Source organism: Herbidospora daliensis (assembly GCF_001570585.1).
Lineage (GTDB): Bacteria > Actinomycetota > Actinomycetes > Streptosporangiales > Streptosporangiaceae > Herbidospora > Herbidospora daliensis.
In genome coordinates this window covers 733,218-786,976 of record NZ_BBXF01000005.1, presented here as the reverse complement: position 1 = coordinate 786,976, position 53,759 = coordinate 733,218, and the positions used below count along the sequence as shown (strand labels likewise).

The following is a 53,759-nucleotide window of genomic DNA, read 5'->3' as shown; positions in this document are numbered from 1 at the left end:
AGGTGCTGGCGGCCGATCTGTGGGAGGCGCCGCCGCCGGGTGCGGTGGGCGCGATCCGGACGTTCGTGGCGGCGTTGCGCCGGGCGGTGGAGCCGGGCCGGGCGCCGAGGTCGCCGGCGGGGGTGATCGTGACGTCGGGGCCGGGGTACGCGTTGCGGGCCGAGGCCGACGTGTGGCGTTTCGAGGAGGCGGCGCGGGTGGCGGGGCCGCCGGCCGTGGTTTCGGCGCGGTTGGACGAGGCGTTGGCGTCGTGGCGGGGTCCGGCCTATGCGGGCCTGGCGTGGGCCGAGGGGGAGCGGGCCCGGCTGGCGGAGGTGCGGCTGCGGGTGGTGGAGCGGCGGGCGCAGGCGTTGCTGGATCTGGGCCGGGCGGGTGAGGTGGTGCCCGATCTGGAGGCGCTGGCGCGGGCGCATCCGTGGCGGGAGGAGGTGTGGCGGCTGCTGGCGCTGGCGCTCTACCGGGTGGGGCGGCAGGCCGACGCGCTGGCGGTGTTGCGGGCGGCGCGGGCGGAGCTGGCGGGGCTGGGGCTCGATCCGGGCCCGGGGTTGCGGGAACTGGAGGGGGCGATCCTGCGGCAGGACGCGGGGTTGGCGTTCGGCGACGCGGCGGCGCGGGTGTGGGCAGGCGCGGCGGCGGCGCATGATCGGGTGACGTTGGCGGCGGGGCCGCGGCTGGAGGCGGCGGTGGGCCTGATGCGCGGGCTGGCGGTGACCGGCGGCGAGGGGCTGGTGGCGGCGCGGGAGCATCGGGCGGCGGCGGTGGAGGCGGCCGAGGAACTGGGTGACGCCGATCTGGTGGCGCGGGTGATCGGCGGTTACGACGTGCCGGCGGTGTGGCCGAGGGCCGATGATCCGGTGCAGGCGGCTCGGGTGGTCGGGGCGGCGGAGCGCACGCTGGCGCGGCTGGGCGCGGGGGCGGCGCCGGGGATGCGGGCGCGGTTGCTGGCGACGGTCGCGGTGGAGTCGCGGGGCGGCGGGTCGGTGCGGGCGGGTGCGGCGGCGGCCGAGGCGGTGGAGCTCGCGCGGGGGCTGGCCGATCCGGTGGTGCTGGTGTTCGCGTTGAACGGGGCGTACATGCAGGCGTTCGGGCGGGCGGGGCTGTCGGGGCGGCGGGCGCGGATCGGCGCGGAGATCGTGGCGGTGTCGGTCCGGCACGGGCTGGCGAGTTACGAGATCCTGGGCCGGTTGATCGGCCTGCAGTCGGCGTGCGCGGTGGGCGACTGGGATCGGGCCGACGGGCTCGCCGTGCATCTGGATGAGCTGGCGGTGCGGCATGATCGGCCGCTGACGTCGGTGTTCACGGCGTGGTACCGGGCGTTGCGGCGGGCGGAGGATCCGGCGGTCCCGTTCGCCGCGAAGGAGGCGGCTTATCGGGAGGCGGCCGGGCTGCTGGAGGAGGGCGCCGGGATGCCGGGGCTGAGCGAGGGCTTGTCGGCGCTGGCGTCGTTGTGCCTGCGGGTGCGGCATGGCCGGGCGGCGGAGCCGGTCGATCCGGGGGTGTACGGCCGGTTCGCGCCGTGGGCGGATGCGGTCCTGCGGCCGGACGCCGATCTGGGGGCGGTGCCCGATCCGCCGTGTGATCCGCTGGCGGAGGCGTTGTGGGCGCTGCTGGCGGCTGCCGCGCGGGCGCGGGGTGACGCGGAGGCGCTGGAGCGGGCGCGGGTGGCGCTGCGTCCGGCGGTGGGGGAGCTGACGGGGGCGTCGAGTGGTCTGGTGAGCATGGGATGGGTGAGGGATGTCATCGTCTGACCCTCTTTGCGGCGGGCGGCGCGTCGGTTAGGTTGATCTTGACATCGCGGGAGCCCGGCGTACCGGGCTGAGAGTGCGGCTGACCGGCCGCAGACCGCTTGAACCTGACCGGGTCATGCCGGCGTAGGGAGAAGGTCTCATCATGACGTACAGCACTGCTCTGTGGGCTGCCGCGACCCCCGTCTACGAGGCGATCCTTCGCCATCCGTTCATCACGGGGCTCGTCGACGGGACGCTGCCGAAGGAGGCGTTCCGGCATTTCGTCGTCCAGGACTCGCACTACCTGCGCGACTACGCGCGGGCGCTGGCGGTGTGCGCGGCCAAGGGGCCCGACGAGGAGGTGACGCGGGCGTTCGCGGGTGACGCGGTCGGGGCGATCGCGGCCGAGCGGGAGATGCACGCGGCGTTCATGGCCGACCTGGGCGGGTCGGCGGCGGAGGCGGCGGCCGAGCCGGTGGGGCCGGCGACGCGGGCGTACACGAGTTATGTGCTGGCGACGGTGTACGGCGGTTCGTTCCTCGACGGGCTGGCGGCGGTACTGCCGTGTTACTGGATCTACGCGCGGGTCGGGGCCGATCTGCTCGCGCGGTCGTCGCCCGATCCCCTGTACGAGCGGTGGATCGCGGCGTACGGGAACGAGGAGTTCCAGGAGACGGTGCGGCGGGTGGTCGCGCTGACCGACCGCATGGGCGCCGAGGCGACCGAGGGGCAGCGGGCACGGGCGGCGGAGCATTTCCTGACCACGTCCCGGTATGAGTGGATGTTCTGGGACGCGGCGTGGCGGCGGGAGTCCTGGCCCGTGTGAGGGGCCGGAATTTGTCGGTCGGGTTCGCGATGATGAGGGCATGAGTGAGACACCTCCCCTGACGGCGATCGCCGATGAGACCGCCTACGCCGAGGCCGTTCAGCTGGCCGTCGACGCGTCGGCCGCCTACTACGGCGACGGCACCTCCACGCTCGACGACGACGCCTACGACCGGCTGGTGCGGGGGATCGAGGCCTACGAGGCCGCCCATCCCGGGCAGGTGCTGCCCGAATCGCCGACCGGCAAGGTCGCGGGCGGCGCGGTGGTCGGCGACGTGCCCCACTCGGTGCCGATGCTCAGCCTTGACAACGTGTTCGGCCCCGACCAGCTGACGGCGTGGGCGGCGTCGCTGGAGCGGCGGCTCGACCGTCCGGTGACGGCGTGGAGCGTGGAGGCCAAGCTCGACGGGCTGGCGGTGTCGGCGCGTTACCGGCGGGGCCGGCTGGTGCAGCTGGTGACGCGCGGTGACGGCCTGGCGGGTGAGGACGTCTCGCATTCGATCGGCACGATCGTGGGGTTGCCCGAGCGGCTGGCCGAGCCGGTGACGGTGGAGCTGCGCGGCGAGGTGATGATGACGACGGCGCAGTTCGCCGACGCGTGCGCCAAGCGGCAGGCCCACGACGGCACCACGTTCGCCAACCCGCGCAGCGCGGCGGCGGGCACGCTGCGGACCAAGGACCGTCCTTACGTGTGCGAGCTGACGTTCTTCGGCTACGGCGCGCTGCCGCTGCCGCCGGGTGACGATTCGCCGCTGGCGGTCCGGCTGCGGGAGCTGCCGCACAGCCAGATCATGGAGTGGGTGGCGGGCCAGGGCGTGCAGACGACGGCCGTGACGCCGGTCGCGGGGGTGCTGGTCGCCGACCTGGCGGCGGTGCAGGCGCGGGTGGAGGAGATCGCCGCCGCGCGGGCCGGGCTGGAGTTCGGCATCGACGGCATCGTGATCAAGTGTGACCTGGCGGCCGACCAGGCGACGGCGGGCTTCAGCTCGCGGGCGCCCCGGTGGGCGGTGGCCTACAAGCTGCCCGCCACCGAGAAGATCACCAAGCTGGTGAGGGTGGAGTGGAACACCGGCCGGACCGGCATCATCGCCCCGCGCGCGGTGCTGGAGCCGGTCGAGCTCGACGGTTCGGTCGTCACCTACGCCACGCTCCACAACGCGGCCGACATCGCCCGGCGCGGCCTGATGCTGGGCGACTCGGTCGTCGTCTACAAGGCGGGCGACGTGATCCCGCGCGTCGAGGCCCCGGTCGTGCACCTGCGGACCGGCGACGAGACACCGATCGACATCCCGCAGGTGTGCCCGTCGTGCGGCGACGCGATCGACGCCAGCCAGGAACGGTGGCGGTGCGTGCGCGGCCGGGCCTGCCGCGCCATCGCCTCGATCGAATACGCGGTGGGCCGCGACCAGCTCGACATCGAGGGCCTGGCGGTCAACCGCATCAAGCAGATGCTCGACGCCGGCCTCATCGCCGACTTCGCCGACCTGTTCTTCCTCACCCGCGAGCAGCTGCTGGGCCTGGAGCGCATGGGCGAGACCAGCACCGACAACCTGCTCGCCGCCCTCGACCGCGCCAAGGGGCAGCCGCTGAACCGGGTGTTCTGCGCGCTCGGCGTGCGCGGCACCGGCCGCAGCATGTCCCGCCGCATCGCCGCGCACTTCGGTTCCATGGACGCCATCCGCGCCGCCGACGCCGCCGCGATCCAGGAGGTCGACGGCATGGGCCCGGAGAAGGCCCCGGTCGTGGTCGCCGAACTGATCGAACTCGACGCCCTGATCGACAAGCTGATCAAGGCGGGCGTGAACATGACCCAGCCCGGCGTGACCCCGAGCAGCGCCGACACGGCGGAAGCGGCGGGCGAGCCGCTCGACCTGCCCCTGGCGGGCATGTCGGTGGTGGTGACCGGCACGATGACCGGCCCGCTGGCGGCGCTGTCGCGCAACGAGATGAACGAACTGGTCGAGCGGGCCGGCGGCAAGTCGTCGTCGTCGGTGTCGGCCAAGACGTCGCTGGTGGTCGCGGGCGACAAGGCGGGCTCGAAGCGGGCCAAGGCCGAGAGCTTGGAGGTCCGCGTGACGAGCCCAGAGGAGTTCGCCGAGTTGGTCGCCGATTTCCTGTGACCTTTCCTGGCGATCGCGGGGAGAGTGATCGGAGACCGCCGCCGGTTACACCGTGTAGTCGGCGGCGGTCTCCCGCTTCTACTTTCCGCTGTGGTCGATCACGTTGCCGTTGGAGCAGTTGTTCACGTGGTTGCCTACCCAGTCTCCGAGCACCGGGACCACGGCGACCTCCTGCAGGCAGACGGCCGCGGCGGTGAAGTTCCAGTTGTTGGCCGCGTTCACGCCACCCCCGAAGTTGGAGTCGGGGTCGTCGGCGTGCGCGGCGCCCGCCGTCCAGGCCACGCCCAGTGCCAGCACGACCGTCATCAGCGTCTTCTTCATCAAGGTCACTCCCTCACCGTCGATTACGGAACGTGACCAGAGTGGACCACGTACTAGGTTGGACAGGTGAGCGACTGGCGGTTCCTGTACGAAAGCCTGCACGACTCGCCCGACCCCCTGTGGCCGTGGCTGGCCGCGCACCCCGACCCGGTCGCCGACATCCGGAAGCTGGGCAGCCATGAGAGCTCCCCCGACCAGGACGCCTTGTGGGACCTCTACGCCGTCGGCCGCGTCATCGACCGGCTCCTCGCCGACCACCTCGACGCCTATCCGGCCTTCTGTGCCACCCTCGGCGCGGAACGCATAACACACCCGGATTTCCACCCGTTCTTCCACGAGGTCGCCGAGGTCCGGCAGAGCTCGGATCCCGGCGAACCCCCCGAGATCGTCCAAGAACGCTGGCCCGGTTTCCTGCTCGGCTCGCTTCTGGTGTCCCGCGCGGGGGTCGTCGTCACCGCCGGGGAGCGGCATCTGGTCGCCGGGGTCGCCGACCGTTCGCCCCTCTACTGGACCTACCACCGCCGCGACCGTCCCGCCCGCGACCTGTCCCACGGCTGGGGGCACAACTCGCAGTGGCGGACCGACGCCCGCCGCGACTACCTGGTCGACGGCCGGTTCCACTACAACGTCGACGGCACCGAACCCCCGTCCAGCCAGGAGGAGATCGACCTCGTCCGCCACCGCTGCGGCACCCTGGTCGACCCGGGCGACCCGTTCCCCTACGACCAGTTCCACGTCGAGGGCCCATGAAGATCGTCGTTCTGTCGGACACGCACGCGCCGCGCTTCTGGAAGGCGTGCCCGCCGCGGGTCGCCGAGCAGCTGCGCGGCGCCGACGTCATCCTGCACGCCGGTGACGTGTGCGCCGGATGGGTGCTGGAGGAGCTGGCCGCGTTCGCGCCCGTCCACGCCGTCAAGGGCAACAACGACGGCCCCGACGTGCGCGCGCCCGAGACGCTGGAGCTGACGCTCGGCGGGCTGCGCGTGGCGATGATCCACGACAGCGGGCCGGCGAAGGGGCGGCCGGCCCGGATGCGGGCCCGGTTCCCCGACGCCGATCTGGTCGTGTACGGCCACTCCCACATCCCCCTCGACGACGCCTCCGGCGCGGTGCACATTTTCAACCCGGGCTCGCCCACCGACAAGCGCCGCCAGCCCCACGGCACCCTCGGCCTGCTGCGCGTGGAGCAGGGGAGGCTCGCCGAGGCGCGGATCGTGCCGGTGACCTGACCCCCGCCGGGCCGCCCGCCGCCTACGATGTCGCAGGTGACCGCCTACGACGACGACCTGTTCGAGCACCTCGACACCGCGGCGCTGCCGCCGCGCCAGCAGCGGATCCTGGCCACGATCCACGACTGGGTGGTCCGGCACGGCTATCCGCCGAGCACCCGGGAGATCGGCGACGCGGTCGGGCTGCGGTCGGCGTCGGCGGTGTCGCGGCACCTGCGCAGCCTGGAGGAACTGGGCTTCCTGCGCCGCGGCACGGCGATGAGCCGGCCGATGGACGTGCGGGCGTTCCTGCGCGGCCCGGCGGCGCGGCCGGCCGCCGACCTGGTCAGCGTGCCCGTCGTCGGCGACATCGCCGCCGGGGTGCCGATCCCGGCCGAACAGTACGTCGACGACGCGCTGACGCTGCCGCGCGACCTGACCGGCCGGGGCACCGTGTTCGGGCTGCGGGTGCGGGGCGACTCGATGGTGGAGGCGGCCATCTGCGACGGCGACATCGTCGTGGTGCGGCAGCAGCCCGAGGCGCATTCGGGGCAGATCGTCGCCGCGATGATCGACGGCGAGGCTACCGTGAAGGTCTTCCGGCGGCGCGGCGGCCACGTCGTGCTCGAACCGCGCAACCCCGCCTACGCCGACATCGACGGCGACGAGGCGGTCGTGCTGGGCGTCGTGGTGTCGGTGCTGCGCAGCTTCTGAAAATTCTTTCCGCCGGGATGTCGAGAACGCGGCGGCGGCTCCGTCCCCGGTTCACCAACGGAGAAGGAGAACCACCATGACCGTCCAGCGGATGGACAACGTCGCCATCGTCGTCGACGACCTGGAGGCCGCCGTCGCGTTCTTCGCCGAGCTCGGGCTGGCCGTCGAGGGGCGCGCCCGCATCGAAGGGGGCTTCGCCGACCGTACCGTCGGACTCGACGGGGTGAGCAGCGACATCGCGATGATGCGCACCCCCGACGGCCACGGCCGGCTGGAGCTGACGAAGTACCACGCCCCGGCGGCGGTCGGCCCCGACCCGGGCACGCTGCCGCCCAACACGCGGGGCATGCACCGCGTCATGTTCGCCGTGACCGGCATCGACGACGTCGTGGCCCGGCTGCGCAAGCACGGCGCCGAGCTCGTCGGCGACGTGGTCCGCTACGAGGACAGCTACCGGTTGTGCTACCTGCGCGGCCCCGAGGGGATCATCGTCGCCCTGGCCGAGCAGCTCGGCTGACCTGAAGGACCTGGAGGAGGAGCTGGAGATGGCCAAGTACCTGCTGCTGAAGCACTACCGGGGCGCGCCCGCGTCGGCGAACGACGTGCCGATGGACCAGTGGACGCCCGACGAGGTCGCCGCCCACATCCAGTACATGGTCGACTTCGCGGCCCGCCTGGAGGGCACCGGCGAGTTCGTCGACAGCCAGGGCCTCTCGCCCGAGGGGAACTTCGTCCGGTACGACGGCGAGGGGCGGCCGCCGGTCGTCGACGGGCCGTTCGCCGAGACCAAGGACCTGATCGCGGGCTGGATGGTGATCGACGTCGACTCGCTCGAACGCGCCCACGAGCTGGCCGCCGAACTGTCGGCCGCGCCCGGCGCGGGCGGCCGGCCCCTGCACGAGTGGCTGGAGGTGCGGCCGTTCCTGACCATGCACTCGACGGTGTTCGACCGGGTGGCCGATTGAACGAGTCGCTGCTGCGGGAGCTGGTGCCCGCGGTGATCGGGGTGCTGGTCCGCCGCGGGGCCGGGTTCGCGGCGGCCGAGGACGCCGTCCAGGACGCCCTGGTCGAGGCCGTGCGCGGGGAGCAGGAGGTGCGCGACCCCAAGGGGTGGCTGATCACCGTGGCGTGGCGCAAGTTCCTGGACGCCGCCCGCGCCGAGACCTCCCGCCGCGAGCGCGAGCTCCGCGCCGACAACGAGCCGGAGCCGGGCCCGGCCGAGTCGGCCGACGACACGCTGCGCCTGTACTTCCTGTGCGCCCACCCGTCGCTGACCCCGGCGTCGGCGGTGGCGCTGACGCTGCGGGCGGTCGGCGGGCTGACCACACGGCAGATCGCACAGGCCTACCTGGTGCCCGAGTCGACGATGGCGCAGCGCATCAGCCGCGCCAAACGCACCGTCGAGGGGGTGCGGTTCACTCGTCCGGGCGACGTCGCCACCGTGCTGCGCGTGCTCTACCTCGTCTTCAACGAGGGCTACTCCGGGGACGTCGACCTGGCGGCCGAGGCGATCCGGCTGACCCGCCAGCTGGCCGCGATGACCCGGCACGAGGAGGTCGCCGGGCTGCTGGCGCTGATGCTGCTGCACCACGCCCGGCGGCCGGCCCGCACCACCCCCGACGGGCGGCTGGTCCCGCTGGCCGAGCAGGACCGCTCGACGTGGGACACCCGCCTGATCGCCGAGGGCGTCGAGGTGCTGCAGGCGGCGCTGGCCCGCGACCGGCTCGGCGAGTTCCAGGCCCAGGCCGCCATCGCCGCCCTGCACGCCGACGCCCCGGCGGCCGAGGAGACCGACTGGGTGCAGATCGTCGAGTGGTACGACGAACTGGTGCGCCTGACCGGCAACCCGGTGGCCCGCCTCAACCGGGCCGTCGCGGTCGGCGAGGCCGACGGCCCCCACGCGGGATTGGCCGCGCTGGCCGAGCTCGACCCGGGCCTGCCGCGCCACACCGCCGCCTCGGCCTACCTGCACGAGCGCGCCGGCGACCGGCCTGCCGCCGCCCGCCTGTACGCCGACGCCGCCCGCAAGGCCGCCAGCCTCCCCGAACGCGACCACCTCACCCGCCAGGCCGCCCGTCTGAACGCCCTGCTGCGCGGTGATCGGTAAGGTGGGCCGGTCGTCCAGGACGAATCGTGAGGAACTGCACCATGGAACTCTTCCGCCACGGCCCCGCCGGGTCCGAGCGCCCCGCCGTCCGCCACGAGGGCCGCGACTATGACCTGACGCCGCTCACCGCCGACATCGACGGCCCGTTCCTGGCCGACGACGGCATCGAGCGCATCGCCGAGGCGCTGGCCGCCGACACGCTGCCCGAGATCGACACCGCCGGACGGCGCATCGGCTCCCCGATCGCCCGCCCGCCGGCGGTGGTGTGCATCGGCATGAACTACGCCGCCCACGCCGCCGAGTCGGGCGCCGCGCCGCCGCCCTACCCGATCGTGTTCCTCAAGCACCCGGGCTGCGTGGTCGGCCCCGACGACGACGTGATCCTGCCGCCGAACTCGGCCAAGACCGACTGGGAGGTCGAGCTCGCCGTCGTCATGAAGGGCACCCCCCGCTACCTCGACGACCCCTCGCAGGCCCTCGACTACGTCGCCGGGTACGCGCTGTCGAACGACCTGTCGGAGCGGGCCTTCCAGCTGGAGGAGTCGGGCGGCCAGTGGTCGAAGGGCAAGTGCGCCGAGACGTTCAACCCGCTCGGGCCGGTGCTGAAGCCCGCCGCCGAGGTCGACCCGACGAAGCTGCGGCTGCGGTCGTGGGTCAACGGCGAGCCGCGGCAGGACTCCAGCACGGCCGACATGGTGTTCTCCGTCGCCGAGATCATCCACCACCTGAGCCACTACATGCTCCTCATGCCGGGTGACGTGATCAGCACCGGCACGCCGGAGGGCGTGGCGCTGTCGGGCCGCTTCCCCTACCTGAAGGTCGGCGACGTCGTGACGATGGAGATCGACGGGCTCGGCCGCCAGGAGCAGGTCATCGTCGCCTACTGAGCGGCGAACCTCACCTCCGGGTGGCGCGGCGACGGCCCGTCCAGGAGAGGCTGGGGCCGGCCGCGAAGGTGCAGGTCGAGGAAGGCGGCCACGTAGGCGCGGGTCAGTTCCGCGCCGCGGGCCGCCGGCAGCATGCCGGGCAGGGACTCCAGGCCGATGACGCCGGCCACCAGCGGCACGTCGGTGAACGTCTGGTGCTCGGCCCGGTCGACCACCAGCCAGCGCCGCCACCCGGTCAGCTTCCTCCAGTCGCGGTCCCACGAGTGGTCCAGGCCGCCCGGCGCGTGTTGCGGCGTGCCGAGGAACAGGAACGGCCGCGACAGGCCGCCGTCGGGGATGCGGGCGTAGGTGGTGCCGTCCATGTCGATCCCGGCGCGGATACGGGGGTCGGCGACCATGGCCGCGACGGCGGCGGCCCCGCCGATCGACTGGCCCGCCATGGCGATCCGCTCCCGGTCGATCAGGTGCGGATACGCGGTGGTCAGCCGGTCGAGGACGAAGGACACGTCGGCCGCCCGGCCCCGCACCAGCCCGGCGCGGAAACCGGGGTCGTTCGAGGACTCGCAGGCCAGGCAGCCGACGACCCGCCCGTCGGCCAGGGTCGTGGCGTAGCTCTCGTGGGTGTGGTCGATCCCGGCCACGACGTAGCCCCGGGCGGCCAGGTCCTCGGCCAGTGACGTGAGGGTGCTCATCGGCTTGGTGAAACCGGGGGAGAGCACCACGAGCGGCAGCCCGCGCCCGGCCGGGTCGGCGTCCCTGACCGCGTGGGTGCGCGTCTGGCTCAATGCCTGGGAGGACTCAGGGGCCATGCCCGTGCCGGTCAGCAGCAGCTCGGCCTCCTTCACCGACATGTACGGGGCACGCGGCCCGTCGCCCGGTTTGGTCGGATACCAGAGGGTGACCTTCAGCTCCCTGGCCGGAAGGCTCTCGTCCCAGGGGTCGGGGCGGGAGGCGTCGGTCAGGTGCAGGACCGTGCTGCCGATCGGGCCGCCGGCGGGGACCGGGAGGGTGACCGGGCGGGCCGGCGCGGCCGAGGGGGCGGCGGACCGGGGCGGTTCGGGCGCCGAGCAGGCCGAGGCGGCGACGGCGGTCAGGAGCGCGGCGGCGAGCAGTCGTCTCATCGGAACTCCGTTCACGGGCGCAGCAGGGTCAGGGCCGCCTCCAGCGCGCGGTCACGCCCGGCGGCGGCGTCGCGGGCGGTCGGCGGCACGTGCCGGTCGGGCGGCACGCCGATCCCGTCGACGACCTCCCCGCCGGGGCCCAGGTGGTGGCGGTGGGGCAGGCTCAGCGTGGTGCCGTTCCCGAGGTCGAACCGGCGGGCCGGACCGGGGATCGCCCCGGCGGTCCGGGCGCCGACCAGCGTGCCGGCGCGCAGATCCTTGACCGCGGCGGCGAAGTGCTCGCAGGCGGCCGCGCAGCCGTGGTCGACGAGCACGACCAGGGGCAGGCCGAGCAGCGGGACGGTGTCGTCGGTCCACACGCCCTGGCACCGCCCATCGGCCGTGCACCCGTGCGCGGTGACCTTCTCGTGGACGAACGCGCTGAGCAGCCGGACCGCCTCCGTCGAGCTGCCGTCGCCGTTGCCGCGCAGATCCAGCACGACGCCGGTCAGAACACGTCCGGCCCGCAGCCGGGAGATCGCCCGCAACGCCCTGTTGGCGGCGTCGGGCGGGAACCCGGACACCCGCACGTAGGCGACGCCACCGCGCGACTCCGACCGCACCACCCGCAACGCGGCCGGGTCCCTCGGATAGACCCCGGGCGTGAGGGTCACACTCCAGCGGCGGCCGGTGCCGGGCCGCAGCAGCCGCAGGCGCACCGGGTGGGCGTCCGGGTAGACGGGCGCGAGTTCCCCGTCGGCGCTCTCGATGACGTCGCCGGGACGCAGCCCCGCCGCCCGCGCCGGGCCGCCGTCCACGGCGGTGACGAACAGCGGCGAGGGCGGCGCGCTCGTCCGCAGCCCGAGGCCGTAGCCGTCGCCGTCGTGGTGGTCGGGCGGGACCTCGGGCGGCCGCTCCCAACGGGCGTGGCGGACGGCGCCCACCATCGCCACCAGCATGAGGGCGGCCAGGCCGTCGCGCAGGACGGGCAGCCGGTCAGCGATCACCCGGAACCGGGTCTCGAAAGCGGCCCAGTCGGCCACGCGGTCACCGGTCAACGCGGGCATGACCGCCCCGGGCAGGTCCCGCCCGTCTTGGACGAGCTTCCGCACCAGCGCGGCGAAGGCGACGGTCAACAGCTCACGGCCGTCGGCCTGGGACTCGCCGAGAATGCAGAAGTAGGCCCGCTCGACGACGTCGATCGTCGTGGGCGTCATCTTTACGGAGCCCGAGGGCGGTGAGCAGGCTGGCAGCCCGGCCTCGGCGCGCGGCGGCGCGGGAGTGGAGCAGCCCGCCGCCAGCAGCAATGACAGGCCGGCGGCGGCGATCCGCAAAATGGTCATGACAGGCAGCCCCCGAAGGCAGAGGGCGCGCCCGATCCGCACCGGGATCATGACGCCCGGGTCCGGATCCATCGGAGGCAGCAGCCCGCCAGGCCGAGCGTGAGCAGGGCGTAGATGCCGGTCTCGATCCACTGGAAGGGCCAGAAGCGCTCCAAGGGCTGGTAGGCGGCCTGCTGGCGGTAGCCGAGACGGTTGATCTCGGTCAGGCATGGGCTCGTCCCCGGCGGTGCCAATCCTCCCTCGGGGCCGCACGGGCCCGAGGTCGTGGAGATCGGGATCGTCCGGGCGACCGTGCTCGACGGGCCGGAGACGTCCTCGACGGCCGTTCGCCCTGTCGGGCCGGAGAGGTCGCTCGACAGGACCCAGGCGCCCGGATGGCCGGGGACCGCTGAGGTGCGCAGGAAGACGTGCAAGGTCCCGCCGCGTTCCGCGCCGATGCCGTCGACGTTCTCCCGGCCGAGCTCGAAGGTCCCGGTGACGGGCGGCATCAGGTGGGGCCGCACCAGCAGCGGCATGGCGATCTGGACGGCCGCGAACACGACCAGGGTGAGCGCCATCGCGGGCAGCGTCCGGCGGACCAGCAGGCCCACCGCCACCCCGAGGACGAACGCGAACGCCGCGTAGCCCATCGGCGCGATGCCGCGTGCGCCGAACACCACGGGGGCCATCTGCGCCATCTCGGGCACGGCCGACCGGTCGAGCGGGCCCGACCACCACGTCACCGCCAGCCCGCACACCCCGGCCGCGACCGCGGCCGCCAGGCCGACGATCCCGAGCTTGACCGCCAGCCAGCGGCCGCGGGTGACGCTCTGGTTCCACACCAGCAGGTGCGTGCCCGCCTCCAGTTCCCTGGTCACCAGCGGTGCGCCCCAGAACAGCCCGATCAGCGCCGGCACGATCAGCACGACCAGGGTGAGGGCCAGGAAGAGCAGGTCATAGGAGCCGAAGAAGCGGTCGAAGAAGTCCAGGCAGGTCTCGTCCGGTACGCAGGCGGCGATCCCGGCCGCGTACTCGGCGGCCAGGCCGGGGCCGGTCACGCCGAGCGCGACGACCAGGACGAGCAGGACGGCGCCGGTCAGGGCGGCCGAGCCGCGGAACTGACGCCAGGTGAGCCAGATCATCGTTCGTCCATGCCGGTGAGGACGGCGTCCTCCAGGCTGAGGCCGGGACGGTCGGCGAGCAGCCGGTCGACCGGGCCGGCCAGGCGGACGCGGGAGCCGACGAGCACGATCACGTGGTCGCAGACGCGCTCCAGGTCGGAGACCAGGTGGGAGGAGAGCAGCACGCTCAGCCCGTGGGCGGCGGCGGCCTCGGCCAGCTCCTCCAGGAACGCGCGGCGGGCCAGCGGGTCGAGCGCGGCGACGGGTTCGTCCAGGATCAGCAGTTCGGGGCGTTTGGCCAGGCCCAGCGTCAGGGCGAGCTGGGCCCGCTGGCCGCCCGACAACCTCCCCGCGCGGCGGGCGGGCGGCAGGCCGAGGCGGGCGACGCGGTCGCGGGCGAGCGGGGCGTCCCAGCGCGGGTTGAGATGGGCGCCGAGCCGCAGGTGGTCGGCGACGGTCAGGCCCGCGTAGACGGGGGTGTCCTGGGCGACGAACCCGACCAGGGCGAGCTGGGCGGGGGTGTTCCCGGGCCGCGCGCCGAGCACGGCCAGGTCGCCGGTGGTCGGCGCGAGCTGGCCGGAGGCCAGCTTCAGCAGGGTGGTCTTGCCGGCGCCGTTGGGCCCGACCAGGCCGACGACGTGGCCGGCCGGGATGACGACGGTGCACTCGCGCAGCGCCCAGCGAGTGCCGTACTTGCGGCCCAGGGCGCGGGCTTCCAGGACGGCGGTCACGCCATGTCCTCCTGAAACAGTGGGTCCGATGAGGCAGGGCACCGAACGTAGGCGCGGCACCCGCAGGGCCGCGTCGGCCGCGGCGCCGAGATCGGCTACCTCGCGGGGAGGAGGTGCGGCGGGGTCATCCTCACGATGTACTCCCGGCGGCCGGGGGCGCCCTCATCGCGGCCGATGCGGCCGGGCCGGGGCCGCGTGATGATGTCGGGGTGGAAACCGGTGAACGTCCCCCCTGGTGGCGGCTCCTGCTCGACTCCGGCCGGGAGCGGCCGCGGCCGTCCCGCTGGGCGGTGGCCGCCGACGTGGTGGTCGCGCTCCTGCTGACGTTCGTCGTGATGGCCGTGGCCAAGGACCTGTCCGGGTCCGCCGACTACCTGGCGCTGCCGCCCGAGCCCGATCCGCTTCCGCCGCCGCTGCCCGTGCTCCCGGAGGTCCCGGGCGACGATCTGCCGGGCCGGCCGCCGCTGTTCCTGGTGGCGCTGACGGCGCTGCCGCTGGCGGCGCGCCGCCGCTACCCGCTCGCGACCTTCTGGGTGGTGCTGGCCGCCGCGCTGGCCACCCAGGCGGCCACCACCTGGATCACGGTGCTGACCTGCGCCGTCGCCACCTATGGCGCCGTCGTGCACGGACGCAACCGGTTCCTGGCGATGGGCGGCCTGCTGCTCGCGGCGGTGCTGGCGGGGATCGCGTTCCGCGACGTCGCGCCCGTGCCGAGCTGGATGGGGCCGTTCGTGGTGCTGCTCGGCGTCGGCGTCGCGGCGAGTTTCGTCGGCCGGCTGGGCGAGCTGCGGCGGGCGCAGGAGGAGGCCATGCGCCGGGCCGTCGCCGAGGAGCGGTCGCGGATCGCGGCGGAGCTGCACGACGTGGTGACCCACAATGTCAGCGTGATGGTGATCCAGGCCGGGGCGGCCCGCAAGGTCGTCGACGTGGAGCCGGAACTGGCGAAGGGCGCGCTGCTGGCGATCGAGTCGGGCGGCCGCGCCGCCATGGCCGAGCTCCGCCACGTGATGGGCCTGCTGGCCGGGCCCGGCGGCGAACGCCTCGACGGGCCCGACGACGGGCTCGCCCCCCAGCCGGGCCTCGACCGCCTCGACGCCCTGGTGGAGGGGGTGCGGGCCGCCGGGGTGCCGGTCCGCCTGGACGTCGCGCCGCCCGGCCCGCTGCCGCCGGGCATCGACCTGGCCGCCTACCGCGTCGTCCAGGAGGCCCTCACCAACACGATCAAGCACGCGCCGGGCGCGGCGGCGTCGGTCCGGATCGGCGGCGACGGCGAGTGGCTGGAGATCGAGGTGACCGACACGGGCGGAACCCGCGGCGGGCCGCGCGCCCCCGGCGGCCGGGGCCTGATGGGCCTGCGCGAACGGCTGGCCGTCTACGGCGGCACCCTCGACGCGGGCCGGACCGCCGACGGCGGCTTCCGCCTCGACGCCCGCATCCCGTGGGGCCGGTCATGACCGAGCCGCTGCGCGCCGTCATCGCCGACGACCAGGCCCTGGTCCGCACGGGCTTCCGCATGATCCTGGCCGCTGACGGCATCGAGGTCGCGGCGGAGGCCGCCGACGGCGACGAGGCCGTCGCCGCCGTCCGGCGCACCCGGCCCGACGTCGTGCTCATGGACGTCCGCATGCCGCGCACCGACGGTCTGGAGGCCACCCGCAGGATCACCGCCGCCGGCGGGGACACCCGGGTGCTGATCCTGACGACCTACGACCTCGACCACTACGTGTACGCCGCCCTCGCGGCCGGGGCCAGCGGCTTCCTGCTCAAGGACGTCACGCCCGAGCACCTGGTGGCGGCGGTGCGGCTGGTGCGGTCGGGCGACGCGCTGCTCGCGCCGACGATCACCCGCCGCCTGGTGGAACGCTTCGCCCGCCGCGACCCGGCGCGGCCCGCGCTCCATCGCGACCTGGGGGAGCTGACCTCACGGGAGCTCGACGTGCTGCGGCTGCTGGCCACGGGGCTGAGCAACGCCGAGCTGGCCGAGCGGCTGAGCCTGAGCGTGGCGACGGTGAAGACGCACGTCGCGCGGATCCTGTCGAAGCTCGGCCTGCGTGACCGCGTCCAGGCCGTGGTGGTCGCCTACGAGACCGGGCTGGTCGCGCCGGGCCGCCCCTGAGAGCGGCCCGGCGGGTGGTCTCACGTCAGCAGACGATGAAGACGCTCTTCCAGCCGACCGGCGAGATCTGCTCGGCGTTGCGGTTGCTGTCGAGCGTGAAGTGGGCCACGCCCTCGGCGTTGGGCTGGTTGTACATCCGGCCGCTCTGGCCGGTGCCGTACCACTTGTAGGAGCCCCCGAACGGGATGTTGTTGATGCCGCACGCGCTCAGGGCGACGCTGCGGCCCGAGAAACCGGGGCCCTCGTAGGCGACGTACACCGAGGCGTGCGCCATCCCGGCGGTGCCGGCGATGACGGCGGCGATGGCGGAGGTGAGGATGATCCTCTTCACTGGTGTCCTTCCGTTGCGTTGCAGTGCGTGATCATCCTGGAACGTTCCGCGTCCAAGATCGAGTTCGCCGCGCGTACGGTGACCACATGAAGATCGTCTTTTGAACTACCGCGCCGGGCGTACCCGGGGACACCCCGGCAGGCCGATGAGGGGGGCCGCCGCCGGTTCGTAGAGTCCCGGCCATGATCTCCGCACTGACGCCGCCGGCGCTCGTCCTGTCCACGGCCCTCGCGTTCGGCCCGCCCGCCCACGACTACCTCGGCACCTGGAACTACGACCAGCCCGACCGCGCCACGATGCGCAACGTCGCGGTCGTCGGGGCGACTCCGCCGATCCACGTCCCGCAGATCGGCGACATCGTCTTCACCCGCACCGGCGCGAGGATCACCGGCCGGACCGACCAGGGCTGCACGTGGACGTTCGCCGTCAGGCCCGCCTCGCTGGAGCTCGACCCGCCGACGCAGAACTGCTTCAACCGGGTCATCGGGTCGGCGTACACGATCACGAAATGGTCGGTGACCGTGGCCGGCCGCCACCTGCGCGAGAGCATCGAGGCCGTCAGCCACCAGCCCGGCGGCGACTACGCCTTCCGCCTCGACGACGGCCGCCGCACCCGCGCGACCGCCGGGCCGGGGGCGCGCTTCGCGGGCTCCTGGAGGTACGACCCGGCCGACCCGGCGGCCCGGGTGAACGTCGTCACCACCCGCTACGACGACCGGGTCACGCAGACGCCCCGGCAGGGGGAGGTCGCCTTCAGCGGGCGCGGGCGGGTGCTGACGGCCCGCACCGGCGACGGCTGCGCCTGGCGGCTGACCGCGCGCGGCAACACGGCCAAGCTCGACCCGGCCGGGCAGACCTGCGGCGGCACCACGCTCTCGTTCTGGACGGTCGCGAGCGACGGGCACCGTCAGGCGTCGGTGCAGGCGGGCACCGGTCCCGACGGCGGGGCGTTCCTGCTCAGCGTCGGCGCGCTGACCAGGCGGTGATCGGCGCGTAGCAGGATGGGCCGCATGACTTCACCCCGCGCCTTCTGGGAACAGCACACCTGCCTGCCGCTCAGCCTCGACGCCGACGTCGCCGACCTGCTGCGTTACCGCCGCCCCGGCGGGGCCTACGTGTCGGTCAACGTCGGCTACGCGCCGCACTCCCGGGAGGACGCGCTCGCCTACATCGGGCACTTCACCCAGGCCATCGAGGCCCATCCCGACCTGGCGCTGGCCACGACGGTCGGGGAGGTCGACGCGGCGGTGCCGGACGACCGGATCGTGGTCGCCTTCGACCTGGAGGACTCCGCGCCGCTGGCCGGCGACCTGGACATGGTGGAGGTCTTCTACCGGCTGGGGGTCAAGTCGCTGCTGCCGAGCTACAACAACGGCAACGCCGCGGGGGGCGGCTGCCTGGACGCCGTCGACTCCGGCCTGACCGCCTACGGGCGCGACCTGGTGCGGCGGATGAACGAGGTCGGCATGCTGGTCGACGGGTCGCACTGCGGCACCCGTACCGGACTGGACCTGTCGGAGGTCTCCGAGCGGCCGATGATCTACTCCCATTCGGCCATGCGCGGGGTGTGGGACCACGCCCGCAACATCACCGACGAGCAGGCCCGCGAGTGCGCCGCGACCGGCGGCGTCATCGGCATCCCCGGCGTGGGCATCTTCCTCGGCCCCAACACCGCCACCCTCGACGCGTTCGTCGCGCACATCGACTACGCCGTCGAGCTGGTGGGGCCCGAGCACGTCGGCATCGGCAGCGACTACTCCTTCGACGCCGACACCATCATGGAGGACCTGGCGGCCAACCCCGAGCTGTTCCCCGAGGAGTACACCCGCTGGGGCACGATCGCGTTCGTCGAGCCGGAGACGACCCTGCTCATCGAGAGGGAGCTGGTCGGGCGCGGCTATCCGGAGGAGACGGTGCGCGGCATCCTGGGCGGCAACTTCCGGCGGGTGGCCGCCCAGGTCTGGACCTGAGCACCTTGTCCGATCGGACAGGGGCGGCCGGTTCGGGTTGTTCGATCGGCTGAGTACGACGGCCGCCCGGCGATCTAGCCTCGGCACATGACGACGCCGGAACGCTGGCTCGACGAGCACCTCGCCCGGATCCTGGCCGAACGCGGCGTGCCGGGCGCCTCGGTCGCCGTGCTGGCCGAGGGCCGGGTGACGACCGCCGCCGCCGGGGTGCTCAGCACCGCGACCGGCGTCGCGGCGACGCCCGACTCGGTCTTCCAGATCGGGTCGATCACCAAGTTGTGGACGAGCGCGCTGGTGCTGCAGCTCGTCGACGACGGCCTGGTCGACCTCGACGTCCCGGTGCGCGCCTACCTCCCCGAACTGGAGGCCGGCGACCCGGCGATCACCGTCCGGCAGCTGCTCTGCCACGTCGCCGGGTTCGAGGGCGACATCTTCACCGACACCGGCCGGGGCGACGACGCCGTCGAGCGCTACGTCGCCTCGATCAAGGACATCCCGCAGCTCTTTCCGCCCGGTGAGGTGTTCTCGTACAACAACACCGGGTTCGTCGTCCTCGGCCGGCTGGTCGAGGTCATGCGCGGCGAGCCGTTCGACCGGGTGCTGGTCGGGCGGCTCGCCGTGCCTCTCGGGCTCAGCCACGTCTCGCCGAGCCCCTACGAGGCGATCCTGCACCGGGCCGCCGTCGGGCACCTGCCCGGCGAGGGCGGCGGCCCGGTGCCGGCGCCGACGTGGGCGCTGGCCCGCTCGAACGCGCCCGCCGGGTCGATGCTCGCGATGACCGCCCGCGACCTGGTCGGCTTCGCCGCCATGCACCTCGACGGCGGCGCGGGCCTGCTCAAGCCCGGCACGGTGGCGGCCATGTGGACGCCGCAGGTGCGGCTGCCCCGGCTCAGCACCATGGCCGGCGCGTGGGGCCTCGGCTGGGAGCTGGAGGAGTACGACGGACGGGCCGTCGTCGGCCACGACGGCGGCACCATCGGCCAGGCCGCGTTCCTGCGGATCGTGCCTGACCGCGGCGTCGCCGTCGCGCTGCTGACCAACGGCGGCGACGTCCTGGGCGCCTACGCCGACGTCGTCGGGGCCCTGCTGGAGCGGCTGGCCGGCGTCACGCTGCCGCCCCGCCCGACGCCGCCCGCCACGCCCGAGCCGATCGACCCGGCCCCCTACCTGGGTGTGTACGCCGACACGATCTACGACATCACCGTCAGCCAGGACGCCGACGGCGCGATCTGGCTGGAGCGGGTCCCCAAGGACGTCATCGCCGAGATCGGGGAGAAACCCCTGCGGACCCGGCTGGTGCACCTGGAGGGCGACTCGCTCATCGCCCTGGAGCCGATCCACGGCGTCCATCCCGTCTTCGCCTTCGTCGGACGCGACGAATCGGGGCGCGCGAAGCACATCCACTACGGCCGCGTGGTCTCGAGAAAAGGAACGCCATGACGCGCATGATGGCACTGGCGGCACTCGCCCTGACGGGTTCGGTCGGCCTGGCCGCCTGCGGCGGCGAGACCCCCGCCCCACCCGGCCAGGCCGCCGGGACGACCGGCTCCGCCTACGCCGCCGGCAAGACCTTCACCCTGAACGTCGCCGCCGACCCGGGCGCCCTCGACCCGCAGGCGTCGGCGGTCAGCACCCTGTTCCAGCTGACGCAGTACGCCTACGACAACCTGGTCGCCGTCGCCGAGGACGGCAGCATCCAGCCCCAGCTGGCCGGATCGTGGACCGCCGAGGGCACCACCCTCACCTTCGACATCAAGAGCGGCGTCACCTGCGCCGACGGCGCGCCGTTCACCGCCCAGACGGTGGTCGACAACATCGCGTACGTGACCGACCCGGAGAACAAGAGCCCGTTCCTGGGCGTGTTCGTCCCCGTCGGGGCCACCGCTTCGGCCGACGGCGCCAAGGTCACCGTCAAGCTGCCCGCGCCCGCGCCGTTCGCGCTGAACGCGTTCGCGAACCTGCCGATGGTGTGCGACGCCGGGATGAAGAACCGCGCGAGCCTCAAGGCCGGCACCAACGGCACCGGGCCCTACACGCTCGTCGAGGCGGTGCCCTCCGACCACTACACCTACCAGCTGCGCCAGGGCTACACCTGGGGTCCGGGCGGCGCGACCACGGCCGAGCCGGGTCTGCCGGCGAAGGTCGTCGTCAAGGTCGTCGCCAACGAGACCACCGCCGCCAACCAGCTGCTGTCGGGGGCCGCCAACGCCGTCCAGATCACCGGCGCCGACGCAGCCCGCCTGACGGGCGCGGGCCTGAAGTCCATCGGCACCGAGGCCCTCATCGGCCAGCAGTGGTACAACCACGCCGACGGGCACGCCACCTCCGACCCGGCCGTGCGGATGGCGCTGACCCGGGCGCTCGACCTCAATCAGCTCCAGGCCGCCATCACCTCCGGCAAGGGCGCGGCCGCGACCCAGCTGGCCGTGCTCGCCCCGAGCGGCTGCACCGGCGACGCCGTGGCGGGCAACCTGCCCACCTTCGACGCCGCCGCCGCGGGCGCCGGACTGGACGCCGCCGGATGGGTGAAGGGCGCCGACGGCGTGCGCGCCAAGGGCGGCGACCGCCTGACGGTCTCCCTGCTGTACGACAGCGCCCTGGGCAGCGCGGGCAGCGCCGCCGCCGAACTGGCCGTCGCGGCCTGGAAGGCGGTCGGCGTCGACGCCAAGGCCGTCCAGCAGAACCAGACCCAGCTGTCCGGCGTGATCTTCGGGACCGGCGGCTGGGAGGTCGCCTGGGTGCCGCTCAACGTCAGCACCCCCGACCAGGTGATGCCGTTCGTGTCGGGCCCGGCCGCGCCCAAGGGCACCAACTTCGCCGCCATCGACAACCCCGACTACCTCGCCGCCGCCAAGCGCGCGATGGCCGCCACCGGCGCCGAGGGGTGCCCCGACTGGTTCGCCGCCGAGCAGGCCCTCTACAAGGCCGCCGACGTCGTGCCCTTCGCCAACAACGTCGTCCCGACGTTCGTCAAGGGCGCGGAGTTGTCGGTCGTCGGCAGCATCGTCCCGACCAGCATCCGGATGCTCGGCTGACCATGAAGACCGCGACGGCCGGCCTCAAGGCCGGCCCCAGAGTCGGCCCCAGAGTGGGCAGGTGGCCGCGCTTCGCGCTCCGGCGCGCGGCGCGGCTGCTGGCGTCGTTGTGGGTGCTGGTGACCGCGTCGTTCCTGATGATCCACCTGGTGCCCGGCGACCCCGTGCGCGCGGCGCTCGGCCCCACCGCCCCCGCCGACCTGGTGCTCGCCCACAAGGAGGAGCTCGGCCTGCTCGACCCGCTGTGGCAGCAGTACGCGACCTTCCTCGGCCACCTCCTCCAGGGCGACCTGGGGGTGTCGATCGCCAGCCGGCTCCCGGTCGGCGAGGTCATCGCCCAGCAGCTGCCCGCCACCGCCGAGCTCGCCCTGCTGGCCTTCCTGCTGGCGGTCGCGGTCGCGGTGCCCGTCGGCGTGGTGATGGCGGTGCTCACCCGCCGGGGCCGCGGGCGGCGCGCCGAACTGGCCTTCACCGGCGCCAACGTCGTGGTGAGCGCGATCCCCGACTTCCTGCTCGGCGTCGGCCTGGTCTACCTGCTGGCCGTGCAGACCCACGTGTTCCCGGTCGCCGGGCGCGCCGGGCCCGACTCCTACGTGCTGCCGGTGCTGGCCCTGGCGATCGGCCCGGCGGCGGTGCTGTCGCGCATCGTCCGGGTGGAGATGCTCGCGGTGATGGAGGCCGACTACGTGCGCACCGCCCGCGCCAAGCGGCTCACCCCGGTGCGGGTGCACGTCGTGCACGCGCTGCCGAACGCGGTGACCGCGACGCTGACGATCGGCGGGCTGGCGCTCAGTTCGCTGGTGGCCGGGACGGTGCTGGTGGAGAACGTGTTCGCCTGGCCGGGGCTCGGCTCCTCCATCGTCTCCTCGATCGTCGCCAAGGACTATCCGCTGGTGCAGGGCACCGTACTGGTCTACGGCGTCGGCGTCCTGCTCATCAACACGGTCGTCGACGTGGCGCTCGCGCTGCTCGACCCCCGCTCGGCCATCGGGGAGGCCTGATGAGGGCGCTGCGCAGGCCCGTCGGCGTGACCGGGGTCGTTTTGCTCGCCCTGGTGCTGTTCGCCGCCGCGTTCGGGCCGGTGCTGTGGGGGGAGCGGGCCACCGCCGTCGACACCGCCAACCTGCTGGCCGGGCCGTCGGCCGAGCACTGGATCGGCACCGACAACCTGGGCCGCGACCTGTTCGCCCGGGTGCTGGTCGCCGCCCGGCTCTCGATCCTGCTGGCGCTGGCGGCGACCGCGATCGCCATGGTGCTGGGCCTCCTTCTCGGGGCCGCGCCGATGCTCCTCGGACGGCGGCTCGGCCGCCTGGTCACCGCCTCCGTCAACGTCCTGGTCGCCTTCCCCGGGCTGCTGCTGGTGCTGTTCTTCGCCGTCGTGTTCGGCGTCGGCGCGCGCGGGGCCGCGCTCGCGGTCGGGCTGGCCGGCGCGCCCGCGTTCGCCCGCCTGTGCCACACCCTGATCGCCGGGGTGTCCGAGCGCGACTACGTCGCGGCGGCCCGCATCGCCGGGGTCGGCCGGGCGCGCATGCTCCGGCGGCACGTGCTGCCCAACATCGCCGAACCGGTCATCGTGTACGCGACCATGACGGCCGGCGCGGCGCTGCTCACCTTCGCGGGCCTGTCGTTCCTGGGGCTGGGGGTGCAGGCGCCGGACTACGACTGGGGCAAGCTCATGCAGGACGGCCTCAACGGCATCTACGTCCACCCGCTGGCCGCGCTCGGCCCCGGCATCGCCGTCGTGCTCGCCGGGCTCGCCTTCAACCTCACCGGCGAGGCGTTCGCCGCCGGGCCGCGCCGCACCCACGTGCTGCCCCCGGCCGGCCCGCCGTCGCCCGCGACCGCCCCGGCCCGGAACTCGGTGTTGTCGGCCGACGACCTGCGGGTGACCATCCCCGGCCCGAACGGGCCGATCCACGCCGTGCGCGGCGTCAGCTTCTCCGTCGGCGACGGGGAGGCCGTCGGGGTGGTCGGCGAGTCGGGGTCGGGCAAGTCCGTGACCGCGCTGGCGGTGGCCGGGCTCCTGGAGCCGCCGGTCCGCGTCCAGGCAGGACACCTGGCCGTCGCCGGGGAGGACCTGCTGGCGCCCGGCGCCCACCGGCGGCTGGGCACCTCCCTGGCCGTGGTGTTCCAGGACCCGATGACCTCGTTCAACCCCGCCCACCGCGTCGGCCCGCAGCTGGCCGAGGTGAGCCGCTTCCACCAGGGACTGGGCCGCAGGGCCGCGTTCGCGCGGGCGGTCGACCGGCTGCGCGCGGTCCGCATCGGCGACCCCGAGCGGCGGGCCCGGCAGTACCCGTTCGAGTTCTCCGGCGGCATGCGCCAGCGGGCCATGATCGGCATGGGCCTCATGGGCGAGCCCCGGCTCATCGTCGCCGACGAGCCCACGACCGCCCTCGACGTCACCGTGCAGCGGCAGGTGCTCGAACTGCTCGCCGACGTCCGCCGCGACACCGGCGCGGCGCTGCTGCTGATCAGCCACGACGTGTCGGTCGTGACCGACGTGTGCGACCGCGTCCTGGTCATGTACGCCGGCCGCGTCGTTGAGGAGCTGCCCGCCAAGGACCTGCGGGCGCTGGCGCGCCATCCGTACACGCGGGCGCTGGTGGCCGCCGTGCCGGACATGGAGACCGACCTCGACCGGCCGCTCGCCGTCATCCCCGGGCTGCCCGTCGACCCCGTCGACGTGCCGGCCGGATGCGCGTTCGCGCCCCGCTGCCCGCTGGCCGACGACCACTGCCGCACCGTCGCGCCGCCGCTGCGCGACGGCGTGGCCTGCCACAAGGCCGGGGAGGCCCCGTGAGCGCGCTCACCTTCCACGAGGTGTCGGTACGGTACGGCGCGCACACCGTGCTGCACGAGGTCAGCCTGGAGGTGCCCGCCGGCCGGACCGTCGGCCTGGTCGGCGAGTCGGGCTGCGGCAAGTCGACCCTCGCCCGCGCCGCCGTCGGCCTCGCCCCGATCACCTCCGGCTCGATCCTCCTCGACGGCCGCCCGGTCCCCACCCGGGGCCGCCGGCCGGTGCAGATGGTCTTCCAGGACCCCTACTCCTCCCTCGACCCGCGCATGACCGTGGGGGAGAGCATCGCCGAGGCGCTGCCCGGCCGCCCCTCCCGCCAGGACCGCCAGTCGGAGATCGCCCGGCTGCTGACCCTCGTCCACCTCGACCCCGCCCGCGCCGCCGACCTGCCCGGACAGCTGTCGGGCGGGCAGCGGCAGCGGGTCGCGCTGGCCCGCGCCCTCGCCGCCCGGCCCCAGGTGATCCTCGCCGACGAGATCACCTCCGCCCTCGACGTGTCGGTGCAGGGCGCGGTGCTCAACCTCATCCGCGACATGCGCCGCGACCTCGGCCTGTCGATGTTGTTCATCTCGCACAACCTGGCCGTCGTCCGCTACGTCGCCGACCACGTCGCGGTGCTGCACGCCGGGCGGATCGTCGAACACGGCCCGGCCGCGCGGGTGCTCGGCGACCCCCGCCACGACTACACCCGCCACCTCCTGGCCTCCGCCCACCCGCTGAAGGAGCACACGTGAACCAGGCCCACTGGCAGAACCGCCTCGACGAACTGGCCGCCAAGCACGGTGTGCCCGGCGCCCAGCTCGGCATCCTGCGCGACGACGACCTGCTGACCCTCGCCACCGGCGTGCTGCACGCCGGAACCGGCCAGCCCGCCGCCCCCGACTCGGTCTGGCAGATCGGCTCGATCTCCAAGGTGTGGACGGCCACCGTGATCATGCAGCTGATCGACGAAGGCCGGTTCACCCTCCGGACCCCCGTCGCCGAGGTGCTGCCGGAGTTCCGGCTGCGCGACCCCGAGACCACCGCCGCCGTCACCGTCTGGCACCTGCTCACCCACACCAGCGGCATCGACGGCGACCTGTTCACCGACACCGGCCGCGGCGACGACGCCCTGGAGAAGTACGTCGCCCTGCTGGCCGACTCGGCGCAGAACCACCCGATCGGCGCGACCTGGTCGTACTGCAACGCGGGCTACTCGGTGCTCGGCCGGATCATCGAGGTCGCCACCGGGAAGACGTGGGACCAGGCGATCAGGGAGAAGCTCTTCACCCCGCTCGGCCTGACCCGCACCACCACCCTGCCCGAGGAGGCGATGGTCTTCGGCCACGCCATGGGCCACGTCAAGGGCGGCGCCGAACCCGTGGTCGCGCCCGTGTGGGGGCTGCCGCGCGCCGTCGGACCGGCCGGGCTCATCACCGCGCCCGTCGCCGACGTGCTCGCCTTCGCCCGCATGCACCTGCGCGGCGGGCTCGCCGCCGACGGCACCCGGGTGCTCTCGGAGGAGAGCGCGGCGGCGATGTCGGCGTACCAGACCGACTGCCCCGAGAAGCGGCTGCTCGGCGACTCGTGGGGGCTGGGCTGGTTCCGCTGCGACTGGCACGGCCACCGCGCCTACGGCCACGACGGCAACACCATCGGCCAGGCCGCGTTCCTGCGCGTGCTGCCCGAGGCCGGCGTCGCGGTCGCGCTGCTCACCAACGGCGGCCACACCCACGACCTGTACGTCGACCTCTACGAGGAGATCTTCGCCGAGCTGACCGGCGTCCACCTGCCCGAGCCGTTCGAGCCCCCGGCCGAACCCGCCGCCGGCGACCTGACCCCCTACGCCGGCGCCTACGAGCGCGAGTCGGTCCGCATGGAGGTCTTCGACGACGACGGCAAGCCGACCCTGCGCACCATCCTCACCGGCCCGCTGGCCGGGCTGGAGGACGACCCCGTGCAGACCTACGAGATGACCCCCGTCGAGCCCGGCGTCTACGCCGTCCGCCCCGAGGGCATGGAGACCTGGGTGCCGGTCACGTTCTACTCCCTGCCGACCGGCGAGGAGTACGTCCACTACGGCGCGCGGGCGACCCCGAAGAAGCTCGGCTGACCGTGCTCCCCGACCACCTCGACGCGGCCCGGGACGCCGGCGACCGGGCCCGCAAGGCCGGCGTGGAGATCCGGGAACTCCACGACCTGCCCGGCGCCCAGGCCATGATCGACCTGCTCGTGGAGATCTGGGGCCGTCCGCTGATCACCGTGGAGTTCCTCCGCGCGCTGACCCGCGCCGGCAACTACGCCGCCGGCGCCTACGACGGCGACCGCCTCGTGGGCGTCTGCATCGGCTTCCACGAGGAACCGGCGGCCCGGACCCTGCACAGCCACGTCGCCGGGGTCGTGCCGGGCCTGGGCGGCCGCGGCGTCGGCGGCGCCCTCAAACTCCACCAGCGGGCCTGGGCGCTGGCCCGCGGCATCCCGACGATCGAGTGGACCTTCGACCCGCTCGTCAGCCGCAACGCCTACTTCAACATCGTCAAACTCGGGGCGCTGCCGGTGGAGTACCTGCCGAACTTCTACGGCGCGATGCACGACGCGATCAACGGCACGGACGACACCGACCGGCTGCTGATGCGCTGGGACCTGCTCTCGCCGAGGGTCGTCGCCGCCTGCTCCGGCGCGCCCTTCGACCGCCCGGCCGCCGGTCCGGCCGGCCGCCGCGTCGCCGTCCCCGACGACATCGAGGCGCTGCGGGCCGGCGACCCGCCCGCCGCCGTGGCGTGGCGGCGGCGGCTCCGCGACGAGCTCGCGCCGATGATGACCTCCGGAGGCCGCGTCGTCGACTTCGACCGCGACCTCGGCTACCTCGTCGACCTGGAGACCCCATGAAGCTGCGCGGAATCGAACTGCGCCGACTGTCGATGCCGCTCGTGGCGCCGTTCCGCACCTCGTTCGGCACCCAGACCGAGCGCGACATCCTGCTGGTCAAAGCGGTGACCGACGACGCCGAAGGCTGGGGCGAGTGCGTCGCGCTGACCGACCCGCTCTACTCGCCCGAATACGTCGACTCCCAGCAGGACGTGCTGCGCCGCTTCCTGCTGCCGCGCCTGGCCTCGCCCGAGGGGACCGCCGCGCTCGCCCGGTCGGGCGCGGCCGGGGTCGCGGGGGCGCTGCACGCGTACAAGGGACACCGCATGGCCAAGGCGGCGGTGGAGATGGCGATCCTGGACGCCGAACTGCGCGCCCTCGGCCGCTCCTTCGGCCGCGAACTCGGCGCGGTCGCCGACCGGGTGCCCAGCGGCGTCTCGGTCGGCATCCACGACTCCATCCCGGCGCTGCTGGCCGCCGTCGAGGGTTATCTCGACGAGGGGTACGCCCGCATCAAGCTCAAGATCGAGCCCGGCTGGGACGTGGCGCCGGTCGCCGCCGTCCGCGACCGGTTCGGCGGCGACGTGCTCCTGCAGGTGGACGCCAACACCGCCTACACCCTGCGCGACGCCCGCCACCTGGCGAAGCTCGACGCCTTCGACCTGCTGCTGATCGAACAGCCGCTGGAGGAGGAGGACGTGCTCGGCCACGCCGCGCTCGCCCGGCAGCTGGCCACCCCGATCTGCCTCGACGAGTCGGTCGTGTCGGCGCAGACCGCCGCCGCCGCGATCACCCTGGGGGCGTGCCAGATCATCAACATCAAGCCCGGCCGCGTCGGCGGCTACCTGGAGGCCCGCAGGATCCACGACCTGGCCGCCGCCCACGGCGTCGCGGTCTGGTGCGGCGGCATGGTCGAGACCGGCCTCGGCCGCGCCGCCAACATCGCGCTGGCCGCGCTGCCCGGCTTCACCCTGCCCGGCGACGTGTCGGCCTCCGACCGCTTCTACCGGACCGACATCACCGAGCCCATCGTCCTGGACGACGGCCACGTCGCCGTCCCCACCGGACCCGGCCTGGGCGTCACCCCCATCCCCGACCTGCTGGCCCGGGTGACGACGTCGGTGGAGTGGATCCCGTTCTGAGGTGCGCGCCTATACTCCGGGCGTGAGTCAGCGACCGCGTGCGAGCCTCGGCCGCGTCCTCGACGACCTGGGCTCCACCCTCCTGGAACTGGTCGCGGGCGACGTCGACCACCCCGGCGGCATCAGCGCCCTGGTCATCTTCGACCCGCTCGACGAACCCGTGCTCGCGCCCCGCTCGCTGGTGCTGGGCGTCGGCGTCGACCCCGCCGCCGGAGCGCTGCCCGCGCTGCTGCGCTCCCTCGGCGGCCACGACACGGTCGCCCTGGTCGTCAGGGCCCCGGTCGCGCTCACGGCGGAGGTGCGGGCGGCCGTCCAGGAGAGCGGCGTCGCCCTGATCGGGCTGCGCCGGGGCGCCACGTGGGCGCAGCTGACCGCCCTCATCCGCGCCATGCTCGCCGAAGGCGACATCGGCGTCACCGGCCACGAGTCCCTCGGCGGCCTGCCGTCGGGCGACCTGTTCGCCGTCGCCAACGCCGTCGCCGCGCTGCTCGACGCCCCCATCACGATCGAAGACCGCAGCTCCCGCGTGCTCGCCTTCTCCGGCCGCCAGGACGAGGCCGACCCCTCCCGCGTCGAGACCGTCATCGGCCGCCAGGTCCCCGAACGGTACGCCAACCGGCTCACCGAACTCGGCGTCTTCCGCGACCTCTACCGCTACCAGGCCCCCGTCGTCGTCAAACCGCAGGACCTCGGCTACGACGAGACCACCGTGCAGCGCGTCGCCATCGCCGTCCGCGCCGGCGACGAGGTCCTCGGCTCCATCTGGGCCGCCATGGACGGCGAGGTCGACCGCGAACGCACCCAGGCGCTCCTCGACGCCTCCAAGCTGGTCGCCCTCCACCTGCTGCGGCTGCGCGCCGGCGCCGACGTCCAGCGCCGCCTGCGCACCGACCTGATCGGCACCGTCCTGGAAGGCGGCGCCGGGGCCCGCGACGCCCTCGGCCGCCTCGGCCTGTCGGCCCGCCGCCTCGTCATCGTCGGCGCCGGCCTGCTGCCCGGCCACCCCCACACCGACCTCGAACGCCTGGCCGACGCCCTGTCGGTCCACCTGTCGGCGACCGTGCCCGCCTCGGCCGTGGCCGCCGTCGGCGGCACCGTCTACGGCCTGCTCCCGGTCGTCGTCGCCACCGGCAGCCCCGAACAGCGCGCCGCGCGGCTGGCCGCCGACTTCGTCGACCGCGTCGACGGCAACCTGCACGCCATCGTCGCCGTCGCCCCCGCCGGATCGGACATCAGCGGCATCGTCCACGGAAAAGCCCAGGCCGACCGCGTGCTGCGGGTCATGCGCGAAGGCCACACGGGCCTGCGGGTGGCCCAGCTCGACGACGTCCAGACCCTCGCCCTGGTCCTGGAACTGCGCGACCTGGCCGCCGCCCGCGACGAACGCCCCGGCGGCGCCATCGCCCGGCTGATGGACTACGACGAACGCAACAACGCGGGCCTCGTCGAGACCCTGGAGGCGTGGCTCGACGCGCTCGGCGACGTCGGCAAGGCGGCCGGCGCCCTGTTCATCCACCCCAACACGCTGCGCTACCGGCTCCGCCGCGTCACCGAGGTCGGCGAGATCGACCTCACCGACCCGGAACAGCGCTTCGCGGCGATGCTCCAGCTCAGGATCCTGTCCCCCCGCTGACCGCCCCGAGCACGGCCACGACCGCGTCGAGCCCGCGGTCGAGCCGCCCCGGATCCACACCCTCGGCGTACTCGGCCGGCCACCACCAGGAGACCTCGGCCAGGAACGGCCCCCGAAGGGCGACGACGTACACCTGCGCGACGGGATCGCCGTTGTCGGAACTGGTCGCCACGACCCCCGTGTACACCAGCGCCATCGGTTCGCGAGGGGAGAAGGTCGCGAAACAGGGCCGGACCCGGTCGGCGAGCCGCCTCCCCTCGACGCTCCCGGTGAGCCAGACCCGGACGGCCAGCGGATCGCTGCTCTCGGCGAGCCGCAGCAGATCGGTGTGACCGGGATACCGCACCACGACATCGTCGGCGGCCTCGCACCGGGGTCCGAGGGGGGCGTCGAGCGGGCGGGTGAACCCGTCGTTCGAGCGTGCCGCGCTCAGCCGCTCGGCGACCTCCGCCATCGAGGCGGCCGGGGTTGCGGGGGCGAGCAGCAGGCCCCCGGGCGAGGTCCACTGGCAGTTCGCCGCGAGCAGCACGACCGCCAGCAACGGAATCCACTTCACGATCCGACTATGGCAAGGTGTCGGACATGACGGACAGAAACGAGCCCACCCTTCCGCGGTGAAGCCCCATGAGTGACCCGGAGACCTTGGCGTCACTACTGCAAACGACCACCGGCAACCGAGGTGTCTCACCGGCCGAGTTCCAGACGGCCTCCGACAGCCCAGGTCTGTCACCGACAGAGTCGCAGACGGCCTCCGGTAGCCAGAGTGTTTCACCGACCGAACTGCAAACGGCTACGGGCAGCCGGAATGTGTCGGCGGCCGAGCTGCTCGATGGTGTCGATGACGCGACCGTGGTTCGCCTCGGCCGGTTATTGCAGGAGCAGATCGAATTCCGCTTCTCCGGCGTAGGCATCCGCAAGTTCCTCGACGCCTGCCAGATGCTCACCGCATTCGCCGCCCGCGCCGAGACGGCGGAGCCGGTGCTCGACCTGCTGGCCTCCGCGCTCGCCATGGCCGACGACCTGCGCAGCGGCCCCAGTGGCTGCCTGGCGTGGCCGCCGGGGGAGCGGGCCGCCACTCTCGTCCGGCTCGAACGGCTCATCGTGTCCCCGCGCTGGGAACCGGTTCTCGCCGAGGCGCGGGGCTCCGCCGACCCGCTCACCCGGTGGCGGGCGGCCTGGGCAGCCAGGGCTCCCGTGGTCGTTTCCTCCGGTTTCGGGGTGTACGTCGCCGTGCCCGACCCGGCACGCGGCGGCAGAGTCGAGACCCGGCTGCTGGTCGACGGGCTGCCGATCGTGGCAGAAGGGTTCCGTGCCGGTGCGCCTGACGTGCCGGAACGACTGCTGCCCGCGCTGCGGGCGACGGCGGAGCCGCGCGAGGTGCGGCTGGCCGAGGCGTGGTGCGATGAAGGGTGCTGCGGGGCGCTTTACGTGACGGTCGCCCGCGACGGGGACACGGTCGTGTGGAGCGACTGGCGGGGACACCGCCCGGACGCCGCGCTGACGACCTTCCGGTTCCCGGCCGCCGATTACGACCGGGCGATCGAGGCGGCCGTACAGGACGAGGGTTGGAAGTGGCCCGCCCGCACGCTGGCCGACCGGCTCGCCCGCCATCTCGGCGACGACCCCGGCCTGCTCGGACGCCACCAGTGCGATTTCGCCTGGGTGCTCGCCCAGGTGGGCGAACAGGACCGGTTCGAGCTCGTCTTCTGGCAGCGGGGCCGGCCCCGGATCCAGTTCGGCTGGACCATCCCGGTCGACGACGGCGATCTCGACGACCAGCTGGCCCGCGTCATCGAGCGGCTACGCGAGGAGGACCCCAGCACCCACGCCGAACGCCTGGGCTTCTCCTGGCCGGACGAGTGAACCGGTCAGCCGTGCTGGCGGCACCATTTCACGTGCAGTTCCGCCCACGGGTGCCGGTCGGTGTAGCGAGGGCGGCCGACCTCGATTTCGGCGCAGCAGTGGGCGCCGGGGTGCCGCGCTCGGAAGGCCGGGCCCTCTTCGACCAGGTCGCGCATCTCGCCCAGCTGTGCCTCGAAGGCGGCCCGGCTGCCGGTCAGGAAGAGGGTGTCGGCCGCGACGTCCCAGCGGAGATGGTCGCGGTACTCGCGATGGTCTCGACGCTCGTGGTCGACAGGCGGCCGCCACGACCTCGGCGGGAGCGTCACCCGATGCGGGCGCCCGGCCCCCAGCCGGGCCCGGACCTGCTTCCACCGCGAGGCCGGGAACCCCAGACGATGGTGCAGCAGCACCAGGTCGAGCAGCCGCTCCCGGTTGCCGGAGTCGGCGGGGCGGGCCCCGCGCAGCGGCAGGTAGATCAGGCTGTGCGGCGACCGGGCGCCAGCCCCCACGCCATCGCGACCGTCAGCGCCGTCGCGCGGTCGACGCTCAGTTCCGCGCCCCACCAGTGTTCCCAGAGCATGCCGTGCCGGGAGGCCCGCGCCGGGCGGACCACCCGGTAGGTCTCCGGGCCGAGCCGCACCTCGCTGATCAGCGTCGGCCAGGTCTGCCGCGACAGTCTCATGCGAAACAGGCTAGAAGGCGAGGTATCCGCGTACCGACCGATTTTTCCCGATATGAGACGATGCCTCGGCAAGGCGACGGCGGACGAGGAAACCGGTGCGAATCCGGCGCGGTCCCGCCACTGTGATCGGGGCGCACCGTCGCCCCGAGAGCCAGGAGACTCACGCGGTCGCCTCCTCACGAGCCGGGGCGGATCTCCCCGAGAGAGGACGGGCGCCGGTGCGCGTCACCGTGTGCCGGGACTGCTGCTGCGGCAGCACCCGGAAGGTTCCCCATCTCGACCACGACGAGCAGATCAGGCTGCTGGGCGAGGTCGCCGAAGTGCGGGTGACCGACTGTCTCGACGTCTGCGACCAGGCCAACGTCATCGTCGTCCAGCCGACCCCCGAGGGCCGCGCCGCCGGAGGGCGGCCGGTGTGGCTCGCCTTCGTCAACGACGGCTCCGCCACCGCCGACGTGGCCGACTGGATCCGCGCGGGCGGCCCGGGACTGGCCCCGATGCCCCCGATCCTCGAACTGCACCGCTTCAGCGCACCCCGTCGCTGAGCCGGCGCACCGCCTCGACGACCGGGGCCGCGCCGTCCTCCGCCGCGATACCGGTGGCGAGCGCCTGCGCCCGCCGCCGGTAGGCGGGGTCGGTGACCGCCGTGGTGAGGGCGGCGGCCAGGCGGGCGGCGGTCAGGCGGCGGAACGGGATCGCGGCCGGGGCCGCGCCCAGCGCCGTCAGCCGGGACGCCCAGAACGGCTGGTCGTTCATGACGGGCACGGCCACCGCGGGCACCCCGGCCCGGAGCCCGATCCCGGTGGTGCCCGCGCCGCAGTGGTGGGCGACGGCGGCGAGCTGGGGGAAGAGCCAGTCGTGCGGTACGTCGCCGACCGCCAGCACGTCGTCGGTGAGCCGTCCCCGCACGCCGGTCTGCAGGACGCCGCGCAACCCGGCCCGGCGCAGCGCGTCGAGGGCCAGTTCCGTGTACTGCTCCGCCCGCGAGTCGGCCAGGCTGCCGAAGCCGACGAAGACGGGCTTGGGGCCCGACGCGAGGAAGTCGCGCACCACCGGATCGGGCTGCCGGCCCTCGGGCCGGTGCGGCCACCAGTACCCGGTGACCTCCAGTCCGGGCCGCCAGTCGGCCGGGCGCGGCACCACCAGGGGGCTGAACCCGTGGAAGACCGGCCAGCGGTCGCCCTCGCGGCGGAGGTGAACGGCGCGCGGCGTCATCGGCGGCAGCCCCAGGCGGGCCCGCATCCGGGCGTTCAGCCCGGCGATCATCGGACCGGCGGCGGGCACCTCGAACGCCAGCCGCGCCGCCCTGCGGTTGCCCCACCGGCCGAGCGAGCCCCGGAACACGCTCATGACCGGCGGGAAGTCTCCGGTGGGCTCGATCGGCTGCAGGTGCACGCCCATGCTCGGCACGCCCATCGCCTCGGCGACGTGCCGGCCCACCGCGCCCGCCACGCCGGTCAGCAGCAGGTCGGCCTCGGTGCCGGCGAGCCCGGCCAGGCCCTCGACGAGCTGCTCGCCGTAGACCTTGAAGGCGGTGAAGGGGAGGCGGCCGGTCAAGACGGGCAGCAGGTCGCCGGGCAGCGGCAGGTAGCCGAGGCCCGCGCCGGTCACCAGGTCGCGGTACGGCTCGTGGGCCGCGATCGTGACCTCGTGCCCGGCCGCGCGCAACCGGGCGCCCAGCCCGGTGTACGGCTCGACGTCGCCGCGGGTGCCGACTCCGATGAAGATGATCCGCATGCCATACAGCATCGCGGCCGTGGCCGCCCACGAGCCCACGCCGCTCGACGTGCTGCCGGCGACCGTCCTGGGGCCGGCCGATGCGGATGGGGTACACGCGGCTGCTCGCCTTGCTCGCCGACCAGATCGGGGCCGCCCAGGCCGCCGGTCAGCTCGACCCGGGCTTGGACGCCGACAGGGAGGCGAGCCTCCTCCACGCCCTCGCCACTACACCCCCGACGACGTCACCGCGCTCCTCGGCGCGCATCAGGGGCGCCTGACGACCTGGCGCCGCTCACATGTGCGCGTCGTTCCAGACCCAGTACCAAGGGCCCGTCAGGTGGCGGAATTCGCCCGGCTTGCGGACGGGGTTCCAGATGTAGCCGTAGCCGTCCTGGCCCCAGGTCCGGCCCCGGTAGAAGACGACCCCGTCGTCGTCGTGCCGGACGAAGGCGAACGACAACCACCCGAGGTGCACGTCGCGGACCTCGGCGCCCTTCCCTAAGCCGCGGGCGAACTCCGCCATCTCCGCGCGCGAGTGCGCGAAGCGCAGGTCCTCGGCCCACGGCACGTCGACGACGAGGACGACCGCCAGGAGCACGTACAGGATGCGCTTGGCCATGGGGACATTCTGCGTGCTTACTCAAAGATCATCATCTTCTGAACATGCCGGGCATCGGGGGCGGGCACGGCTGACGGTGTGAGAGTGGTCGTCGATCTGACCAGGTGCCAGGGCTACGGCCAGTGTGTCTTCCTCGCGCCCGAGGTCTTCACCATGGGTGAAGAGGCGCTGCGGTACGACCTCGACCCGCCCGACGACCAGCGCGACCACGTCCTCCGCGCGGCAGCCGCCTGTCCCGTCCAGGCCATCCACCTCGACTGGACGGCCATGCGCGCCCTGCCCGCCTCCCGCGAGTGCGGGAACCGGTTCGACGGCCGGATCGTCGTCGTCGGCGGGTCGCTGGCCGGGGCGCGGGCGGCCGAGGCGCTGCGGCGCGACGGCTTCACCGGCCGGCTGACCGTGATCGGCGAGGAGGACGGCGAGCCCTACGACCGGCCGCCCCTGTCGAAGCAGGTGCTCACCGGGGAGGTCGCGGCCGACCACACCAAGCTGCCGAAGGTCCGCCGGGTCGAGGCCGAGTGGCTGGCCGGCACCCCGGCCGCCGGTCTCGACGTCGCCGCGAAGAAGGTGCTGCTGGCCGACGGGCGCGAGGTGGAGTTCGACCGGGTCCTGCTGGCCACCGGCACCCGCGCCCGGCCCTGGCCCGAGGAGCAGGGAGGCGCGCTGACGGGCGTGTTCACCCTGCGCTCGGCGCAGGACGCGGCCGGGCTGCGCGCGGCGCTGGCGGCGGGACCCAAACGGGTGCTGATCCTGGGTGCGGGCTTCACCGGCAGCGAGATCGCCTCGGTCTGCCGGGAGCTCGACCTGCCGGTGACCGTCGTGGAGCGCGGATCGGCCCCGCTGGTGAGCGCGCTGGGCGGGGTGATCGGCGACGTCGCGGCCGACATCCAGCGCGAGCACGGCGTCGACCTGCGCTGCGGCACCACGGTCACCTCGCTGGAGGGCGACGCCGACGGGCGGTTCCGCCGCGCGCACCTGTCGGACGGCTCCGTCGTCGAGGCCGACGTCGCGGTGGTCGCGCTCGGCTCGATCCGCAACGTCGAGTGGCTGCGCGGGTCGGGGCTGGCCGCCGGGGTGTGGGGGGTGACGTGCGACGCGGGCTGCCGCGCGGTCGACCTCAACGGGCTGGTCTTGGACGACGTCTTCGTGGCCGGCGACATCGCGCGGTTCCCGCACCCGCTCTACCAGTACCAGTTCATGACGCTGGAGCACTGGGGGAACGCGGTCGCCCAGGCCGAGATCGCCGCCCACAACATGATCAGCGACCAGGCGCACCGCTGGCCGCACCTGGCGGTGCCGGTGTTCTGGTCGAGCCAGTTCGGGATCAACATCAAGTCGGTCGGGGTGCCGACCTTCGCCGACCAGATCGTCGTCACGCAGGGCTCGACGGCCGACCGCCGGTTCGTCGCGGCGTACGGCTACCAGGGGCGGATGACCGCGGCCGTCACCTTCGACCAGGGCATGTGGCTGGAGTTCTACCAGCACCGGATCGAGCAGGCCGCGCCGTTCCCGCCGGGCGACGCGCAGCCCGCCCGGGTGCCCGACCGGCTGTCGCCCTCCGCCGACGCGACCGTGGTCGTGACCGGCCACGACCCGGCCGAACGGCGGGTCTCGCTGCTGCAGACGCCCGGAGGTGTCACGTCGTGACCTGCCCGTTCCAGCGGCTGCTCGACCCGTCGGGCCGCCCCGACCCCTATCCGCTGTTCGCCGAGCTGCGGGCCACCCCGGTGGCGCGGCAGGACGACGGCACCTACGTCGTCAGCACCTACCAGGAGATCGTCGCGCTGCTGCACGACCCGCGGATCAGCTCCCGCCGCCGCGACGCCGACCGCGTGCCGGCCTTCATCGCCCTCGACCCGCCCGAGCACGACCGGCTGCGCCGCCTGGCCATGCGCCACTTCGGCCCGCCCGACTCGCCCGGCCGGATCGACGCGCTGCGTCCCGACATGCTGGCGATCACCACCGGCCTGATCGACGGCCTGGCCGGCAAACGCCGCGCCGACCTGGTCGAGGAGGTCGCCTACCCGCTGCCGGTCGCGATGATCTGCCGCCTGCTCGGCGTGCCGCGCGAGGACGAGGGACGGTTCCACGCCTGGGCCGACGAGCTGATCGAGACGCTCTCGCCGGGCGAGGAGCACCGCGCCGAACGCGAACGCGCCCGGCTGGAGGTGACCGCCAAGCTCGACGGCTACCTGGGCGGCCTGGTCGACGCCCGCCGCCGCGAGCCCGGCGACGACCTGCTGTCGGGCTTCATCGCCGACGGCGAGATGACCCGGGACGACATCGTCAGGACCGGCGTGCTGCTGTTGATCGCCGGGCACGAGACCACGATCAACCTGATCGCCAACGGCATGCTGACCTTCCTGCGCAACCCCGAGATCCTGGCCCGTGTGCACGCCGATCCGGGCCTGATCGTGCCGGCGGTCGAGGAGCTGCTGCGGTTCGAGCCGCCGGTGCAGATGCTCTCCTCGCGTACGGCGCTGGAGGACGTCACCGTCGGCGGGGTCGTCATCCCGGCCGGGTCGCCGATCGTGCTGGCCCTGGCGGCGGGCAGCCGCGACCCCGCCCACGTGCCCGACCCCGACCGGTTCTCCCTCGACCGGCCGCGCAACGAGCACCTGGGGTTCGGGGGCGGCGTCCACTACTGCTTCGGCGCGCCGCTGGCCCGGCTGGAGGCGCAGATCGTGCTGACCGAGCTGGTCGGCCGCCTGATCGGGCCGAGGCTGGTCAGCGACCCGCCGCCCTATAGGCCAAGTCCGGTTCTGCGCGGACCGCGCCACCTGTGGGTCGAGTACGACGGGGTCGCGCGGCCGTGACGAGGGTGCCCGCCACGGCGACGATCGCGACGATCGTGCCGTAGCCGGTCGCCATCGACGTCACGCCGACGACCGCGACCAGCTGACCGGCGACGATGGCGGGCACCCCCAGCGCGAGGTAGCCGACCAGGTAGATGGCGGCGAACAACTCGGCGCGCTCGTGCGGCCGCACCTCGGGCACCAGGCCCCGGGTCATGCCGGAGAACGACGTGCCGACCCCGGCCCCGCCGAAGACGGCCGCGACCCACAGCAGGGGCAGGGCTCCGGAGGTCACGGTCGCCACGAACAGCACTGCGCCGAGGGCGACGAGAGCCGCTCCGTACAGGCGCAGTGTTCGAGGCGCCACCCGGGTGGTGACCACCGAGGCGACGCCGCCGGCGGTGAAGGCGACGAAGGCGGCCAGGGCCCCGGCGATCGGGCGGTGCACCCCGAACTCGCCGCCGAGCACGATCGGGACCAGCCCGAGGAACAGCGCCATCGTCATGAACGCGCTGATCGTGCCGGGCAGGGTCGTGGCGAACAGCCGCCGCACCTGCGGCGGCACCGAGACGCGCGGCCGCAGCGACCGCCACGCGCCCGGCTTGGGGGTGGACGTCTCGGGCGTGAACAACGTGAAGATCGTGCCGGCCGCCATGACCACGACGAGCACGAGCCAGACCGCGAACACGGGCTCGGTCGCGAACTGGGCCAGCAGGCCCGCGAAGATCGCCCCCAGCGCCAGGCCCGCCAGCGGCGCGACCGTGGTCACCAGCGCGCCGAGCTTCTTGTGCCGGGCGGGCGCGAGCTCCACCACGGCGGCCGACAACGAACTCGACGCCGCGCCCGTGGCGATGCCCTGCACGATCCGGGCCGCGACGAGCCCTCTGATCGAGGACGCCGACAGGAACGCCAGCATCGCCACCAGCTCCACCGCAAGCGCCGCGATCATGAGCGGCCGGCGGCCGACGTGGTCGGACAACGAGCCGATCACCAGGATCGTGAGCAGGAGCGCGAGGGAGTAGACGCCGAACGCGAGCGTCAGCTCCCACGGCGCGAGGTGCCAGGAGGCTTCGTAGACCGGGAGCAGCGGTGTCGGCACCCCGGCCGCGACGAGGATCGCCACCATCGCGGCCGAGATCCCGGCGAAGCCGACGGCGAGCGGCAGCCTGATGGAAGTCATGCCGTGACAGTAGCCAGCGGCACTTCATTTTTGCAAGTTAACTTCTTTCGAGAAAGTGAGCTATGATTTCTGCATGAGAAAGTGAGCTATGATTTCTGCATGACGCGCCGTGACTACGGGCAGTACTGCGGCCTGGCCCGCGCCCTCGAGATCGTGGGCGAACGATGGGCGCTGCTGATCGTCCGCGACCTGCTCGTCCGCCCCCTGCGCTACACCGACCTGGTCGAGAGCCTGCCGGGCATCCCCACCAACGTGCTGGCCACCCGGCTGAAGGAGCTGGAGCAGGCGGGCATCGTCGAGCGCCGCCTCGCCCCCGCGCCCAAGCGCGGCGTGCTCTACGCGCTGACCGCCGCTGGAATCGAGCTCCAGCCCGCCCTGCTGGCCCTCGGGCGCTGGGGCGCCAGCCAGATGGGCGACCCGGAACCAGGTGAGATCATCCGGCCCGAGCTGATGACCATCAGCTTCCGCGCGGCCTTCGACGCGCGGGCCGCGCGCGGCGTCCACGCCGTCTGGGAGGTCCACGTCCACGACGTGGTCCTGCACCTCGTGGTCGACGACGGGGAACTCGTCTCCGGCGTCGGCCCGGCCCCCCGCGAGCCCGACCTCGTGATCACCTTCGGCCCCGACGGCCTGCCCTCCTACCGGGCGCTGATGAGGGCGGCCAGGGCCGGCGAGGTCGTCTACTGGGGCCGCCCCGAGTCCCTCGACACGTTCCTGCGCGTCTTCACCCTCACCGAACCGGCGAAGGGGAAGACGGGCTGAGCGTTACCTGACGCGTAATCGCGGCTCCGCGCGGCGGCTGACATCTTTCGGAGTGTCAGCACGTCCCCTTTCCGCCGGAGGAGCCCGAGATGACCGCCGTCACCCACCGCCCCGACTTCCTGCGCCTGGCACTCCTCGGCGACGCCGTCGTCACCGGCGGCAACGGCCTGGCCTACCTGCTGTTCGCCGCCCCGCTGGGCTCCCTGCTCGGCCCGGAGGCCGGCCTGCTCCGGGGGATCGGCGCCTTCCTGGTCGTGTACGCCCTCGCGGTCGGCCTGCTGTCCACGCGCCGCCCGATCAGCCGGCCCGCGACCCTGGCCGTGATCACCCTCAACCTCCTCTGGTCGCTGGGCAGCGTCGCCGCCGTGGTCGCGTGGTCGTTCACCACCGTCGGCGCCCTGTGGGCCGTCGCCCAGGCCGTGGTGGTCGCGGCCTTCGCCGCGCTGCAGGTCATCGGCCTGCGAAGGTCGTGACGAGCCAGTCCCGGTACGACTTCGGTTCTCGCCCCAGCAGGTCCCTGACGGCCGAGGTGGCCGGGTGAGGAGTGCTGTGCCACGCGGCGAAGATCTCGATCAGCTCCTCCCCGTGCCCGGCCGCCCGCCATCGTTCCCGCGCCTGTTCCTCGCCCAGTTCGGCGAACTCCAGCGGCCGTCCCAGCACCTCGCCGATCGCCGCGAGCCGCTCGCGCGCCGTCAGGGCGACCGGCCCGGTGATCGTGTACGACCGCCCCGCGTGCCCGCCGTCGATCAGGACCCGGGCCGCGACCGCGCCGACGTCGGCCTCGTGGACGACCGCCACCGGCACGTCCCCGAACACCTCCTCGACCCGGCCCCGCTCGATCTGCGGCAGCCACTGGAAGGTGTTGCCCATGAAGTCGGTCGCCTCCAGCCGGCTCCACTCGACCGGTGCGGCCGCGAACGCCTCCTCGACCGGCCCCACCCGCCCGTTCCACAACAGGGCGACCCGCCGCACGCCCGCCTCCGCGAACAGCGCGGCCAGTTCGGGCCCGGTGGCGAGGGTGGCGTGGTCGTCGCCCCCGGTGGTCAGCAGATGGACGCCCACCACGCCGCGTAACGCGTCGCGCAGCGACTCCGGGTCGGTGAGGTCGCCCCCGGCCACCTCGACCTGCGGCGGGAGGGCCGCCGCGCCGGGACGCCGGGTCAGCGCGCGCACCCGGTGCCCTTCGGCGAGCAGCGCGTCGACGACCCGGCGGCCGGCCTGGCCGGTGGCTCCGGTCACGAGAAAGGTCATGCGCCCGAGGCTACGAAGCTCCCGCCCGCACCACCTCGGTCAACGGTCGGAGCCGAGCCTCGGACTTTCGGCCGGTTCCAGGATCGGGGCGAACGGGTCGTCGTAGCGCGCCCACGCCGACGAACCGGCCACCGCCTCCTCCGGGGTCAGCAGGCACGCGTCGAGCGCGGCGTGGATGTGGTCGCGGTCGAGGTCGGGCCCGACGAAGACGAGATGCTGGACGCGGTCGCCGAGCGGGTCGCTCCAGTCGAGGGCGGCGGCCGCGCGGCGGGCGGGGGAGACCAGGTCCCAGGCGGCCCCGGGCAGCGCGGCCAGCCACGGGCCCGCGTCCTCGACGGCCATGCCGCCCGCGACGGCGTCCCAGCCGAGCAGCCGGTCGGGCCGGGTGGCCAGCCAGAACCGGCCGCGCGAGCGCACCGACGCGGTGACCAGGTCGTCGAGGGCCTCGAACAGCCGGGCGGGGTGCAGCGGGCGCAGGCGGTGCCACACGACGGTGGTGACCTCGCCGTCCCGCGCGTCGCAGGGCAACACGGCGGTGGCGGGGTCGACGCGCTCGGCCAAAGTTCGGGTGTCCAGGGCGGGACCGGTCACCTCCGGGAGGCCGTCGGCCACGGGGGTGGCGGGCGCGAGGTGGGCCAGGAGGGCGCGCGAGAGGTCGTGGTCCTCCTCGTCTCCGCCGTACAGGACCAGAGCGGTCGCGTACTCCGTCTGCCGGGCCAGCACCTCGGCCAGGTGCCGGCGGTCGCCGCCGGTGCCGTGCCCGGTCTCCGCCAACCGCTCGCCCCGGACGATGTCGACCGGCAGCCGCGCGGCGTGCAGCGCGGTCGCCACGCAGGTCAGCCGCAGCGCCTCGGCCGCCTCCTCGGTGTCGAGCGCCTCGGCGACCGCCCGGGGTTCGACCGCGTCCCACAGGTCGACGACCAGCAGCGACGCGGCCGGCGCGCGGCGGATCAGCTCGGGCAGCAGGTCCTCCCTGACGGTGCAGGTGACGCACCCGTGCGCCAGCCGCACCTCGGCCCGCTCCAGCACGCCGGTGACGTCGCGGACGGTGCGCTCGACCCGGCCGGAGGCGACCTCGCGCAGATCGTGGTGGACGGCCACCGAGCCGGGATGGGCGGCCAGCAGTCGGTGGACGGTGTCGGTGCGGGCCCGGCGGTGCAGGCCGGCGACCAGGACGACGGGGGTGGTCATGGCGGACCTCTCAAGTGGCGAATGAAAACAATTATCATTATCATCACACGGACACAGCTCAAGGAAGGACCTCGGCCTTGGCCAGGAACGAACTCCGCCCGGTGATCAAACTCCGCTCCACGGCGGGCACCGGCTACACGTACGTGACCCGCAAGAACCGCCGCAACGACCCCGACCGCCTCACCCTCAGCAAGTACGACCCGATCGTGCGCCGCCACGTCGAGTTCCGGGAGGAACGATGAGCGCCCACTGCCAGCTCACGGGCGTGCAGCCGGTCTTCGGCAACCGGATCTCCCACTCCCACCGCCGCACCCGCCGCCGCTGGGACCCCAACATCCAGAGTCACCGCTACTGGCTGCCCAGCGAGAACCGGCACGTCCGCCTCACCCTCAGCACCCGCGCGATCAAGACCGTCGACAAGATCGGCATAGAGGCGGCCGTGGCCCGCATCCGAGCCAGGGGAGAGAAGATCTGATGGCCAAGAAGAGCAAGATCGCCGCCAACGACCGCCGCCGCGCGGTCGTCGCGCGCTACGCCGCCCGCCGCGCCGAACTCAAGGACCTCATCCGGGTGGGCACCCCCGAGGAGAAGACCGCCGCGGCCCGCGAACTGGCCCGCCAGCCCCGCGACGCCAGCGCGACCCGCGTCCGCAACCGCGACTCCGTCGACGGCCGCCCCCGGGGGCACCTGACCAAGTTCGGCCTCTCGCGGATCCGCTTCCGCGAGATGGCCCACCGGGGCGAACTGCCCGGCATCACGAAGGCGAGCTGGTGACGATGGCCGTCCCGAAGCGCAGGACCTCCCGCAGCAACACCCGCCACCGCCGCGCCCAATGGAAGGCCACGGCCCCCGACCTGGTCCCGATCGTCGTCGACGGCGAACGGGTGCTGGTGCCCCGGCGGCTGGTGGCCGCCTACCAGCGCGGCCTCCTGACGACGCGGTAGGGCGGCCGCTACCCGAGGAACTCCCGCAACGAGCGGGCCGGGCGGCCCAGGACGTCGGCGACGGCCGTCGTCGTGCCCGCCCAGCGGCCGTCGCCGGTCTGGGCCATCAGCAGGGCCAGGTCGCGGGCCGCCGGGGCGGGCAGGCCGCGCTGCTCGAAGTGCGCCGCGCCCTCCTCGACCGTCAGGTCGACGTAGCGCACCGGCCGGCCGAGCGTCCGGGTGAGCTCGGCGGCGATCTCGTCGTGCGTCGGCGCGGCCGGGCCGGTGAGCTCGTAGGTCGCGTCGTCGCCGACCGGACGGGTGAGCAGCGCGGCCGCGACCGCCGCGACGTCGCGCGCGTCGACGTAGCCGACCGGGCCCCGGCCGTACGAACCGAAGATCCGGCCCTCCTCGTCGACGTCGCCCGCGAGGTTCTGCATGAACCCGACCGGCGCCAGGATCGACCAGGGCACGCCCGACGCCCGGAGATGGTCGTCGACCTGCCCGTGCAGGCCGGACGCGAGCAGCCCGGCCGGCGTCGCGCCGCGCACCGACACCGTCACCACCTGCGCCGCGCCCCGGGCCGCCGCGTGGTCGATCGCCGCCCGGTGGGCCGCGACGAAACCGGGCCAGATCGAGCTGTTGAGGAAGAGCCGGTCGCCGGGGCCGATCGGGATGCCCTCCGGGCGCTCCAGGTCGCCGACGACGTAGTCGCAGCCCAGCTCCGCGCCCTGGTCCGGCCGCCGCACCACCGCCAGCGCCTCGCCGCCGAGCTCCCCGATCAGCGCGCGCCCGATCGTGCCCGTCGCGCCCGTCACCACGATCGCCACGTGACTCCTCCTCGTCTACAGTAAGCGGAAGCCTGTCGTCCACTTAGCCGGAGGATCTCACATGCGCGCCGACGCCCGCCGCAATCGGGACAGAATTCTCGAAGCGGCCCGCGACGTGGTGGCCGAGCGCGGCACCGACGCGCCGATGGAGCTGATCGCCCGCCGGGCCGGGGTGGGGGTCGGCACCCTCTACCGGCGTTTCCCTGACCGGGCCGGGCTGCTCGCGGCCTTGGCGGAGCAGTACGTCCACGAGCTGATCGACGCCCTCGACGCGGCCGCGTCGGCCGGGCCCGACGCGTGGGCGGCCGTGCGCGCCTTCGTCGTCCACGCCGTCGAGGAGGGCCGGGGCGCCGTCGCGGCCGCGCTGGCCGGCACCTCCGCGCCGGAGGCGAGAGAAGCGCTGGTCGAACGGCTCGACGTGCTGGTCGGCCAGGCGCAGGCCGACGGCGCGATGCGGTCTGACGTGGGCACCGGCGACGTCATGGACCTGCTCAACGTCTTCGCCTGCAACCCGGGCGTCATCCCGGAACGTTTCCTGCCGCTCATGCTCGACGGTCTGGAGCGGCGTTCTCCTGGAAGGTGACGATCGCGTCGCCGTGCGACCTCGCCCAGTCGGTGAGCACGGCGATCGGCTCGACGAGGGTCAGCCCCAGGTCGGTCAGGCTGTACTCGACGCGCGGCGGAGCCTCGGCGTAGGCGTGGCGTTCGACCAGGCCGTAGCCCTGGAGGCGGCGCAGCGTCTGGGTCAGCACCTTGCGCGAGACACCGCCGACGAGGTCGACGAGCTCGCCGTGCCGGCACGGCCCCCGGCTGAGCGCGAACAGCACGACGACCGCCCACTTGGTGGTGATGAGCTCGATGGCCAGGCGGGCGGGGCAGTCGGCGAGGAAGACGCTCCCCGCGGAATCGTGCACGAGCCGAAAGGTACCAAAAGGTTCCTAACGGATCTCTAGCGTCGTTCCCATGAAGACCTTCCTGCTCGTCCACGGGGCCTGGCACAGCGGCCGCGTCTGGGACCGCGTCGTCCCCCTGCTGACCGAAGCCGGGCACCGCGTGCTCGCCCCCTCGCTGACCGGCCACGGCGACAAGGCACACCTGCTCGGCCCCGACGTGGGCCTCGACACCCACATCGCCGACGTCCTGGCCGTGCTCACCGACGAGGACCTCACCGACGTGGTCCTCGTCGGGCACAGCTACGCCGGCATGGTGATCTCCGCCGTGGCGAGCCAGGCTCCGGAGCGCATCTCCGCGCTCGTGTACGTCGACGCGATGGTCCCCGCCGACGGCGAGAGCGTGCTCGACGTCATGCCGTTCACGCAGGACCTCATCGACGCGGCCGGGAGCTGGCGCGTCCCGCCCATGGACGGTGATTTCGGGGTGACCGACCCCGCCGACGTCGCCTGGTTGCGCCCGCTGCTCTCGGACGAGCCGGCACGCTGCTTCCGGCAGCCGGTGAGCCTCGACGAGGCGGCCCTGGCGGCCATCCCGCAGACCCACGTCCACTGCGTCGGCGACGTCCCGGACGGCGTCGCCCGCCGCGTCCCGCCCGGGGCGCGGGTCGAGGAGTTGCGCAGCGGGCACGACTGCATGGTCACGGCGCCCGCGGAGCTCAGCGAACTGCTGCTGAAGGCCGGTTCAGCATGAAGTCGCGCAGGCTCGCGGCCAGCCGGTCTTCAGCCCCGCGCGGTAGCTCTCCAGGCAGCCGCGCAGGCCGCCCGGCGCTTTCAGGCAGCCGATCCACTCGGCGACGGCCTCTTCGGAGATGGCGTAGGGGTTGTAGGTCTCCGCCTTGATCCAATACTCCCAGAACTCCTGCTCGTGCCCGGTGATCAGCATCTCCGGGATGTGCGGGAGCCAGAAGAACGGCGGGTGCCACAACCAGACGCCCTGCCGCCGGTACTGGGCCGAGACGTGCTCCGGCGTGAAGTGCGTCCACTCCTCGAAGCCGCCGCCCGACAGCAGCATCTCGCCGAACGACAGGGTCCTGACCTGCTCGGGGCGGGTGGCGGCGAGCACGTAGCCGTATTCCGCGCCGCGGTCTTCGCCGTGGACGTGGTAGCTCGGGTGGCCGAGCCGGTCCATCAGTTCGGCCACGTCGGCGGCGCTGGCCAGGCTGTCGTAGCCCTCTTCGGCCGGCGGTTTGTCGGTGTGGCCGAAGCCGCGCAGGTCGGGGGCGACGACCGTGAAGTGCTCGGTCAGCAGCGGGATCAGTTTGTACCAGTAGAAATGGTTCTTCGGGGTGCCGTGGAGCAGCAACAGCGGTTCGCCGCGCCCGGCGGTCACGTAGTGCATGCGGATGCCGTTGACGTGGGCGCGGCCGTGCGTGACCGGGGTCCCCCGATGGTCGTACGTCTCAGCCATCTCTCCGACGTTACGCGTCGGCGACCTGCAGGAGGCGGAGGCTGTTGGCCCAGAGCTGGTCGAGTTGCCCCGGGTCGTTGAAGAGCTTGGCGAACAGGACCGTGCCCTCGATCTGGGCGACGATCGACTTCGCGGCCCCCGGCGCGTCGATCGTGGTCAGCTCGCCCTTCGCCTGGGCGGCCTCGATCGACTGGCGGATCAGGTCGACCTGCTCGTCGAAGATCGTGCGCAGCTTCTGCCGCATCGGGTCGTCGCCGGTGCTCAGTTCGAGGCTGAGGTTGCCGAACAGGCAGCCGGAGACCACGCCCGCGTCGTTGAGCGACGCGGTCTGCATCTCGACCGTGAACGCGAACAGGTCTTTCAGGCGGTGGACGAGCGGGGCGTCGCCGTCGAGGATGCGCTGCCAGCGGCCACGCTGGGAGTTCCACTGCAGGTCGATGATCTCGAGCGCGAGCGCCTGCTTCGACTCGAAGAAATGGTAAAAACTGCCCTTCGGCGTGCCCGCCTGCGCGCAGATCTCCGCGACGCCGATCGAGCCGTAGGAGCGGCGGGAGAACAGATCGGTGGCGGCGGCGAGGATGCGCTCCCGAGCGTCTGACGTTCGGCCCATGTTGCAATTATACGACCGGTCGGCTAAAACGGAAATGTCAGTAGTAGACCGACCGTCTAGGAGCAAGTCATGTCAGATCAGCGCGTCGCCGTCATCACCGGGGCATCGCAGGGCATCGGAGAGGCCCTGGTGGCCGCGTACCGGGAGATCGGCTACGCCGTGGTCGCCACCTCGCGTTCCGTCGAGCCGAGCGACGACCCCGACGTGGTCACGGTGGCCGGCGACATCGCCGAGCCCGCCACCGCCGAGCAGGTCGTGAAGACCGCCCTGCACCGGTTCGGGCGCGTCGACACCCTGATCAACAACGCCGGCGTGTTCGTCGCCAAGCCGTTCACCGACTACACCCACGACGACTACAAGAAGGTCATGGACATCAACGTCGGCGGCTTCTTTTACCTCACCCAGCAGGTCATCGACCCGATGCTCGAGCAGGGCGGCGGCCACATCGTCAGCATCACCACCACGCTCGTCGAGCAGGCCAACTCCGCCGTCCCCTCGGTGCTGGCCTCGCTGAGCAAGGGCGGGGTCGCGGCGGCCACCAAGTCGCTCGCCATCGAGTACGCGTCCCGAGGGATCCGGGTCAACGCCGTCTCGCCCGGCCTGATCGACACCCCGCTGCACAGCGGCGGCGACCCCGACCAGCTCGCCCAGATGCACCCGATGAAGAAGATCGGCCACATCAGCGACGTCATCCACGGCGTGCTCTACCTGGAGCGCGCGCCGCTCGTCACCGGCGAGTTCCTGCACGTCGACGGTGGCCAGAGCGCGGGCCGATGAGCGAGCGGATCTTCGCCGACGTGCTCGCCGTCTGGAAACACGGCATCGACGTCCACGACCCCCACGAGATCGGCACGGTGTTCGCCGAAGACGCGCTGTTCCAGGGCGCCCACCCCGAGCCCACCCGGGGTCGCGCCTCGGTCGTCGCCTACTACGACGGCCAGCCGGCGGGACTCCGGGTCGACTACGCGATCATCGACGCCCGCCGCTCCGCCGACGACGTCATCGCGGGCTACGCCGCCGCCGACTTCACCTACGCCGACGGCGAGGTCGCCCGACGCCACGTGACGATGGTCCTGGAACGCCACGGCGACCGGTGGCTCGTCGGCCACTACCACGTCTCACTCAAGCCGGCGGAGTGACGCGGAGCCTGTCACGCCGTGGCGGCCCTCGCTCCCGGCCCCGCCTCTTCCGGAACGGTTCTGTCGGCGGGCGCCGCTAGAGTCCCGGGCGTGAACGCGTGGGAGCAGGTCGGGAAGTACGTCGACGCCGGTGACGACGCCGGGCTGGCCGCCCACGTCGGGTCGCTCACCGAGGCCGACCGCAAGGCCGTCGCGGGCGAGTTGCCCCGTCGGCTGGCCGGGCGGTCGCGGGCCGAGGTCGCCGATCAGGCGGGGGCGTTCCGGGTCGCCGGAGCGGCGTGCTTCTCCGGGGCCGCGCAGGTCGCCGCCTGGCTCGGCCGCCGTGAACTGCGGCTGCCGCGGCGGCCGAGGGACGACGCCGTGCGCATCGCCGAGATCCTCCGCCCGAGAGACGAGCGGTGGCGGCGTGACCTGGCCCACCGGCTCGTCACGGGCCTTCGGCCGGGCGACCGGCGGGGGTGGCAGAACGTCGACGGGCAGCCCGGCTACGACCTGGCCGCGCGGCTCGCGATCGAGACGGGCATCGAGGTGCCCGAGAACGACGCCTTCGTCGTCGGCTGGTTGTGGGACGTGTGCCACCGGTTCTGGCACGGCGGGAAGCTCGGCGTGCTCCGCGACGATCCGTTCCTCGACGTGCTGACGCCCCGGGTGTTCACCGCCGAGGGCGTCGCCGCGCCGATCGTCCACGACGGGAAGTGGAACAGCGCCTACAACGAGAACACCTTCATCGGCGCGCTGGCCGCCCTCGCGGCCGAGGGGCGGCTCGACCGGCGGGCGCTGCTCGACGGGTGCGCCGGGCGGTTCCTGACCCACGGGCACGACCGCGACATCGAGCCGTTCACCCTGTTGTGGGAGCGGCTGCGCCCCGAACCCGCCGAGGTCCCCGTGGTCGACCTGGTCAGGGTGCTGCCGGTCGCCGCGCCGCCCCTGGCGCAGCTGGCGGTCGGTGAACTGGGCCGGGTCCCGCTCGACACCGACGTGTTCGGCCCGCCGCGCCTGTCTTATCGGCGCGGAGCGAAGCGGTGGCCTGACGCCGCTACTAAGGCTTTGCGGCGACCATGTCGCCGAATGTGATGACTCCGGACCGGCCCTATTAGAGCTGGTTTCGGATGCACTAAACGCTGCTTGAAATGTGCCTAAAATCCTACGTTGAAAAGTGGGCGTACTACGTTGAAAAATGAACGTAGTTGAAGTTGATTCGCGCTAGAGTCGTCGCGGTCGGGGGATCGGTATCCAACGAGAGGATTTTGATGTTTCTGGCAGAGATGGGTCTCACGCAGCACGATTCCCTGACAGCAGCACAGGCGGCCGCGAGCGAGGCCGCGTCCGCATCAGGGGGCCGGGTCTTTACCTGTGTGGTTTTCCAGCAGGGCGGGCGACTGATGCTGACGACCGCCTTCTCCTTCGCCTTCCTCACCAAGCACGTCATCTCCGAGCCGGCGGTCAAAGGCGGCAACCCCCGGATGGCCACCAACCGCCCCGTCGACACCAGTCATGTCCGGTCGATCACCAAGTACCTGGCCGACAACGAGCACGATTACATCCTGCCGCCGGTTACGCTCAACGTCCGCTCCGTGCCCGCCATCCACGTCCCCCGCGGCAACTTCGCCATGACCGTGGGCTTCGTGGTGATCGGTGATGAGACCCGCTTCTCCATCACCGATGGGCAACACCGGCTTCTGGCGATCTCCCGGCGGAGTGAAAGCCTCACCGATGGCTCGACCTTCATGAGCGACAGCATCTCCGTCGTGATCGTCGTGGAGCCCGACCTGGCTCGCATCCACCAGGACTTCGCGGACGCGGCACAGACGAAGCAGATCGCGGCCAGCCTCCTGGCGGCCTTCAACACCCGTGAGCCCCTCAACCGGGTACTCACGAAGATTGTGGACGAGTCGGCATTCCTGCGGGGCCGTATTGACGAGACCTCCAAGAGCCTGTCGATGAACTCCCCTGCGGTTTTCCTCCTGAACCAGGTGCGCGGCATGATCAAGGAGCTGCTCTTCCGCGACTACGCGCTCAGCGAGGCCAGCATCCCTGCGCGGAGCACCCAAGTGATCGGCAACACCGAAGCCCAGGACGCCTTCGTCGAGCGCACACTCGCGATGCTGGCCACCCTTACCGAGCACATGGCCCCATGGAACGCCATCGCGGCCCTGCCCACCTCGGGCGGACCGGCGAATCAGGTGGTCGACTACCGGCGGCACTACATCAACATGACCGCCACCGGCCTGGTGATCATCGGCCATGTCGCCTACGAGATCGAGAAGAACCCGGACCCGGCCTGGCGCCAAGCCCGGTACATCGACCTCGCCACCAAGATCGACTGGCGTCGCGACGCCGGGATGTGGCAAGGCAACATCATCACCGGCGACAAGATCTCCACAACTCGCGGACCAGGACGAGTCGCGGCACAACGCGTCATGGACGCACTCGGCATCAAGTCCCCTGACCTGAACATCCCGCTCCCTCTCGGAAATTGATCTGACCCCAAGTGTGCATGTGACAAATAGGGCCCCGACCGGACAGCCTGGTCGGGGCTTTTGCCATCCAGGGGTTGACGTACACCAGGACCAAGTCAGATCGCTCGGCATCTCTCTAAAGAGCAACCTCACCTGAATTGGTTGACCGGGCACGTTCATTGAACCTGCGACAGAGCCGTTCAACGGACAGACCCGGTCGGCCAGGAACGCGTCGCAGAGGCGCTTGGGAGCCGCGACAAGGTCTCTGGGGCGTTGCCGATGGGATGGTCTCGCTCAGCCGATGTCTCCCAGCGGTACGTTTCCATCGAAGCCTGCGGTTTCGAGCAGGCGGCCGTCGGGGTGGAAAGCCACCCCCAAGACGTAGCCTGTGTGGCCAGCGAGGGGGCTACCAACTTGCTGGTTGCTGGCCGAGTCCCATAGCCGACCAACCGTCGAAGCCAGCGGTGGCGAGCGCATGGCCGCCGGGGTGGAACGCCACCCCTTTGATGGGGTCGGTATGGCCAGTGAGAGTGATGCTGTCCAGCGAGGTGGCGTTGGCGATTGGCTGGGGGATGACCAGTGTTGGAGTGTGGCGTCGGCTGCTAGCCAAAGGACCCGGAACTCCTCCACCAGCTCCGCACTTGCTCTAAGGGCTCCCACGATGAGTTCGAGGTTCCCAAGCGTGGCAGCTTCGCGCACTTGATCACCGCATGCGCTGTGGTCTGGCTCATTGCGCAATCGGTCGTTAGTGCCGGGGCGCGTTAGGACGGCTTGCGCTGGAAGCAATGCAGCTCCTGCAGCCGCGCCCGCAACACCGCATACGGGTGGGCGGGCGTGTTGGCCGACGGACGGCGTCGGGTGGCGGAGCGGGATTGGTCATGGTGATGCCTAGCATCCCAGGCCGTCAGCAAACGTAAGGCGTTTCGGTGCATCTGTCACCAACCGGTATCCACGTGTGAGCACTCTCCAACCCCTGGGCTGCGGTCAGGCTTAAGGAATCCTGCGAATGTGCAGGTGTCAACGCGTCAGCATCCGTCCGGTCTTCTGCAATCACGTCAAGAGTCATTGCAAACGTTCGAGGCGGCGTGGCAAGCCGGACGCTGGAGACAGCCCGCCGCACTCCCCGCAGCGTGCCGCGCCGTTCCGGACAGGTTCCGGGCATGTGGCAGGCGCCGGACCTTCGACCGGCTGGGGGGACAACCCGAACTTGAATGATCTAGCCGCCTCCGTGCTTATGACGGCCCAAATAAGCCAGTAGTGACCGAATTTCGGTGAACGCTCACGAGCCGTCCTGGGACCGGCCGCCAGCGCCTGTCTCCCTACATCGTCAGCCCCAGTAGGCGAGGTTGGCGCGGGCGATGAGCGTTTCGGGGGTGTTCGGCGCCCTGGACGCGTTCGCTGATGGGCAGAAGCACGGCATGCCCGTATTGGTGGGCTGGAAGAACGATCAGTTACCGGTCGAGATCATCAAACAGGAGAGCAGTCGCCCACAGCCTCGCGGACGCAAGCTGTCCACCGGACACGGCTTGCTGGGTCTGCGCGAGAGGGTTCTGGTGATCGGCGGCACGTTCGAAGCCGCTGCTCTCCCCACCGGCGGATTTCGTGTCCGGGCCCTGTTACCCAACGCCCATACACGCCAGCAAGGCCAGCCACCCGCAAGTCACCCGTGACCGAAGCCCTTGGTGACCGAAAGCGGCACCCGCTCGACGCGATCCCGTCGCAGGTGGACAATTACGACCAAGGATTCGCCGCATGCCACATCCGGGAGCAGCCCATGGCGATTCAGGTGCTCCTTTGCGATGATCAGCCGCTGATCAGAGCAGGGCTAGCCATGTTGCTTCGTGCCGAGGAAGACATCACGGTCGCCGGAGTGAGCGGCAGCGGGCTGGACGCGGTACAGGCTACCCGCCGGCTTCAACCTGATGTCGTCTTGATGGACGTGCGCATGCCCGAACTGGACGGCATCCAGGCCACCAGGGATGTAACTTTTGGCGGATTCGCCCATGACGCCGATCGGCCCATCAAGGTGCTCATCCTCACGATGTACAACATCGGCGACGTGGTCTATAGCGCGTTACGCGCGGGCGCCGCGGGCGACAGATATCTGGCGCGATCGGTCCCCCGCCGACTCCTCAAGGACTTCGCCTCTCATCACGGCCCTCATAGCCCCACCCCGGCGAAGATGAGCTCACTGACCACACGCAAGTGCGAAATCCTCATCCACATCGCCCACGGCATGTCCAACCAGGAAATAGCCGCCACCCTGAAAGTAGGTGAGGCAACAGTTGGGCGCGTCCTCATAAAATGGAGCTGCGTGACCGCTTTCCAGTCATCGCCTACCACGGCGGGCTCGTCCTACCCGGATTAGGGCCACCACTACCTCAATAGCAGAGCGAAATCCATTAGGAGCTAGCCAGCCGACCTGGTACTGACTCCGGGCGGCGACTAGGCTGGGAGGACTTTTGTGGCAATGAACGGAGAACCTCAGCCGGGGCGGCGCACTGGGATTCTACTGGCTACCATAGCGTTTCTGGTCGGGTTAATTCTTCAGCCAGCCCTAGGGAAGATAACAGATCCCATCCTGGACGACCCGTCCCGCTTAATAATCGCCGTATCCCTAATCACAATCTGTTCGCTGCTTGCGATCATCAATGCCATAATCGCCTTTCGGCGTGACGACAACAGGCGATCCAAAGAAATAATGGCTCTCCTGGAAATTATTTCCCGACGAGGTGGACTGCGAGGGGAATTTATAAATTACCGTAACACTGAAGATCCCGATCCGTACACCTTCGCCGCCCGATTGTTTGATCGCGCCGAGAAGGAAATATTGATTCTTGATCATCGGCCGTCTGAAGGAACCGAGCGTTACGGTCCGGCCCTTACGCTCGAAAGCGTGAAGCGGAAGAATTATTATGATATTTTGACATCACGCGTAACCCGTCGAAACTCGAATGGGCACTATTTGCGCTATCGGAGAATTATTCAACTCAAAGATGGCCCAACGACTGAGTGGGAATGCTCGCCCACCAATGACAAAGTGTTCGAGAGTCATTGCCGGGAGATACTTCGAGTACAGAAGTCGGACAAGCAATATCCTTCGGCCATTAAGACATCATCCATATTCCTGCCCAAAATGACGATAACTATCATAGATGCCAGGATCGTGATCATGGAGCTCGCAATTGAGGGGGAAGAACCGGGCGGCTCAACTAGAATTGAGGGCGACCTCATCCTGGTCGACGAGGAAGGAATGTTAACTCGTTCATTGTGTCAAATATTTGAATATATAGACTCGCAGGCAAGTTCTCTCCGCCGGCTGAGATGATGTGAAACCCG

The 53,759-nt window shown here is 72.4% G+C and carries 61 protein-coding genes and 2 riboswitches (1 of these 63 only partly in view); of the genes, 43 read left to right on the top strand and 18 right to left on the bottom strand.

The genetic code is table 11. The features are described 5' to 3' along the window. The 3 genes from AW274_RS26895 to ligA all read left to right on the top strand — a co-directional run. On the top strand, positions 1–1,748 hold the 3' portion of the coding sequence (locus tag AW274_RS26895; RefSeq protein WP_062437331.1) for an AfsR/SARP family transcriptional regulator. It extends 136 nt beyond the left edge of the window; 1,748 of the gene's 1,884 nt are visible here — the last part of the coding sequence; the start codon falls outside the window, past its left edge; the stop codon is at positions 1,746–1,748. Positions 1,749–1,784: 36 nt separating this feature from the next. Continuing rightward, positions 1,785–1,895: riboswitch (TPP riboswitch) on the top strand. Next, entirely contained in the window at positions 1,891–2,553 is a 663-nt protein-coding gene (gene tenA, locus AW274_RS26890; protein WP_062437330.1) for a thiaminase II, read from the top strand. It overlaps the preceding riboswitch by 5 nt. Before the next feature lie 40 nt (positions 2,554–2,593). Next, positions 2,594–4,672, top strand: a complete 2,079-nt coding sequence (gene ligA, locus AW274_RS26885) for an NAD-dependent DNA ligase LigA (protein ID WP_062437328.1) — start codon at positions 2,594–2,596, stop codon at positions 4,670–4,672. 78 nt (positions 4,673–4,750) lie between these two features. Here ligA and AW274_RS26880 read toward each other — a convergent pair whose 3' ends face one another. Further along, on the bottom strand, positions 4,751–4,993 hold the full coding sequence (locus AW274_RS26880; RefSeq protein WP_062438020.1) for a hypothetical protein: 243 nt from the start codon (positions 4,991–4,993) through the stop codon (positions 4,751–4,753). Positions 4,994–5,059: 66 nt separating this feature from the next. Here AW274_RS26880 and AW274_RS26875 point away from each other — a divergent pair, with 66 nt between their 5' ends. From AW274_RS26875 to AW274_RS26845, 7 genes are all read left to right on the top strand, one after another. Beyond that, positions 5,060–5,743, top strand: a complete 684-nt coding sequence (locus AW274_RS26875; protein WP_062437326.1) for a hypothetical protein — start codon at positions 5,060–5,062, stop codon at positions 5,741–5,743. Further along, positions 5,740–6,222: a metallophosphoesterase family protein gene (locus AW274_RS26870; protein ID WP_062437323.1), complete on the top strand. Its 483-nt coding sequence runs from the start codon at positions 5,740–5,742 to the stop codon at positions 6,220–6,222. The genes AW274_RS26875 and AW274_RS26870 overlap by 4 nt, the downstream gene beginning before the upstream one ends. Before the next feature lie 27 nt (positions 6,223–6,249). Beyond that, positions 6,250–6,915 (top strand): transcriptional repressor LexA, encoded by a 666-nt coding sequence (gene lexA / locus AW274_RS26865; RefSeq protein WP_198169426.1) that lies wholly within the window; start codon positions 6,250–6,252, stop codon positions 6,913–6,915. 91 nt (positions 6,916–7,006) lie between these two features. Beyond that, positions 7,007–7,432 (top strand): VOC family protein, encoded by a 426-nt coding sequence (locus tag AW274_RS26860; RefSeq protein ID WP_198169462.1) that lies wholly within the window; start codon positions 7,007–7,009, stop codon positions 7,430–7,432. 28 nt (positions 7,433–7,460) lie between these two features. Continuing rightward, positions 7,461–7,880: a YciI family protein gene (locus tag AW274_RS26855; RefSeq protein ID WP_062437320.1), complete on the top strand. Its 420-nt coding sequence runs from the start codon at positions 7,461–7,463 to the stop codon at positions 7,878–7,880. Continuing rightward, positions 7,877–9,022, top strand: a complete 1,146-nt coding sequence (locus AW274_RS26850) for an RNA polymerase sigma factor (protein WP_062437317.1) — start codon at positions 7,877–7,879, stop codon at positions 9,020–9,022. The genes AW274_RS26855 and AW274_RS26850 overlap by 4 nt, the downstream gene beginning before the upstream one ends. 41 nt (positions 9,023–9,063) lie before the next feature. Then, the gene (locus AW274_RS26845) at positions 9,064–9,909 is read left to right on the top strand and encodes a fumarylacetoacetate hydrolase family protein (protein ID WP_062437315.1); all 846 of its coding nucleotides are present in this window, start codon (positions 9,064–9,066) and stop codon (positions 9,907–9,909) included. On the opposite strand, the gene AW274_RS26840 is transcribed toward AW274_RS26845, so the two are convergent. The 4 genes from AW274_RS26840 to AW274_RS26825 are packed head-to-tail and all read right to left on the bottom strand — an operon-like array spanning position 9,903 to position 14,183. Further along, positions 9,903–11,030, bottom strand: a complete 1,128-nt coding sequence (locus tag AW274_RS26840; protein ID WP_062437314.1) for an alpha/beta hydrolase family protein — start codon at positions 11,028–11,030, stop codon at positions 9,903–9,905. The genes AW274_RS26845 and AW274_RS26840 overlap by 7 nt on opposite strands. An 11-nt stretch (positions 11,031–11,041) precedes the next feature. Further along, complete coding sequence (locus AW274_RS26835) at positions 11,042–12,352, bottom strand: S41 family peptidase (protein ID WP_062438016.1); 1,311 nt, start codon at positions 12,350–12,352, stop codon at positions 11,042–11,044. A gap of 47 nt (positions 12,353–12,399) precedes the next feature. After that, positions 12,400–13,473: an ABC-2 membrane transporter-related protein gene (locus AW274_RS26830; RefSeq protein ID WP_062437313.1), complete on the bottom strand. Its 1,074-nt coding sequence runs from the start codon at positions 13,471–13,473 to the stop codon at positions 12,400–12,402. Further along, on the bottom strand, positions 13,470–14,183 hold the full coding sequence (locus AW274_RS26825) for an ABC transporter ATP-binding protein (protein ID WP_062437312.1): 714 nt from the start codon (positions 14,181–14,183) through the stop codon (positions 13,470–13,472). The genes AW274_RS26830 and AW274_RS26825 overlap by 4 nt, the downstream gene beginning before the upstream one ends. A 209-nt stretch (positions 14,184–14,392) precedes the next feature. Here AW274_RS26825 and AW274_RS26820 point away from each other — a divergent pair, with 209 nt between their 5' ends. Both AW274_RS26820 and AW274_RS26815 read left to right on the top strand, forming a co-directional pair. Next, positions 14,393–15,637: a sensor histidine kinase gene (locus tag AW274_RS26820; RefSeq protein ID WP_083974847.1), complete on the top strand. Its 1,245-nt coding sequence runs from the start codon at positions 14,393–14,395 to the stop codon at positions 15,635–15,637. Next, positions 15,634–16,299, top strand: a complete 666-nt coding sequence (locus AW274_RS26815) for a response regulator (RefSeq protein WP_062438012.1) — start codon at positions 15,634–15,636, stop codon at positions 16,297–16,299. Before AW274_RS26820 ends, AW274_RS26815 begins: the two co-directional genes overlap by 4 nt. Positions 16,300–16,324: 25 nt before the next feature. Here the strand turns inward: AW274_RS26815 and AW274_RS26810 are convergent, their stop codons facing one another. Next, positions 16,325–16,630 carry a MiAMP1 family antimicrobial peptide gene (locus tag AW274_RS26810; RefSeq protein WP_062437311.1) on the bottom strand — a complete coding sequence of 102 codons (306 nt, stop codon included), beginning with the start codon at positions 16,628–16,630 and terminating at the stop codon, positions 16,325–16,327. A gap of 182 nt (positions 16,631–16,812) precedes the next feature. Between AW274_RS26810 and AW274_RS26805 the strand changes: the two genes are divergently transcribed. The 11 genes from AW274_RS26805 to AW274_RS26755 all read left to right on the top strand — a co-directional run bounded on the left by AW274_RS26805 (position 16,813) and on the right by AW274_RS26755 (position 30,057). After that, positions 16,813–17,616 carry a hypothetical protein gene (locus AW274_RS26805; protein ID WP_062437310.1) on the top strand — a complete coding sequence of 268 codons (804 nt, stop codon included), beginning with the start codon at positions 16,813–16,815 and terminating at the stop codon, positions 17,614–17,616. Positions 17,617–17,640: 24 nt separating this feature from the next. Then, positions 17,641–18,600: a dipeptidase gene (locus tag AW274_RS26800; RefSeq protein ID WP_062437309.1), complete on the top strand. Its 960-nt coding sequence runs from the start codon at positions 17,641–17,643 to the stop codon at positions 18,598–18,600. A gap of 87 nt (positions 18,601–18,687) precedes the next feature. After that, complete coding sequence (locus AW274_RS26795) at positions 18,688–20,040, top strand: serine hydrolase domain-containing protein (RefSeq protein ID WP_062437308.1); 1,353 nt, start codon at positions 18,688–18,690, stop codon at positions 20,038–20,040. Further along, positions 20,037–21,635 (top strand): ABC transporter substrate-binding protein, encoded by a 1,599-nt coding sequence (locus tag AW274_RS26790; RefSeq protein WP_062437307.1) that lies wholly within the window; start codon positions 20,037–20,039, stop codon positions 21,633–21,635. The genes AW274_RS26795 and AW274_RS26790 overlap by 4 nt, the downstream gene beginning before the upstream one ends. Positions 21,636–21,637: 2 nt before the next feature. Further along, positions 21,638–22,636, top strand: coding sequence for an ABC transporter permease (locus AW274_RS26785; RefSeq protein ID WP_062437306.1), 999 nt, complete (start codon positions 21,638–21,640; stop codon positions 22,634–22,636). Beyond that, positions 22,636–24,438 carry a dipeptide/oligopeptide/nickel ABC transporter permease/ATP-binding protein gene (locus tag AW274_RS26780; RefSeq protein WP_062437305.1) on the top strand — a complete coding sequence of 601 codons (1,803 nt, stop codon included), beginning with the start codon at positions 22,636–22,638 and terminating at the stop codon, positions 24,436–24,438. The genes AW274_RS26785 and AW274_RS26780 overlap by 1 nt, the downstream gene beginning before the upstream one ends. Beyond that, entirely contained in the window at positions 24,435–25,169 is a 735-nt protein-coding gene (locus AW274_RS26775) for an ABC transporter ATP-binding protein (protein WP_083974845.1), read from the top strand. The genes AW274_RS26780 and AW274_RS26775 overlap by 4 nt, the downstream gene beginning before the upstream one ends. Next, positions 25,166–26,527: a serine hydrolase domain-containing protein gene (locus AW274_RS26770; RefSeq protein WP_062437304.1), complete on the top strand. Its 1,362-nt coding sequence runs from the start codon at positions 25,166–25,168 to the stop codon at positions 26,525–26,527. The genes AW274_RS26775 and AW274_RS26770 overlap by 4 nt, the downstream gene beginning before the upstream one ends. A 2-nt stretch (positions 26,528–26,529) precedes the next feature. Further along, positions 26,530–27,303 carry a hypothetical protein gene (locus AW274_RS26765; protein ID WP_083974843.1) on the top strand — a complete coding sequence of 258 codons (774 nt, stop codon included), beginning with the start codon at positions 26,530–26,532 and terminating at the stop codon, positions 27,301–27,303. Next, positions 27,300–28,424, top strand: a complete 1,125-nt coding sequence (menC, locus tag AW274_RS26760; RefSeq protein WP_062437303.1) for an o-succinylbenzoate synthase — start codon at positions 27,300–27,302, stop codon at positions 28,422–28,424. Before AW274_RS26765 ends, menC begins: the two co-directional genes overlap by 4 nt. 22 nt (positions 28,425–28,446) lie before the next feature. Beyond that, complete coding sequence (locus AW274_RS26755; protein ID WP_062437302.1) at positions 28,447–30,057, top strand: PucR family transcriptional regulator; 1,611 nt, start codon at positions 28,447–28,449, stop codon at positions 30,055–30,057. Here AW274_RS26755 and AW274_RS26750 read toward each other — a convergent pair. Further along, on the bottom strand, positions 30,035–30,613 hold the full coding sequence (locus AW274_RS26750) for a hypothetical protein (protein WP_157520749.1): 579 nt from the start codon (positions 30,611–30,613) through the stop codon (positions 30,035–30,037). The two genes, AW274_RS26755 and AW274_RS26750, sit on opposite strands and share 23 nt — an antisense overlap. A gap of 293 nt (positions 30,614–30,906) precedes the next feature. Between AW274_RS26750 and AW274_RS26745 the strand changes: the two genes are divergently transcribed. Next, complete coding sequence (locus AW274_RS26745; RefSeq protein ID WP_157520748.1) at positions 30,907–31,920, top strand: serine/threonine-protein kinase; 1,014 nt, start codon at positions 30,907–30,909, stop codon at positions 31,918–31,920. A gap of 5 nt (positions 31,921–31,925) precedes the next feature. On the opposite strand, the gene AW274_RS26740 is transcribed toward AW274_RS26745, so the two are convergent. Further along, positions 31,926–32,408: a hypothetical protein gene (locus tag AW274_RS26740; protein WP_062437299.1), complete on the bottom strand. Its 483-nt coding sequence runs from the start codon at positions 32,406–32,408 to the stop codon at positions 31,926–31,928. Beyond that, positions 32,375–32,581: a hypothetical protein gene (locus tag AW274_RS41530; RefSeq protein ID WP_062437298.1), complete on the bottom strand. Its 207-nt coding sequence runs from the start codon at positions 32,579–32,581 to the stop codon at positions 32,375–32,377. The genes AW274_RS26740 and AW274_RS41530 overlap by 34 nt, the downstream gene beginning before the upstream one ends. Positions 32,582–32,624: 43 nt before the next feature. After that, positions 32,625–32,763, top strand: a riboswitch (cobalamin riboswitch). A gap of 36 nt (positions 32,764–32,799) precedes the next feature. Here AW274_RS41530 and AW274_RS26730 point away from each other — a divergent pair. Continuing rightward, entirely contained in the window at positions 32,800–33,126 is a 327-nt protein-coding gene (locus AW274_RS26730; RefSeq protein WP_062437297.1) for a hypothetical protein, read from the top strand. Here the strand turns inward: AW274_RS26730 and AW274_RS26725 are convergent. Continuing rightward, the gene (locus tag AW274_RS26725) at positions 33,107–34,318 is read right to left on the bottom strand and encodes a glycosyltransferase (RefSeq protein ID WP_062438007.1); all 1,212 of its coding nucleotides are present in this window, start codon (positions 34,316–34,318) and stop codon (positions 33,107–33,109) included. The genes AW274_RS26730 and AW274_RS26725 overlap by 20 nt on opposite strands. A gap of 80 nt (positions 34,319–34,398) precedes the next feature. Here AW274_RS26725 and AW274_RS26720 point away from each other — a divergent pair, with 80 nt between their 5' ends. After that, entirely contained in the window at positions 34,399–34,578 is a 180-nt protein-coding gene (locus tag AW274_RS26720) for a hypothetical protein (RefSeq protein WP_062437296.1), read from the top strand. Between the two features lie 14 nt (positions 34,579–34,592). Here the strand turns inward: AW274_RS26720 and AW274_RS26715 are convergent, their stop codons facing one another. Then, positions 34,593–34,919 carry a hypothetical protein gene (locus tag AW274_RS26715; RefSeq protein ID WP_062437295.1) on the bottom strand — a complete coding sequence of 109 codons (327 nt, stop codon included), beginning with the start codon at positions 34,917–34,919 and terminating at the stop codon, positions 34,593–34,595. 84 nt (positions 34,920–35,003) lie between these two features. Here AW274_RS26715 and AW274_RS26710 point away from each other — a divergent pair, with 84 nt between their 5' ends. Further along, complete coding sequence (locus tag AW274_RS26710) at positions 35,004–36,566, top strand: FAD-dependent oxidoreductase (protein ID WP_198169425.1); 1,563 nt, start codon at positions 35,004–35,006, stop codon at positions 36,564–36,566. Then, positions 36,563–37,735: a cytochrome P450 gene (locus AW274_RS26705; protein WP_062437293.1), complete on the top strand. Its 1,173-nt coding sequence runs from the start codon at positions 36,563–36,565 to the stop codon at positions 37,733–37,735. Before AW274_RS26710 ends, AW274_RS26705 begins: the two co-directional genes overlap by 4 nt. Here AW274_RS26705 and AW274_RS26700 read toward each other — a convergent pair. Further along, a complete protein-coding gene (locus tag AW274_RS26700) occupies positions 37,647–38,894 on the bottom strand; it encodes an MFS transporter (RefSeq protein WP_062437292.1) in 1,248 nt (415 codons plus the stop codon). The two genes, AW274_RS26705 and AW274_RS26700, sit on opposite strands and share 89 nt — an antisense overlap. Before the next feature lie 99 nt (positions 38,895–38,993). Between AW274_RS26700 and AW274_RS26695 the strand changes: the two genes are divergently transcribed. Together AW274_RS26695 and AW274_RS26690 are read left to right on the top strand one after the other, a co-directional pair. Next, positions 38,994–39,656 (top strand): winged helix-turn-helix transcriptional regulator, encoded by a 663-nt coding sequence (locus AW274_RS26695; protein ID WP_062437291.1) that lies wholly within the window; start codon positions 38,994–38,996, stop codon positions 39,654–39,656. Between the two features lie 89 nt (positions 39,657–39,745). Beyond that, the gene (locus AW274_RS26690) at positions 39,746–40,129 is read left to right on the top strand and encodes a hypothetical protein (RefSeq protein WP_062437290.1); all 384 of its coding nucleotides are present in this window, start codon (positions 39,746–39,748) and stop codon (positions 40,127–40,129) included. Here the strand turns inward: AW274_RS26690 and AW274_RS26685 are convergent. Further along, complete coding sequence (locus AW274_RS26685) at positions 40,107–40,907, bottom strand: SDR family oxidoreductase (RefSeq protein WP_063813607.1); 801 nt, start codon at positions 40,905–40,907, stop codon at positions 40,107–40,109. The genes AW274_RS26690 and AW274_RS26685 overlap by 23 nt on opposite strands. 39 nt (positions 40,908–40,946) lie before the next feature. Further along, the gene (locus tag AW274_RS26680; RefSeq protein WP_062437288.1) at positions 40,947–42,098 is read right to left on the bottom strand and encodes a CobW family GTP-binding protein; all 1,152 of its coding nucleotides are present in this window, start codon (positions 42,096–42,098) and stop codon (positions 40,947–40,949) included. A 77-nt stretch (positions 42,099–42,175) separates the two neighbouring features. Between AW274_RS26680 and rpmG the strand changes: the two genes are divergently transcribed. From rpmG to rpmF, 4 genes are read left to right on the top strand one after another with little or no spacing between them, the layout of a single operon-like run. Then, complete coding sequence (rpmG, locus tag AW274_RS26675; RefSeq protein WP_062437287.1) at positions 42,176–42,340, top strand: 50S ribosomal protein L33; 165 nt, start codon at positions 42,176–42,178, stop codon at positions 42,338–42,340. Next, entirely contained in the window at positions 42,337–42,573 is a 237-nt protein-coding gene (gene rpmB, locus AW274_RS26670; RefSeq protein WP_062437286.1) for a 50S ribosomal protein L28, read from the top strand. Before rpmG ends, rpmB begins: the two co-directional genes overlap by 4 nt. Continuing rightward, positions 42,573–42,872 (top strand): 30S ribosomal protein S14, encoded by a 300-nt coding sequence (rpsN, locus tag AW274_RS26665; protein WP_062437285.1) that lies wholly within the window; start codon positions 42,573–42,575, stop codon positions 42,870–42,872. The genes rpmB and rpsN overlap by 1 nt, the downstream gene beginning before the upstream one ends. Positions 42,873–42,874: 2 nt before the next feature. Next, on the top strand, positions 42,875–43,042 hold the full coding sequence (gene rpmF, locus AW274_RS26660) for a 50S ribosomal protein L32 (protein ID WP_062437284.1): 168 nt from the start codon (positions 42,875–42,877) through the stop codon (positions 43,040–43,042). 8 nt (positions 43,043–43,050) lie between these two features. On the opposite strand, the gene AW274_RS26655 is transcribed toward rpmF, so the two are convergent. Continuing rightward, a complete protein-coding gene (locus AW274_RS26655; RefSeq protein ID WP_232320388.1) occupies positions 43,051–43,851 on the bottom strand; it encodes an NAD(P)H-binding protein in 801 nt (266 codons plus the stop codon). A 61-nt stretch (positions 43,852–43,912) separates the two neighbouring features. Between AW274_RS26655 and AW274_RS26650 the strand changes: the two genes are divergently transcribed. After that, positions 43,913–44,434, top strand: a complete 522-nt coding sequence (locus AW274_RS26650) for a TetR/AcrR family transcriptional regulator (RefSeq protein ID WP_062437283.1) — start codon at positions 43,913–43,915, stop codon at positions 44,432–44,434. On the opposite strand, the gene AW274_RS26645 is transcribed toward AW274_RS26650, so the two are convergent. Then, positions 44,394–44,765 (bottom strand): winged helix-turn-helix transcriptional regulator, encoded by a 372-nt coding sequence (locus tag AW274_RS26645; RefSeq protein ID WP_062437282.1) that lies wholly within the window; start codon positions 44,763–44,765, stop codon positions 44,394–44,396. The two genes, AW274_RS26650 and AW274_RS26645, sit on opposite strands and share 41 nt — an antisense overlap. A 49-nt stretch (positions 44,766–44,814) precedes the next feature. Between AW274_RS26645 and AW274_RS26640 the strand changes: the two genes are divergently transcribed. Beyond that, positions 44,815–45,495, top strand: coding sequence for an alpha/beta fold hydrolase (locus AW274_RS26640; RefSeq protein ID WP_062437281.1), 681 nt, complete (start codon positions 44,815–44,817; stop codon positions 45,493–45,495). Here AW274_RS26640 and AW274_RS26635 read toward each other — a convergent pair. Together AW274_RS26635 and AW274_RS26630 are read right to left on the bottom strand one after the other, a co-directional pair. Continuing rightward, on the bottom strand, positions 45,487–46,212 hold the full coding sequence (locus AW274_RS26635; protein WP_083974841.1) for an alpha/beta fold hydrolase: 726 nt from the start codon (positions 46,210–46,212) through the stop codon (positions 45,487–45,489). The two genes, AW274_RS26640 and AW274_RS26635, sit on opposite strands and share 9 nt — an antisense overlap. Before the next feature lie 10 nt (positions 46,213–46,222). Further along, positions 46,223–46,822 (bottom strand): TetR/AcrR family transcriptional regulator, encoded by a 600-nt coding sequence (locus tag AW274_RS26630; RefSeq protein WP_062437280.1) that lies wholly within the window; start codon positions 46,820–46,822, stop codon positions 46,223–46,225. Between the two features lie 69 nt (positions 46,823–46,891). Between AW274_RS26630 and AW274_RS26625 the strand changes: the two genes are divergently transcribed. The 7 genes from AW274_RS26625 to AW274_RS40630 all read left to right on the top strand — a co-directional run bounded on the left by AW274_RS26625 (position 46,892) and on the right by AW274_RS40630 (position 53,748). Further along, positions 46,892–47,599, top strand: a complete 708-nt coding sequence (locus AW274_RS26625; RefSeq protein WP_062437279.1) for an SDR family NAD(P)-dependent oxidoreductase — start codon at positions 46,892–46,894, stop codon at positions 47,597–47,599. Then, positions 47,596–47,961: an SgcJ/EcaC family oxidoreductase gene (locus AW274_RS26620; RefSeq protein WP_062437278.1), complete on the top strand. Its 366-nt coding sequence runs from the start codon at positions 47,596–47,598 to the stop codon at positions 47,959–47,961. The genes AW274_RS26625 and AW274_RS26620 overlap by 4 nt, the downstream gene beginning before the upstream one ends. A gap of 90 nt (positions 47,962–48,051) precedes the next feature. After that, on the top strand, positions 48,052–49,035 hold the full coding sequence (locus tag AW274_RS26615) for a hypothetical protein (protein ID WP_062437277.1): 984 nt from the start codon (positions 48,052–48,054) through the stop codon (positions 49,033–49,035). Between the two features lie 176 nt (positions 49,036–49,211). Beyond that, a complete protein-coding gene (locus tag AW274_RS26610) occupies positions 49,212–50,441 on the top strand; it encodes a DNA sulfur modification protein DndB (RefSeq protein ID WP_062437276.1) in 1,230 nt (409 codons plus the stop codon). 1,337 nt (positions 50,442–51,778) lie between these two features. Beyond that, positions 51,779–52,090, top strand: a complete 312-nt coding sequence (locus AW274_RS41525) for an ATP-binding protein (RefSeq protein WP_198169424.1) — start codon at positions 51,779–51,781, stop codon at positions 52,088–52,090. After that, the gene (locus AW274_RS26605; RefSeq protein ID WP_369408672.1) at positions 52,087–52,788 is read left to right on the top strand and encodes a response regulator; all 702 of its coding nucleotides are present in this window, start codon (positions 52,087–52,089) and stop codon (positions 52,786–52,788) included. Before AW274_RS41525 ends, AW274_RS26605 begins: the two co-directional genes overlap by 4 nt. Positions 52,789–52,884: 96 nt before the next feature. Continuing rightward, positions 52,885–53,748 carry a hypothetical protein gene (locus AW274_RS40630; RefSeq protein ID WP_157520747.1) on the top strand — a complete coding sequence of 288 codons (864 nt, stop codon included), beginning with the start codon at positions 52,885–52,887 and terminating at the stop codon, positions 53,746–53,748. Positions 53,749–53,759: the final 11 nt, after the last annotated feature.

What these genes read in the sequence shown, in the direction of transcription:
- tenA (WP_062437330.1), top strand. Translation starts at nt 1,891, where the DNA reads ATGACGTACAGCACTGCTCTGTGGGCTGCCGCGACCCCCGTCTACGAG.
- ligA (WP_062437328.1), top strand. Translation starts at nt 2,594, where the DNA reads ATGAGTGAGACACCTCCCCTGACGGCGATCGCCGATGAGACCGCCTAC.
- AW274_RS26880 (WP_062438020.1), bottom strand. Translation starts at nt 4,993, where the DNA reads ATGAAGAAGACGCTGATGACGGTCGTGCTGGCACTGGGCGTGGCCTGG.
- AW274_RS26870 (WP_062437323.1), top strand. Translation starts at nt 5,740, where the DNA reads ATGAAGATCGTCGTTCTGTCGGACACGCACGCGCCGCGCTTCTGGAAG.
- lexA (WP_198169426.1), top strand. Translation starts at nt 6,250, where the DNA reads ATGTCGCAGGTGACCGCCTACGACGACGACCTGTTCGAGCACCTCGAC.
- AW274_RS26860 (WP_198169462.1), top strand. Translation starts at nt 7,007, where the DNA reads ATGGACAACGTCGCCATCGTCGTCGACGACCTGGAGGCCGCCGTCGCG.
- AW274_RS26855 (WP_062437320.1), top strand. Translation starts at nt 7,461, where the DNA reads ATGGCCAAGTACCTGCTGCTGAAGCACTACCGGGGCGCGCCCGCGTCG.
- AW274_RS26845 (WP_062437315.1), top strand. Translation starts at nt 9,064, where the DNA reads ATGGAACTCTTCCGCCACGGCCCCGCCGGGTCCGAGCGCCCCGCCGTC.
- AW274_RS26840 (WP_062437314.1), bottom strand. Translation starts at nt 11,030, where the DNA reads ATGAGACGACTGCTCGCCGCCGCGCTCCTGACCGCCGTCGCCGCCTCG.
- AW274_RS26835 (WP_062438016.1), bottom strand. Translation starts at nt 12,352, where the DNA reads ATGACCATTTTGCGGATCGCCGCCGCCGGCCTGTCATTGCTGCTGGCG.
- AW274_RS26830 (WP_062437313.1), bottom strand. Translation starts at nt 13,473, where the DNA reads ATGATCTGGCTCACCTGGCGTCAGTTCCGCGGCTCGGCCGCCCTGACC.
- AW274_RS26815 (WP_062438012.1), top strand. Translation starts at nt 15,634, where the DNA reads ATGACCGAGCCGCTGCGCGCCGTCATCGCCGACGACCAGGCCCTGGTC.
- AW274_RS26805 (WP_062437310.1), top strand. Translation starts at nt 16,813, where the DNA reads ATGATCTCCGCACTGACGCCGCCGGCGCTCGTCCTGTCCACGGCCCTC.
- AW274_RS26800 (WP_062437309.1), top strand. Translation starts at nt 17,641, where the DNA reads ATGACTTCACCCCGCGCCTTCTGGGAACAGCACACCTGCCTGCCGCTC.
- AW274_RS26795 (WP_062437308.1), top strand. Translation starts at nt 18,688, where the DNA reads ATGACGACGCCGGAACGCTGGCTCGACGAGCACCTCGCCCGGATCCTG.
- AW274_RS26790 (WP_062437307.1), top strand. Translation starts at nt 20,037, where the DNA reads ATGACGCGCATGATGGCACTGGCGGCACTCGCCCTGACGGGTTCGGTC.
- AW274_RS26785 (WP_062437306.1), top strand. Translation starts at nt 21,638, where the DNA reads ATGAAGACCGCGACGGCCGGCCTCAAGGCCGGCCCCAGAGTCGGCCCC.
- AW274_RS26780 (WP_062437305.1), top strand. Translation starts at nt 22,636, where the DNA reads ATGAGGGCGCTGCGCAGGCCCGTCGGCGTGACCGGGGTCGTTTTGCTC.
- menC (WP_062437303.1), top strand. Translation starts at nt 27,300, where the DNA reads ATGAAGCTGCGCGGAATCGAACTGCGCCGACTGTCGATGCCGCTCGTG.
- AW274_RS41530 (WP_062437298.1), bottom strand. Translation starts at nt 32,581, where the DNA reads ATGAGACTGTCGCGGCAGACCTGGCCGACGCTGATCAGCGAGGTGCGG.
- AW274_RS26725 (WP_062438007.1), bottom strand. Translation starts at nt 34,318, where the DNA reads ATGCGGATCATCTTCATCGGAGTCGGCACCCGCGGCGACGTCGAGCCG.
- AW274_RS26720 (WP_062437296.1), top strand. Translation starts at nt 34,399, where the DNA reads ATGCGGATGGGGTACACGCGGCTGCTCGCCTTGCTCGCCGACCAGATC.
- AW274_RS26715 (WP_062437295.1), bottom strand. Translation starts at nt 34,919, where the DNA reads ATGGCCAAGCGCATCCTGTACGTGCTCCTGGCGGTCGTCCTCGTCGTC.
- AW274_RS26700 (WP_062437292.1), bottom strand. Translation starts at nt 38,894, where the DNA reads ATGACTTCCATCAGGCTGCCGCTCGCCGTCGGCTTCGCCGGGATCTCG.
- AW274_RS26695 (WP_062437291.1), top strand. Translation starts at nt 38,994, where the DNA reads ATGACGCGCCGTGACTACGGGCAGTACTGCGGCCTGGCCCGCGCCCTC.
- AW274_RS26690 (WP_062437290.1), top strand. Translation starts at nt 39,746, where the DNA reads ATGACCGCCGTCACCCACCGCCCCGACTTCCTGCGCCTGGCACTCCTC.
- AW274_RS26685 (WP_063813607.1), bottom strand. Translation starts at nt 40,907, where the DNA reads ATGACCTTTCTCGTGACCGGAGCCACCGGCCAGGCCGGCCGCCGGGTC.
- AW274_RS26680 (WP_062437288.1), bottom strand. Translation starts at nt 42,098, where the DNA reads ATGACCACCCCCGTCGTCCTGGTCGCCGGCCTGCACCGCCGGGCCCGC.
- rpmB (WP_062437286.1), top strand. Translation starts at nt 42,337, where the DNA reads ATGAGCGCCCACTGCCAGCTCACGGGCGTGCAGCCGGTCTTCGGCAAC.
- rpsN (WP_062437285.1), top strand. Translation starts at nt 42,573, where the DNA reads ATGGCCAAGAAGAGCAAGATCGCCGCCAACGACCGCCGCCGCGCGGTC.
- rpmF (WP_062437284.1), top strand. Translation starts at nt 42,875, where the DNA reads ATGGCCGTCCCGAAGCGCAGGACCTCCCGCAGCAACACCCGCCACCGC.
- AW274_RS26650 (WP_062437283.1), top strand. Translation starts at nt 43,913, where the DNA reads ATGCGCGCCGACGCCCGCCGCAATCGGGACAGAATTCTCGAAGCGGCC.
- AW274_RS26640 (WP_062437281.1), top strand. Translation starts at nt 44,815, where the DNA reads ATGAAGACCTTCCTGCTCGTCCACGGGGCCTGGCACAGCGGCCGCGTC.
- AW274_RS26635 (WP_083974841.1), bottom strand. Translation starts at nt 46,212, where the DNA reads ATGGCTGAGACGTACGACCATCGGGGGACCCCGGTCACGCACGGCCGC.
- AW274_RS26630 (WP_062437280.1), bottom strand. Translation starts at nt 46,822, where the DNA reads ATGGGCCGAACGTCAGACGCTCGGGAGCGCATCCTCGCCGCCGCCACC.
- AW274_RS26625 (WP_062437279.1), top strand. Translation starts at nt 46,892, where the DNA reads ATGTCAGATCAGCGCGTCGCCGTCATCACCGGGGCATCGCAGGGCATC.
- AW274_RS26620 (WP_062437278.1), top strand. Translation starts at nt 47,596, where the DNA reads ATGAGCGAGCGGATCTTCGCCGACGTGCTCGCCGTCTGGAAACACGGC.
- AW274_RS26610 (WP_062437276.1), top strand. Translation starts at nt 49,212, where the DNA reads ATGTTTCTGGCAGAGATGGGTCTCACGCAGCACGATTCCCTGACAGCA.
- AW274_RS41525 (WP_198169424.1), top strand. Translation starts at nt 51,779, where the DNA reads ATGAGCGTTTCGGGGGTGTTCGGCGCCCTGGACGCGTTCGCTGATGGG.